Annotated in this window: 48 protein-coding genes and 1 other RNA gene; 18 read left to right on the top strand and 31 right to left on the bottom strand. The window is 71.1% G+C overall.

The genetic code is table 11. The features are described 5' to 3' along the window. Positions 1-38: 38 nt before the first annotated feature. On the top strand, positions 39-1,286 hold the full coding sequence (locus tag ABZU52_RS18150) for a DUF222 domain-containing protein (protein WP_354972166.1): 1,248 nt from the start codon (positions 39-41) through the stop codon (positions 1,284-1,286). A 103-nt stretch (positions 1,287-1,389) separates the two neighbouring features. Further along, positions 1,390-1,767, top strand: a complete 378-nt coding sequence (locus tag ABZU52_RS18145) for a hypothetical protein (RefSeq protein WP_354972163.1) — start codon at positions 1,390-1,392, stop codon at positions 1,765-1,767. 41 nt (positions 1,768-1,808) lie between these two features. Here the strand turns inward: ABZU52_RS18145 and npdG are convergent, their stop codons facing one another. The 4 genes from npdG to ABZU52_RS18125 all read right to left on the bottom strand — a co-directional run bounded on the left by npdG (position 1,809) and on the right by ABZU52_RS18125 (position 5,304). After that, on the bottom strand, positions 1,809-2,507 hold the full coding sequence (npdG, locus tag ABZU52_RS18140; protein ID WP_354972162.1) for an NADPH-dependent F420 reductase: 699 nt from the start codon (positions 2,505-2,507) through the stop codon (positions 1,809-1,811). A 242-nt stretch (positions 2,508-2,749) separates the two neighbouring features. Further along, a complete protein-coding gene (locus ABZU52_RS18135; protein WP_354972161.1) occupies positions 2,750-4,180 on the bottom strand; it encodes an RNB domain-containing ribonuclease in 1,431 nt (476 codons plus the stop codon). Between the two features lie 80 nt (positions 4,181-4,260). Further along, complete coding sequence (locus ABZU52_RS18130; protein WP_354972160.1) at positions 4,261-5,016, bottom strand: histone; 756 nt, start codon at positions 5,014-5,016, stop codon at positions 4,261-4,263. Positions 5,017-5,100: 84 nt separating this feature from the next. Continuing rightward, positions 5,101-5,304 (bottom strand): hypothetical protein, encoded by a 204-nt coding sequence (locus tag ABZU52_RS18125; protein WP_354972159.1) that lies wholly within the window; start codon positions 5,302-5,304, stop codon positions 5,101-5,103. 176 nt (positions 5,305-5,480) lie between these two features. Between ABZU52_RS18125 and ABZU52_RS18120 the strand changes: the two genes are divergently transcribed. Next, positions 5,481-5,978, top strand: a complete 498-nt coding sequence (locus tag ABZU52_RS18120; protein ID WP_354972158.1) for an NUDIX domain-containing protein — start codon at positions 5,481-5,483, stop codon at positions 5,976-5,978. On the opposite strand, the gene ABZU52_RS18115 is transcribed toward ABZU52_RS18120, so the two are convergent. The 3 genes from ABZU52_RS18115 to ABZU52_RS18105 are packed head-to-tail and all read right to left on the bottom strand — an operon-like array spanning position 5,899 to position 8,158. Continuing rightward, the gene (locus ABZU52_RS18115; protein ID WP_354972157.1) at positions 5,899-6,939 is read right to left on the bottom strand and encodes a hypothetical protein; all 1,041 of its coding nucleotides are present in this window, start codon (positions 6,937-6,939) and stop codon (positions 5,899-5,901) included. The genes ABZU52_RS18120 and ABZU52_RS18115 overlap by 80 nt on opposite strands. Next, on the bottom strand, positions 6,933-7,265 hold the full coding sequence (locus ABZU52_RS18110; RefSeq protein WP_354972156.1) for a helix-turn-helix transcriptional regulator: 333 nt from the start codon (positions 7,263-7,265) through the stop codon (positions 6,933-6,935). The genes ABZU52_RS18115 and ABZU52_RS18110 overlap by 7 nt, the downstream gene beginning before the upstream one ends. A 20-nt stretch (positions 7,266-7,285) precedes the next feature. Further along, a complete protein-coding gene (locus ABZU52_RS18105) occupies positions 7,286-8,158 on the bottom strand; it encodes an AraC family transcriptional regulator (RefSeq protein WP_354972155.1) in 873 nt (290 codons plus the stop codon). A gap of 143 nt (positions 8,159-8,301) precedes the next feature. On the opposite strand from ABZU52_RS18105, the gene ABZU52_RS18100 reads away from it, so the two are divergent. Both ABZU52_RS18100 and ABZU52_RS18095 read left to right on the top strand, forming a co-directional pair. Further along, entirely contained in the window at positions 8,302-8,541 is a 240-nt protein-coding gene (locus ABZU52_RS18100; protein WP_354972154.1) for a GrpB family protein, read from the top strand. A 69-nt stretch (positions 8,542-8,610) separates the two neighbouring features. Next, complete coding sequence (locus ABZU52_RS18095; protein WP_354972153.1) at positions 8,611-9,126, top strand: hypothetical protein; 516 nt, start codon at positions 8,611-8,613, stop codon at positions 9,124-9,126. Positions 9,127-9,263: 137 nt separating this feature from the next. Here ABZU52_RS18095 and ABZU52_RS18090 read toward each other — a convergent pair whose 3' ends face one another. Then, positions 9,264-10,163: a hypothetical protein gene (locus tag ABZU52_RS18090; protein WP_354972152.1), complete on the bottom strand. Its 900-nt coding sequence runs from the start codon at positions 10,161-10,163 to the stop codon at positions 9,264-9,266. Between the two features lie 34 nt (positions 10,164-10,197). Then, positions 10,198-10,788 carry a GNAT family N-acetyltransferase gene (locus ABZU52_RS18085; protein WP_354972151.1) on the bottom strand — a complete coding sequence of 197 codons (591 nt, stop codon included), beginning with the start codon at positions 10,786-10,788 and terminating at the stop codon, positions 10,198-10,200. Between the two features lie 65 nt (positions 10,789-10,853). Between ABZU52_RS18085 and ABZU52_RS18080 the strand changes: the two genes are divergently transcribed. After that, complete coding sequence (locus ABZU52_RS18080) at positions 10,854-11,732, top strand: transglutaminase domain-containing protein (protein WP_354972150.1); 879 nt, start codon at positions 10,854-10,856, stop codon at positions 11,730-11,732. 206 nt (positions 11,733-11,938) lie between these two features. Here ABZU52_RS18080 and ABZU52_RS18075 read toward each other — a convergent pair whose 3' ends face one another. Together ABZU52_RS18075 and ABZU52_RS18070 are read right to left on the bottom strand one after the other, a co-directional pair. Continuing rightward, positions 11,939-13,165 (bottom strand): epoxide hydrolase family protein, encoded by a 1,227-nt coding sequence (locus ABZU52_RS18075; protein WP_354972149.1) that lies wholly within the window; start codon positions 13,163-13,165, stop codon positions 11,939-11,941. Positions 13,166-13,317: 152 nt separating this feature from the next. Continuing rightward, positions 13,318-14,154, bottom strand: coding sequence for an SDR family oxidoreductase (locus ABZU52_RS18070; RefSeq protein WP_354972148.1), 837 nt, complete (start codon positions 14,152-14,154; stop codon positions 13,318-13,320). A gap of 122 nt (positions 14,155-14,276) precedes the next feature. Here ABZU52_RS18070 and ABZU52_RS18065 point away from each other — a divergent pair, with 122 nt between their 5' ends. From ABZU52_RS18065 to ABZU52_RS18050, 4 genes are all read left to right on the top strand, one after another. Continuing rightward, entirely contained in the window at positions 14,277-14,879 is a 603-nt protein-coding gene (locus ABZU52_RS18065) for a TetR/AcrR family transcriptional regulator (protein WP_354972147.1), read from the top strand. Between the two features lie 55 nt (positions 14,880-14,934). Then, a complete protein-coding gene (locus ABZU52_RS18060; RefSeq protein ID WP_354972146.1) occupies positions 14,935-15,861 on the top strand; it encodes an expansin EXLX1 family cellulose-binding protein in 927 nt (308 codons plus the stop codon). 88 nt (positions 15,862-15,949) lie between these two features. Next, the gene (locus tag ABZU52_RS18055; protein ID WP_354972145.1) at positions 15,950-17,170 is read left to right on the top strand and encodes an MFS transporter; all 1,221 of its coding nucleotides are present in this window, start codon (positions 15,950-15,952) and stop codon (positions 17,168-17,170) included. Between the two features lie 154 nt (positions 17,171-17,324). Further along, positions 17,325-20,120, top strand: coding sequence for a TIM-barrel domain-containing protein (locus tag ABZU52_RS18050; RefSeq protein ID WP_354972144.1), 2,796 nt, complete (start codon positions 17,325-17,327; stop codon positions 20,118-20,120). A gap of 67 nt (positions 20,121-20,187) precedes the next feature. Here ABZU52_RS18050 and ABZU52_RS18045 read toward each other — a convergent pair whose 3' ends face one another. Next, the gene (locus ABZU52_RS18045; RefSeq protein ID WP_354972143.1) at positions 20,188-20,454 is read right to left on the bottom strand and encodes a hypothetical protein; all 267 of its coding nucleotides are present in this window, start codon (positions 20,452-20,454) and stop codon (positions 20,188-20,190) included. After that, positions 20,451-20,708, bottom strand: coding sequence for a hypothetical protein (locus tag ABZU52_RS18040; RefSeq protein WP_354972165.1), 258 nt, complete (start codon positions 20,706-20,708; stop codon positions 20,451-20,453). The genes ABZU52_RS18045 and ABZU52_RS18040 overlap by 4 nt, the downstream gene beginning before the upstream one ends. Positions 20,709-20,983: 275 nt before the next feature. Here ABZU52_RS18040 and ABZU52_RS18035 point away from each other — a divergent pair, with 275 nt between their 5' ends. The 4 genes from ABZU52_RS18035 to ABZU52_RS18020 all read left to right on the top strand — a co-directional run bounded on the left by ABZU52_RS18035 (position 20,984) and on the right by ABZU52_RS18020 (position 23,149). Further along, positions 20,984-21,790: a helix-turn-helix transcriptional regulator gene (locus ABZU52_RS18035; RefSeq protein ID WP_354972142.1), complete on the top strand. Its 807-nt coding sequence runs from the start codon at positions 20,984-20,986 to the stop codon at positions 21,788-21,790. Next, a complete protein-coding gene (locus ABZU52_RS18030) occupies positions 21,777-21,968 on the top strand; it encodes a DUF397 domain-containing protein (RefSeq protein WP_354972141.1) in 192 nt (63 codons plus the stop codon). Before ABZU52_RS18035 ends, ABZU52_RS18030 begins: the two co-directional genes overlap by 14 nt. Positions 21,969-22,049: 81 nt before the next feature. Further along, on the top strand, positions 22,050-22,241 hold the full coding sequence (locus ABZU52_RS18025; RefSeq protein WP_354972140.1) for a DUF397 domain-containing protein: 192 nt from the start codon (positions 22,050-22,052) through the stop codon (positions 22,239-22,241). A 233-nt stretch (positions 22,242-22,474) separates the two neighbouring features. After that, entirely contained in the window at positions 22,475-23,149 is a 675-nt protein-coding gene (locus tag ABZU52_RS18020) for a PhzF family phenazine biosynthesis protein (RefSeq protein ID WP_354972139.1), read from the top strand. 337 nt (positions 23,150-23,486) lie between these two features. On the opposite strand, the gene rnpB is transcribed toward ABZU52_RS18020, so the two are convergent. From rnpB to ABZU52_RS18005, 3 genes are all read right to left on the bottom strand, one after another. Continuing rightward, an RNA gene (gene rnpB / locus ABZU52_RS18015) (RNase P RNA component class A) lies at positions 23,487-23,902 on the bottom strand. Positions 23,903-24,051: 149 nt separating this feature from the next. Beyond that, complete coding sequence (locus ABZU52_RS18010; protein ID WP_354972138.1) at positions 24,052-24,438, bottom strand: hypothetical protein; 387 nt, start codon at positions 24,436-24,438, stop codon at positions 24,052-24,054. After that, entirely contained in the window at positions 24,435-24,719 is a 285-nt protein-coding gene (locus ABZU52_RS18005; protein ID WP_354972137.1) for a hypothetical protein, read from the bottom strand. The genes ABZU52_RS18010 and ABZU52_RS18005 overlap by 4 nt, the downstream gene beginning before the upstream one ends. Before the next feature lie 92 nt (positions 24,720-24,811). Here ABZU52_RS18005 and ABZU52_RS18000 point away from each other — a divergent pair, with 92 nt between their 5' ends. Continuing rightward, positions 24,812-25,573 carry a sulfite exporter TauE/SafE family protein gene (locus tag ABZU52_RS18000; RefSeq protein WP_354972136.1) on the top strand — a complete coding sequence of 254 codons (762 nt, stop codon included), beginning with the start codon at positions 24,812-24,814 and terminating at the stop codon, positions 25,571-25,573. A gap of 182 nt (positions 25,574-25,755) precedes the next feature. On the opposite strand, the gene ABZU52_RS17995 is transcribed toward ABZU52_RS18000, so the two are convergent. Further along, positions 25,756-26,988: an MFS transporter gene (locus ABZU52_RS17995; RefSeq protein WP_354972135.1), complete on the bottom strand. Its 1,233-nt coding sequence runs from the start codon at positions 26,986-26,988 to the stop codon at positions 25,756-25,758. A gap of 54 nt (positions 26,989-27,042) precedes the next feature. Between ABZU52_RS17995 and ABZU52_RS17990 the strand changes: the two genes are divergently transcribed. Further along, the gene (locus ABZU52_RS17990) at positions 27,043-27,504 is read left to right on the top strand and encodes a MarR family transcriptional regulator (RefSeq protein WP_354972134.1); all 462 of its coding nucleotides are present in this window, start codon (positions 27,043-27,045) and stop codon (positions 27,502-27,504) included. 200 nt (positions 27,505-27,704) lie between these two features. Here ABZU52_RS17990 and mctP read toward each other — a convergent pair whose 3' ends face one another. The 7 genes from mctP to ABZU52_RS17955 form a co-directional block, all read right to left on the bottom strand. Then, entirely contained in the window at positions 27,705-29,354 is a 1,650-nt protein-coding gene (gene mctP, locus ABZU52_RS17985) for a monocarboxylate uptake permease MctP (protein ID WP_354972133.1), read from the bottom strand. After that, complete coding sequence (locus ABZU52_RS17980; RefSeq protein ID WP_354972132.1) at positions 29,354-29,596, bottom strand: DUF3311 domain-containing protein; 243 nt, start codon at positions 29,594-29,596, stop codon at positions 29,354-29,356. Before ABZU52_RS17980 ends, mctP begins: the two co-directional genes overlap by 1 nt. A 155-nt stretch (positions 29,597-29,751) precedes the next feature. Beyond that, a complete protein-coding gene (locus ABZU52_RS17975; RefSeq protein WP_354972131.1) occupies positions 29,752-30,927 on the bottom strand; it encodes a bifunctional RNase H/acid phosphatase in 1,176 nt (391 codons plus the stop codon). Positions 30,928-30,930: 3 nt separating this feature from the next. Beyond that, on the bottom strand, positions 30,931-31,668 hold the full coding sequence (locus tag ABZU52_RS17970) for a C4-type zinc ribbon domain-containing protein (RefSeq protein ID WP_354972130.1): 738 nt from the start codon (positions 31,666-31,668) through the stop codon (positions 30,931-30,933). Beyond that, positions 31,658-32,530, bottom strand: a complete 873-nt coding sequence (locus ABZU52_RS17965; protein WP_354972129.1) for a Nif3-like dinuclear metal center hexameric protein — start codon at positions 32,528-32,530, stop codon at positions 31,658-31,660. The genes ABZU52_RS17970 and ABZU52_RS17965 overlap by 11 nt, the downstream gene beginning before the upstream one ends. Positions 32,531-32,612: 82 nt before the next feature. After that, a complete protein-coding gene (locus ABZU52_RS17960; protein WP_354972128.1) occupies positions 32,613-33,185 on the bottom strand; it encodes a flavoprotein in 573 nt (190 codons plus the stop codon). Between the two features lie 16 nt (positions 33,186-33,201). Then, the gene (locus ABZU52_RS17955; RefSeq protein ID WP_354972127.1) at positions 33,202-34,431 is read right to left on the bottom strand and encodes a helix-turn-helix domain-containing protein; all 1,230 of its coding nucleotides are present in this window, start codon (positions 34,429-34,431) and stop codon (positions 33,202-33,204) included. Positions 34,432-34,678: 247 nt separating this feature from the next. Between ABZU52_RS17955 and ABZU52_RS17950 the strand changes: the two genes are divergently transcribed. Further along, on the top strand, positions 34,679-35,350 hold the full coding sequence (locus tag ABZU52_RS17950) for a bifunctional DNA primase/polymerase (RefSeq protein WP_354972126.1): 672 nt from the start codon (positions 34,679-34,681) through the stop codon (positions 35,348-35,350). Between the two features lie 321 nt (positions 35,351-35,671). Here the strand turns inward: ABZU52_RS17950 and ABZU52_RS17945 are convergent, their stop codons facing one another. From ABZU52_RS17945 to ABZU52_RS17925, 5 genes are read right to left on the bottom strand one after another with little or no spacing between them, the layout of a single operon-like run. After that, the gene (locus ABZU52_RS17945) at positions 35,672-36,394 is read right to left on the bottom strand and encodes an FAD:protein FMN transferase (RefSeq protein WP_354972164.1); all 723 of its coding nucleotides are present in this window, start codon (positions 36,392-36,394) and stop codon (positions 35,672-35,674) included. Between the two features lie 49 nt (positions 36,395-36,443). Then, the gene (locus ABZU52_RS17940; protein WP_354972125.1) at positions 36,444-37,022 is read right to left on the bottom strand and encodes an FMN-binding protein; all 579 of its coding nucleotides are present in this window, start codon (positions 37,020-37,022) and stop codon (positions 36,444-36,446) included. Between the two features lie 14 nt (positions 37,023-37,036). After that, complete coding sequence (locus ABZU52_RS17935) at positions 37,037-38,455, bottom strand: ferredoxin reductase family protein (RefSeq protein WP_354972124.1); 1,419 nt, start codon at positions 38,453-38,455, stop codon at positions 37,037-37,039. Further along, complete coding sequence (locus ABZU52_RS17930) at positions 38,452-39,834, bottom strand: DUF1501 domain-containing protein (RefSeq protein ID WP_354972123.1); 1,383 nt, start codon at positions 39,832-39,834, stop codon at positions 38,452-38,454. The genes ABZU52_RS17935 and ABZU52_RS17930 overlap by 4 nt, the downstream gene beginning before the upstream one ends. An 8-nt stretch (positions 39,835-39,842) precedes the next feature. Continuing rightward, positions 39,843-41,924: a DUF1800 family protein gene (locus ABZU52_RS17925; RefSeq protein ID WP_354972122.1), complete on the bottom strand. Its 2,082-nt coding sequence runs from the start codon at positions 41,922-41,924 to the stop codon at positions 39,843-39,845. Between the two features lie 431 nt (positions 41,925-42,355). On the opposite strand from ABZU52_RS17925, the gene ABZU52_RS17920 reads away from it, so the two are divergent. Next, positions 42,356-42,613: a DUF3040 domain-containing protein gene (locus tag ABZU52_RS17920; protein ID WP_354972121.1), complete on the top strand. Its 258-nt coding sequence runs from the start codon at positions 42,356-42,358 to the stop codon at positions 42,611-42,613. 46 nt (positions 42,614-42,659) lie between these two features. On the opposite strand, the gene ABZU52_RS17915 is transcribed toward ABZU52_RS17920, so the two are convergent. Continuing rightward, the gene (locus tag ABZU52_RS17915) at positions 42,660-43,571 is read right to left on the bottom strand and encodes an SWIM zinc finger family protein (protein WP_354972120.1); all 912 of its coding nucleotides are present in this window, start codon (positions 43,569-43,571) and stop codon (positions 42,660-42,662) included. Next, positions 43,568-46,021, bottom strand: a 2,454-nt coding sequence (locus ABZU52_RS17910; RefSeq protein ID WP_354972119.1) for a DEAD/DEAH box helicase, incomplete at its 5' end; no start/stop codon positions are given. The genes ABZU52_RS17915 and ABZU52_RS17910, both read right to left, overlap by 4 nt.

Below are 46,021 nucleotides of genomic sequence, written 5' to 3'. Positions count from 1 at the left end.
GTTTTTTTGTCGTACACGTGTTCTCGTGTCTGGTTGGGATCGGGGCGTGGGGGCCGGCGGGGGGCGGGGGGCGGCCCCCCCCCACCGCGCCCGTCTGGGCCCTCGCCGAGCATGACCTGACCGCTGCGCTCGACGCCGCGCACCGGATCGAGCAGCAGCTCGCGGCGGTCAAGCTGACCCTGGTGCGCGAGCTGGACGGCCGAGGAACGGCCCAGGCGCAGGGCGCGTCGTCGACGGCGGTCTGGTTGCGCGACCGCCTCCGGCTGACCGTCCCCGCCGCCCGCCGGTTGGTCGAGCTCGCCAGCGCCCTCGACACGGGCGATCCCGAGGTCCGCCAGGCGCTGGCCGACGGGGATGTCAGCCTGGAGCAGGCCCGCGTCATCACCGACACCGTGGACACCGTGCGACGAGCTGCCGGCACCGAGGCCGCCGGCAGAGCGGTCGGTGTCCTCGTCGACTGGGCCGGCCAGTTCGACCCCACGCTGCTACGCAAACTCGGCACCCGCATCCTCGACCACGTCGCCCCCGACATCGCCGACGCCGCCGCCAAGGCCGCCCTCGACGCCGAGGCCCGCCGAGCCACCCGGGATCGTCACCTCACCCTCTCCGAGCTGACCGACGGCCGACTACGGCTGAGCGGCACCCTCGACGCGGAGACCGCCGGCCTGCTCCGTACCGCCATCGACCCACTGACCGCACCCTCCGGCCAGGCCGACCAACGCTCCCCGGGGCAACGGCGACACGACGCGCTCGGCGACCTCTGCCGACTCGCCCTGCGTACCGGCGAGCTGCCCGAGCACGGCGGCGAGCCGACACAGCTCGTCGTCACCACCAGCTTCGACGGCCTGGTCCGGCAGCTCGGCACGGGCACCCTCGACACCGACCTCGGGCTGACCGCCGAGACCGTGCGGCGGCTCGCCTGCGACGCGGCGATCCTGCCGGCCGTGCTCGGCAGCGCCGGTCAGGCGCTCGACGTGGGCCGGCAGCGCCGACTCGTCACCGGCCCCCTGCGTCGCGCGCTGGTCCTGCGCGACCGAGGTTGCGCCTTCCCCGGCTGCGATCGACCGCCGCGCTGGTGCGACGCGCACCACATCCGCCATTGGGCCGACGGCGGCGACACCAGCCTGACCAACTCGGTGCTCCTGTGCAGACACCACCACCGCCACCTGCACCACACCGATTGGAGCGTCCGGCTCGGCGGCGACGGCCATCCCGAATTCGTCCCACCCGCCTGGCTCGACCCCGAACAGGTCCCCCGCCGCAACCAGTACCACCGGCGAACGTAAGCCCATATCCGACAGCCAGGTCACCCGGACGACACGCCCCAGCCCACGAGCGTCGCTATTCCGTGGGAACACCCACTCCGGTCGCGGGACTTACCGTTGCGTGATGGAGCTCGACCACTACTCCGTCGCCGAGGGCGTCGCCATCACGAGTGACCTGACGGGCCTGCGTCGCCTCGCCGATCTGGTGGCGACCGGGGGTAGGTTGAACCTCGCGCAGCGCGCTCAACCGGGACGCCTGCGGGGTGTCCTCGTCGGCCTGGCGGACGGCCCCGTTGCCATCAGTGTCGATGATCGCGGCTATCTCACCGTCCACGGCGGCGCGGAGAGCCGATCTGTCCTCGCCGACCTGCTACGGGACGTGGCCGCCATGGACGACGGCGGCCACGTTCACCTGGAGTACGTCGAAGGCCACGAGTTCCTGGCGCCGGACAGCGTGCCGCTCATCCTCAACAGCCCACACGGCGGGATGCCCCGACGCTAACCAGGCGACCGCACGATCACGCCAGCCGCCACACCCGGCCGTCAGAGGTCGGTGACGCGGATGCCGGCGTGCGCCTTGTAGCGCTTGTTGATGGCGATCAGGTTGGCGGTGAACGCCTCGATCTGGTGGGCGTTGCGCAACCGGCCGGCGTAGATGCCCCGCATGCCGGGAATCCGGGCGGCGAGCGCGCCGACGATGTCGACCAGCTCGCGGTCCTCGGTGCAGATCAGCACGTCCAGATCGATCCGGTCGACCTCGGGGTCGGCCAGCAGCGGAGCGCTGACGTGGTTGAACGCCGCGCAGACCCGGGAGTCGGGCAGCAACGCGGCGGCCTGCTGCACGGCGCTGCCTTCGGCGACGGGCAGCGCGTACGGGCCCTGCTTGTCGAAGCCGAGCGGGTTGACGCAGTCCACGACGATCCGGCCGGCGAGCGGCTCGGCGAGGGCGGCGACGGTGGCGGCGTGCCCGTCCCACGGCACCGCGATGATCACCACGTCGCTACGTCGGGCCACCTCTTCGTTTGCCGCACCGGTGACGCTGCCGCTGGCCGGCACCCCGGGCAGGGCGGCGATCTCGGCCGCGGACTCGGCGGCCCGCTCGGCCGACCGGGACCCGATCAGCACCGTCTGGCCGGCCCGCGCGAACCGGTAGGCGAGGCCCCGCCCCTGGTCGCCGGTGCCGCCGATGATGCCGACCGTCAGCCCGGACACGTCGGGCAGCCTGCTCGCGTCGTATGCCATGGCCTCATCCTCGCAAACCGCTCGCCCGGTCAGCAGCGCCAAACGCTGTGAGAATCCCCGCTGCCGTCACCGACCGCGCCGCCGAGGAACGGACCCGAGCGGGCGACCGTGCGCCGAGGACCAGGCGGGCGAGCGCGCCGCCGAGGACCAGGCCAGGTCCGGACCAGGGCCGGGCCAGGACCAGGCCAGGACCAGGCCAGGGCCGGGCCAGGACCAGGCCAGGAGCAGCGCCGGCGGCTCGGTCAGGCCAGCTCGAACAGGACGGTCCGGGCCGCCGGGTCGGCGGTGACCAGTCGGACCCGGACCCGTTCGCCGAGCGGCAGTTGGCCGAGGCAGCGGGCGCGTACCGGCGGGGCGTCCAGCGCGACGGTGCCACCGGGTGGTCGGGGCCGGGACTTGCCGTTGGGCGGGGCGTCGACGTCGAGGACGGCCGCATCGAAGGTCTCGCCCACCCGGTGCTCCAGCACCGCCGCCTCGGCCAACTCGACGGCGCCACGGGCGGCCGCCGAGGCGACCCGGTCGGTGCTCGCCATCACCTCGGGCAGCCGGGGCAGCGCGGCGCGGGCCCAGTCGGGCACCGGCTGGGCCGCGTGCAGGGCCAGGCAGACCTCTGTGGCGTACCGGTCGGCCAGCCGCCGCAACGGCGCCGTCACGTGGGCGTACGCGGCCGCCACGCCACCGTGTTCCGGCTGCTCCGGCAGCTCACCGTCGAAGGCGGTGTACGCGGCACCACGCATCAGCTCGGCCGCCTGGTCGATGAACGCGGCGGCACGCGGCTGGGCGGCGTCCAAACCGGCGATCACCTGACCCGGGCCCACGTCGTCGGGCCAGTGCACGCCCAGCGGGGCGGCGGCGGCCCGGAGCCGCTGCACCGCCTCCGGCTTGGGCGCCGGCATGGTCCGCAGAAGCCCGATCCGGCCGGCCAGCATGATGTCGGCGGCGGCCATCCCGGTCAGCAGGGAGATCTGCGCGTTGTGCTCCTCCATCGGCACCGGCGCGCACAGCACCAGCCGCCAACCCTCGCCGTCGGGTTCCAGATCCTGCTCGGGCAGCGGCAGGTTGATGGCCCCGCGTCGCAGCCCACGCGCGGTCAGCCGGTCGCCGATCTCCGGCAGCAGCGCGATCGGGTCGGGTAGCCGCCCGGTCGCGGCTGCCGCCTGCACCCCGGTGTAGTCGAGTTTGGCCCGGCTGCGGACCAGGGCGCGTTCCAGCTCGACGGCCACGGTGCCGCCGTCGGCGTCCAGGTCGATGGTCCACACCACCGCGGCCCGGTCGTCGTCGGGCAGCAGGCTGGCAGCGCCCTCGCTGAGGGTGTGCGGGTGCAGCGGCACGTTCCCGTCGGGCAGGTAGATGGTCTGCCCCCGCCGCCAGGTCTCCGCCTCCAACGCGCCACCGGGGGTGACGTGCGCGGCGACGTCGGCGATCGCGTACCGCACCCGATAGCCCCCGCCTGGGCGGCGGGCGAGGTGCATCGCCTGGTCCAGGTCCCGCGAGCTGGCGGGGTCGACAGTGACGAACGGTATGTCGGTGCGGTCGACGGACGGCTGCGGCGGTGCCGCGGCCGCCTCGTCGGCTTCACGCTGGGCGTCGGCCGGGAACTCCTCGGGCAGGCCGAGCTCGCGGCGCAACGCGCCGAAGTCGATGCGGGGCGCGAGTACGCGTCGGATGACCACGGCTCAATCCTGACAGCGCCACCGGTGATCCGCTTCCGGTGACCGGCCGAGATATCCGCCTGGCGAGGGGTGACCGACGCTCAGCCGGTCGCCTTACGGGCAGCGGCGCGGGTGCCCCGCGGGGCGGTGGCTCGGGCGGCGACCGGGCGGGCCGGCGACTTGCGGGCGGTCACCTTGCGGGCGGTCTCCTTGCGGGCCGGCGCCTTGACCGCGGCGGTCTTCTTCGCCGGGGCCTTCTTCGCCGCCGCCTTGCGGGCGGTGGCCGACGAGGTGCCCGTCGCCTTCGCGGTCGGTGCCTTCTTGGCCGGCGCCTTGCGGGCGCCGCCGCTGGGACGGGTGGACGCGGTCTTCTTCGCCGCGGCCGTCTTCTTGGCGGCGGACGCCTTGGTCGCGACCTTGCGCGCCGGGGCCTTTGCCGCGGTAGCGGTCTTCCGCGCCGGAGCCTTCGCCGCGGTAGCGGTCTTCCGCGCCGGAGCCTTCGCCGCGGTAGCGGTCTTCCGCGCCGGAGCCTTCGCCGCGGTAGCGGTCTTCCGCGCCGTGGATGCCGGGGCCCGCTTGGCGGTGGCGGTGGTCCTGGTCGTGGCCTTCTTCGCGGGAGCCTTCTTCGCGGGGGCCTTCTTCGCGGGGGCCTTCTTGGCCGCCGTGGTGGTCTTCTTGGCCGGGGCGCGCCCCGCGCCGCCGGCGGCCTTGCGGGCCGGTGCCTTCGCGGCAGCCGTGGTGGACTTACGCACGGGGGTGGTCCGGCTCGCCGCCGTGTTCCGCTCCGCCGCGGCGGTCTTCTTCGCGGTGGTGCGTCGGGCGGCCGGGCGCTTGGTGGCCTGCTGTGCTTCGGCCATCGTGGTTCCCTCCTCGGGGGACGTGCTCTCGCGTGCGTCCTCGCGGAGCACGAAATGCCTCGGCGCGAGCCCGTCCCGCGCCGCCTATCTGTCGTCCCCGGCCCAACGAGCGTCCTCGGCATCCCACGCCTCGTTCCGCTCCTGCACTCGTTGCAGGGCGTTCTCCGCGTCGGCCGCCGAGTCGTACGGGCCGAGAACGTGCTTGGCCGGACACACGTCGGCGTCCGTCTCGACCCGGTGATGCCGGGTGCACCAGTAGAACTGCCCACCACGTCCGCTGTCGCTCATGGGAATCACTGTGCACCGCGAACCGGCCGGCCGCCACCGGATCGCACAAGTCGCCGACGATCTCCACAGTAGATATGCATGGCGTTCGTCGGGCCGAAATGGCGAAACGGGTGGGACTGGAACACCAGAAGATGCGCAGGTGAGCCCCGCTGTGAGGTCGCCTCTATGATCGCCGGATGGCGACACCGGACTACATCGTGGGGTTACGCAAGCATGTTGGTCACGACCTGCTCTGGCTGCCCAGCGTCAGCGCCGTGATCCGCAACGACGCCGGCGAACTGCTGCTCGGCCAGCGCGCCGACGACGGACGCTGGTCGGTGATCAGCGGTTTCGTCGAGCCGGGCGAGCAACCGGCCACCGCGCTGGTCCGTGAGGTGCGCGAGGAGACCGGCCTGGAGGTGGCGCCGGTGCGGATGTCCAGCGCTGTCTCGCACCCGCACACGTACCCCAACGGGGACCGCTGCGAGTACCTGAACCTGGGGTTCCTGTGCCGGGTGGTGGCCGGCACCGCCCGGGTCAACGACGACGAGTCGCTGGCCGTGCGGTGGTTCCCGTTGGATCGGCTGCCCGAGCTGGACAAGCACGCCCTGCTGGTCATCGCGTACGCGCTGCGCGAGAACACGGTGGCCGGTTACCTGGAGCCGGGCACGACGTGGGACGACGTACCCGACTGAGATTCACACATGGGGTCGGCGCGAGGGCGACCGGCGCGGCGGGGGCCGACCGGGCGGCCCGGATGGTGTACGCCAGCGCGTACGGCATGCAGGCCAGGTAGAGCATGGGCTCCACCAGGACCCGGTTGGTGATCAGGAAGATCTCCCACTGGATCGGCCGGGGCAGGCCGAAGTTCCAGTCCGTCCAGCAGGCGAAGAGCCACAGCGGCGCGGAGATCGGGTCGACGCGTTCGCGTGCCTCGATCACCGGCCCGGCACCGATCCCGCCGGGGTACGTGTCGACGACGGCGAGGATCACCGCGAGGTCGGCGGCGACGAGTGCGCCGAGGACGCCCACCCACCAGGCGGCGCGGAGGCGACCCCGGGCGGCGAGGCTCGCCGCACCCCAGAGCGCCAGCGTCAGGCCGGCCAACCAGAGCAACAGACCGGGTACGGCACCGGCCAGGCTCTCGGCGTTGGTGACGTACAGGAACAGGATGACGGCCACGCCGACGGGGAGCACCACGCCGAGCGTTATGCGCAGTGGGCCGTCGAGGGCGCTGTGCCGGGCCCAGCGGGCGGCGAACACGGCCAGCAGGACCGCCAGCACGATGATGGAGAGCGCCCAGATCGGCTTCTGCGCCCGCTCCGCCCAACTCACCCGGAACATCAACACGTTGTGGACGGAGAACATCGCCAGCCCACCGACGGCAACGATCCCGACGCAGGCGATCGGGGACAGCAGCAACGCCGCAGCGGTCCGGCGGGCTCGACCGCGCAGCAGGTTGCGGTCGACGAGCGGGGCACCGGCGCGACTGACGGCAAGGCTCACCGCGAAGCCAACCATCCTCGTCCGGCGACCGCTCTCGGCCAGCACGTGCAGCTCGGCGGCCCACTCCCGGCGCAGGTCGTCGCGGACGTCGGCCGGCCAGCGACGCGCTGCCAACTCCAGCAGCACCTCGGCGATCCGACGGGTCACCACGCCGGCGCTCCGGTGGGCTCGGTGCCGCCCCACGAGGGACGACCGTCGGGAATCGCGGCACGCAGGTCGGCGAGCGCCTGGCGGGCCTGCGCCACCCCGACGGCGGTGAGCCGGTAGTAGCGGCGGGCCGGCCGCCCGGCCGCGACGGGATCGATCGCCTCCCAGTCGGCGGCCAGCCAGCCGGCCCCCTGCAACCGGTGCAGCACCGGGTAGAGCGTGCCGCTGGGCAGGCCGGTCAGACGCATCAGGTCCAGCCCGTAGCGCTGCGCGTCGGGCTCGGCGAGCAGCGCCCCGAGCACCTTCGCGACCGGAATCGTCATCCGCATCCGGCCACTGTATCGGAACTCTACATAGGGGTGGGTACCCGTTCGACGGGAATCCACAGCTCGGCGTCCGCCTGGGTGCCGTCCGCGGACACCCGCACCCGGGAGATCTCCGGTCCAGGACGGCTGCGGTACGGGTTGGACGGAAACCACTGGGTGAACACGTCGCGCCACAGGTACTGCACCGCCTGCGGAAACGCACCGGACGTGGTGAACACCGCCCACGACCCGGCCCGCACCGGCAGCGCGTCCAGGTCCTCCGGCGGCACGGCGCCGGTCACCACACCGTGCCAGTAGTCCAGCTCGGTGCCCTCCTGCCGGCTGTCGGCGAGGTTGTCGCTGACGTTGACGATCCCCTTCGGCTCCTGATCGGAGAGCGCCTCGATCCGCTCGGTCGTCTCCTTGTCGATGCTCCGGATGAACGCGACGATCGTCGGGTTCATCCCCTCGTGCACCAGCGGGACCCGGGCCTTGCGCCCCACCAGCGCGAACGCGTCCTTGTCGACGATTCGGTACTCCATGCTGCCGCTCCCTTCGACGGTGAGTCGGAAGGACATCCGGGGCTGGGCGCGCAGCGCTGCCCCCGTACGCCGAGCAACTCCTGGCCCCACGCCGTGTACGGCGTGGAACGCTCGGGCGAACGCCTCCGCCGAGCCGTAGCCGTAGTGCACCGCGACGTCGAGCAACGTCCGCTTCCCCGCCAGCACGTCCGCACCGGCGACGGTGAGCCGCCGCCGACGGATGTACTCCGACAGCGGCATTCCGGCCAGTGCGGAGAACAGCCGCCGGAAGTGGTACTCCGACGTCAGGGCGATCCGCGCCAGCTCGGCCACCTCGATCTTCTGGTCGAGGTGCCGCTCGATGTACGCCATGGCCTCGTTGAGCCGCTCCAGCACCCGGGCCTCCTTCCCTTTCGAGCACTGACGCTAGGTCGCGGGGTCGGTGGCCCACCCGACATGCGGTGCCCGCATCGGTCGGGTGGGCCGGCACCGATCGTCGTGTCGTAGCCTGGCGGACTTTGCTTCTTGAGGAGGTTGACGTGGCCGAGTATCCGCAGGACGTCGTGCAGCGCTTCCACGGCACCCCCGAACAGGTGGACGCCGGCCTGGTCGGCGAGCCGCCACGGACCTGGGCGTCCGTCGTCATCGAGGAGTACGACCGGGCCTGGGCGCAGCGATTCGTCGCCCTCCGCACGTCGATCGTCGAGACGCTGGGCGACGTGGCCCTCGGTGTGGAACACGTGGGGTCCACGGCGGTGCCGGGGCTGGCGGCCAAGTAGCCGGGTGGAACGACCTGGGCCGACGGTTGATAATCCTGGCGGTCACTCTGCCGCGCAAAGGGGTCTTCCATGGTGCGATGGCACTGGGTCGTCGGGGTGGTGGCGGCGATGCTCGCTGGTTGTGACACCGACGCAGACGCCACTGTCGACGCCGCGCTACCCCGCGGCGAGAGCCTCGGTGAGCTGCGTCAGCAGGCACGGGAGGCCTTGACCCGGTACGACCGGGCCGTGATCGACGCCGGTGGCGCTGGCGCCGTCACCCCGACACCACCACCGTGGAACTCCCCGCCGGGCATCGCCATCGAATCGGCGACCACAACCGGGGCCGGTACGCAGCTGACCGTCGACTTCACCGGCGCCATCGGGCCGGCGACCAGAAGCTGTGGCGCCGACTACCACGCGGAGTCGGTCGAGTCGGCCAACGCCGTCGTGGTCATCGTCATCGCGCAGCACCACAACAGTGGCGAGGTGTGCACCCTGGCGGGTGCCCCGCGTACCGCGACCCTCAATCTGGCCCAACCGCTGGGCAAGCGGCCGGTCCTCGAGATACGCCAAGGGCAACCGGTCCCGCTCACCCTCAAGTGAGCGCGCCGTGCTCAGCGCGGAGGTCACGCGCAGATCTTGGACAGTTTCCGTTCCGAGCTAGTTCCGAGCTAACGGTAAGTGTCCAAGATTCGGCCGTACGCCGGGGATGTGAGCCTGTCAGTGACCATCCGGATTCGTCAGGAACAGTCGAAGCGGTAGTCGAACGGCCTGGTGGGGCAGGCGGTGCAGACGAACAGGTAGATCCCGCCGGCATCGCCCAGCATGAGGCCGCTCGGGTTCTGGATCGTCCGCCACGGGTGATCGTCGTCGGTGTCCCACCCCCAACCGGCCATCGCCGGACGATCCTCTACCGGAATCCACCGCTTCTCGTCACCGCGGCTGAACTCCCAGCTGGCGACCGTCAGCAGATGGTCCATGGACGAGCCGCACTCGCAGACCGGCCAGTCCGGAGACTGGGTCCAGCCGGGGTAACCGCCGACCTTGATCCCCGAGGCGACCGCCAGATCGGATTCGTACTCCCAACCGGTCTCCTGCGCGACCTGCCTCATCGTGCCCTCGATCTGCGGCCACACGGCACCCGGGAGGTCCCAGCCCGGGTACTCGGTGACCCGCTCCGGGTCGAGCACGCACGGGTTGGGGACGTGCGCTGGATCTGACTCCACATCCGGTACGGGCATTTCCCGAAGCCGGGTGCCGATGTCGGCGCGACGACGCCATCGCAGTGCAGGGCGAGGTGTCGTCCACGGGTCATGGTCGAATGGGCACCACAGGACCTGCAGCACGTCCGTGCCCACTGGGAACGGCACTTCGGGCACGTCCTCGGCCAGCAACTGCGCCACCGGCACCAGCGGTGCCGCCGGCTCGCCCGGAGAGTCGCGGTAGTGGTCGCCGGGCTCCGGCCCGTCGCACATCGGCCAGGCTTCGTCGGCCGGCCACAGCAGCGGGCCGCCTACCGAACTCTGCTCCGCAGTCGGCGAACCCGGGCGGGGATGCAACCGGACGGTCGTCCGGGCCAACGGCGCAACCGCCGGAAAGACCTGCGGCACGTCGATGGGGCTGGAGGGGGTGGTGTGCACGCCGCCGATCGTAGGAGGCGCGCAATCAGCGTGCTCAGCGCGGCGGCTGCTGCATGATCCAGGTGGGCACCGGCGCCGACAGGGAGCCCACCACCTCCCAGCCGGCCCGGCGGTACAGCTCCACGTTGCCCGGGTTGCTGGTCTCCAGGATCGCCGGCAGGCCGTCGGCGGCGGCGGCGGCACGATCCAGCCCGACCCGCATGACGGCCCGGCCCCAACCGCGTCCGGCGCTGTCGGGGTGGGTACCCAGGACGCCGAGATACCAGAAGGGGTACGTCGGCAGGGCGTCGTGCACGACGTCGTCGTAGCCCTGCACCCGGGCCAGCACGTCGGCCGGGTAAGGATCCTCCGACGACCCGTGCGCGGGGGCCGCGCCGGCAGCCGGTTGCCCGGCCGGTGGCTCCCAGATGGCGACCGACGCGCCCCCACCGATCGTCCAAATCGACGAGCGGTGCACCCGCTTGTCGAAGAGGTGCCCGAAAAAGGCGGCGGCGTAGCGCGGGTAGGTCTCCTCGTCGGGGAACAGGTACCGCAGGACGGGATCCTTGACGAACGCGGCGACCAGCGAACCGACCACCGCGTCACGGTCGGCTGGGGTGGCGATGGTGATCTCGGGCGCTGTCACAGCGGTCGACACTATCCGGAAAAGCACCTTGACCCTGACATGGTGGCGGACCGGAGACTGGTCCCATGGACCTCGATGACTACCGCAGACACTCCCCCTACAGCGACCCCGGGCGGCACGGCGGGCTCCTCGACGCCGTGTCGACCGACATCCCCACCGTGGCGGCGACCGCCCGCAATGTGATCGTCCACTACCGGGCCGGCGGCGTCGAGCTGCCCGGCGACCGGCTGGAGGAGGTGAACTGCCGCTGGGTGGACCGCATCCTCGACACCGACCAGTCCCGATTTCCGCTGCCCCTCACCGCCGATCGTCCGGCCGTGGACCGGGTGGCCGGCTGCTGTCGGGACCACACGCTGCTGTCGGTCGCGATCCTCCGTCAGCACGGCATTCCCAGCCGCAGCCGGGTCGGTTTCGCCTCGTATTTCATGCCCGGTTGGCACCACGATCACGTACTGGTGGAGTACTGGAACGGCCACCGCTGGGTCTGGGCCGACCCGGAGCTCGACCCGGCCGGCGACTGGGGGTTCGACGGCTACGACATCGACCCGAAGGCCGGGCTCTTCGACTCGGCAGCCCGGGTGTGGTCGGCGTACCGGGCGGGCACGATCGACCCCGAGGTCTACGGCGTCAGCCCGGAGTTGCCGATCCGTGGCGCCTGGTTCATCCACGACTACGTCCTGCTCGAGCTGGCCCACCGGCAGAAGGACGAACTGCTGCTCTGGGACAGCCTGGACGCGATGACCGACGACGTCACCACCGCCGATCTCACCCTCGTGGACGAGATCGCCGCGTTGCTGCTCGCCGCCGACGGCGGCGACGACGCCGCCGCGGAGAAGACACTCGCCGACCGGTACGCCAGCGACGCCCGGCTCCGCCCCGGCTCGCGGGTACACAGCGTCTCGCCGGTCTCCGACACCGTCAGCACTGTCGACCTGCGCCGCTGAGCGGGCCCAGGGAGGTTACGCCCTACCCAAAGGTGAAGGCGTACGCCTCGGCGCCGGGCTCGTCGAACGTGATCTTGAGGGTCCGCTCCCGGACCGCGCCGTCCAGACGTTGACCAGGACGACGCGCCTGCCCAGGTCGGCGGGGCCGAGTGGTTCGGAGTTGAGCCACTCGGCCGCCCCGGTCAACGGGGCAGGTGCACGGCCATCTAGCGAAGTGACCGGAAGGCGGTGCGAAGTTCTTCGGTGAAGATCGTCGGCTGTTCCCAGGCCGCGAAGTGCCCGCCCACGTCGAGCGTGTTGTAGTAGATGAGGTTCGGGTACGCCTGCTCGGCCCAGCTCCGCGGCGCCTCGTACAGCTCGTCGGGGAAGACGCTCACGGCGACCGGGACGTTCACGCCCTTTGCGGCGAAGAACGACAGCTTGTTCTCCGCGTACAGGCGGGACGCGGAGATCGCGGTGTTCGTCAACCAGTAGAGCGAGATGTTGTCCAGGATGTCGTCGCGGGTGAGGCCGGCTTCGGCCCCGTCGAAGACCTGCGCGATCAGGTCAAGACTCCTCGCGTCGTGGTCGAGCAGGAAGGCCGCCAGGCCGGCCGGAGAATCCGCCAGCCCGGTCAGCGTCTGCGGACGTGTCGCCATCATGAGGGCGTACGCGACGTGCTTCCAGACGAAGTTGACTTCCTCGGCGGCACGCATCTCGTCGTCGGAGAGACCGGATGGCAGCGAGCCCATGGCGTTGTTCGCGCCGGTGGTGTCGCCTTGGAACAACAGGTCGATCTCGGGTGGGACCGCACCGGGCATGTTGGTGTGGATGCCGAGCAGTTCCGGAGGGGCCTGGACGCCCATCTGGTCCACGATGACCGCGCCCCAGTCGCCGCCCTGTGCGACGAACCGGTTGTAGCCGAGCCGGTCCATCAGCTCCGTCCAGGCGGTCGCGATCTTCTGTGGGTTCCACCCCGGCTCCCTCGGCTTTTCGGAGAAGCCGTGGCCGGGCAGCGAGGGAATCACCAGGTGGAAGGCGTCCGAGGCGCTGCCGCCGTACGCCGTGGGATCGGTGAGCGGCTCGATGATCTTCAACTGCTCGATGATCGACCCGGGCCACCCGTGGGTGACGATGAGCGGCAGCGCGTCCTCATGCTTCGAGCGCACGTGGATGAAGTGGATGTCCACCCCGTCGATGGTGGTCATGAACTGCGGTAGGGCATTCAGCCGCGCCTCGACCTTGCGCCAGTCGTACTCATTCTCCCAATAGCGGGCGACGGCCTGGATCGTCGCGAGTGGCACGCCCTGCGACTGGTCGTCCACCGTTTCCCTGTCCGGCCAGCGGGTGGCCCTGATGCGCCTCTTCAGGTCGTCAAGGTCGGCCTGGGGAATGTCGATCGAGAACGGCCGAATCTCCGTGGTGCCCGGACGAATCTTGGTTGTGACAGCCATGCGTGTTTCCTCTCCGTCTCGGTTTGCGCCTCGCGAGGAGAAATCAGGGGTGAAAGGCTCTGCCCGGACTTGTGTGCCAACGAGATGGGCACGCCGCCGCCATAGTTCGGAGCCTAGAACGCCGCGCCCCGGGCCCGTGGCGATACAGCTCGTCAGCGCGTCTGCTCGGGGGCCGCGACGGCCTGCTCGGCGGCGCGGCTGACCTGCTCCCAACCCGCCCAGGTGTCCATCCGCCGACGGGAGATGTCGAACGCCAGGTCGTACACCATGCTGCCGAGCAGGAGCCGCAGCGGCGGGTCGTCGCTGTCGACCAGCCGCAGCAGCGCCTCGGCGGCCAGCCGGGGTTCGCTGTCGATCGAGCCTTCCGCCCACTGGCGCTCCAGCTCGGCGCGCAGCGGCGCGTAGGCGTCCATCGGGGTGGTGGCGCGCACGCTGGTGTAGAGGTCGGTCCAGTAGCCGCCCGGCTGCACGATGCTGACAGTGATGTCGAAGGCCGCCGCCTCCATCGCCAGGGCCTCACTCATGCCCTCCAGGGCGAACTTGCTCGCGCTGTACAGGCCGGTGCTCGGAAAGCCGCCGAGCGCGGCGATGCTGGAGACCTGCACGATGTGGCCGGACCGTTGGGCGCGCAGGTGCGGCAGCACCGCCTGACTGACCCAGAGCGCGCCGAAGAGGTTGACCTCGAACTGGGCGCGCGCCTCGGCTGCGGTGAACTCTTCGATCATGCCCATGGACAGGGTGCCGGCGTTGTTGACGACGATGTCGAGCCGGCCGAAGTGCTCGACGGCGGTGTTCGCGGCGGCGATGACCGCCGCCCGGTCGGTCACGTCGAGGGTCAGGGCCAGCAGCCGGTCGGCGTACTTCTCGTCGAAGTCGCCCTGGGTGATGGTCCGGGCGGCGGCGACCACCCGGTCACCGCGGTCGAGGGCGGCGTCGGCGAAGGCGCGGCCCAGGCCGCGGCTGGCACCGGTGATGAACCAGGTACGCATGGGATTCTCCCGTTTCATTTTTGAGACGAGACGGTTCGTCTCGTGATGCGCCGAGACTAGGTCCGTGCGCCGCCACCGTCAAGACGAGACGGTTCGTCTCGCCCGCTGGTATCGTTCTGCCCATGACGCCCAACACGGCCCGCCGGAGAGAGACCTCCCGCCGCGCCATCCTCACTGCGGCCTTCGACCTGCTTCAGGAAATGGGGTACGCGAAGCTCAGCATCGAGGGCATCGCCGCGCGGGCCGGCGTCGGCAAACAGACCATCTACCGCTGGTGGCAGTCGAAGGGCGCGGTCATCTTCGACTCCTTCCTCATGCTCAGCGAGACCACCGAGGGTGGGCCGCCGACCCTGCCGGACACCGGCGACCTGGCGGCGGACCTGACCCTGGTGCTGCGTGCGACCGTCGAGGAGATGAACGACCCCCGGTACGAGCAACCGATGCGCGCGCTGGCCACCGAGATCGCGCTCGACCCCGAGCTGGCCGCGGCGTACGCCGAACGGTTGGACGGCCCGTTGAAGGAGGCCAAGCGGCAGCGCCTCCGCAGCGCCCAGCGGGCGGGCCAGATCGCCGAGGACATCGACCTCGACGTGGCGGTGGACCTGATTTGGGGTCCGTTGTTCAGCCGCTGGCTGCAACGCAGCGGCCCGCTCACCGCCGAGTACGCCGACCTCGTCGTGAGCACCGCCCTCAACGGACTGCGCCCCCGCCGCTCCGCCGAGTGACGATCGGTGGGACGGCTTTGCGCTGCCACAGCACGGTGCGGCAACATCAGGCGCCGTGACGGCACCAGGCACGGCCCCCGGCGACGACATCCCGGCCGGCGACGACGGCACGCGCCGGTCGAGTCGGCGGGTCCGGCACTGGTTGGCTGGCGCCGGGGTCACCGCCCTGGCCGCCGTACTCGGGATCACCCTCGCCGTCCGCGGCGGCGCCACCCCGGCCTGCGCCGCGCCGCCGACGGGCAACGCCGTCCACAAGGGAACCGCCAGCTTCTACGACGCGGGCCGCTCGGGTGGCAACTGCTCCTTCCCCGGCCCGCCGGCGGACCGGCTCTACGTGGCCCTCGGCGCGTCCCAGTACTCCGGATCGGCGGCCTGCGGCAGTTACCTGGAGGTGAGCGGCCCGAAGGGCACGGTCCGGGTCATGGTGATGGACCAGTGCGGCGGCTGCGGCCCCAGCAAGATCGACCTCTCCACCGAGGCGTTCACCAGGATCGCCGACCGGTCGCAGGGCATCGCGTCCGTGACGTACCGGGCGGTGGTGAACCCGCCGCTCGACGGAGGGCTCACCTTCCGGATCAAGGGCGGCGCCTCGAAGCACTGGTTCGCGGTGCAGGTCGGCAACCACGGCAACCCACTCCGCTCGGTCGAGGCGAAGGGACCGGGCGGCGGCTTCCGCAAGGCCGCCCGGCAGAGCGACAACCACTGGACCATCGAAGGCGGGATCGGCCCCGGGCCCTACAGCATCAGGGTCACCGACGCGTACGGACGCCAGGCGACCGCCACCGGCATCCGCATGGTCATCAAGCAGGTGCAACGCAGCACGGCCACCCTCGCCAGCGCCTCCCCCACGCCCAGCAGCTCGCCCTCAGCCCCTCCAACCCCCAGCGCGGTGCCCTCGCCTACCCCGGCGGAGTCGATAGCACCCACGACGACAGTTGAAGCCCTCGCTGGCGCCGCGCCACTCGACCGCCCCCGCTGCTGACTCTCGGGACCTTCACGGCGCGTCTCGCCACCCGACGTGTCGGCTGGGCCAAGGTCAACATCCCCGGATGGAGTACTAGGCTCGGGGGGTGTCCGAGCAGCGCAGCCTTCCGCTGTGGGCGGGACGCACGGCCGCGCTGCTGGGCATCGTGCTCGTCGCCTTCACCCTGCGCCAGGCGGTTGCGACGATATCGCCGATCCTCGGCAACATCCGGGTGGACATCCCGATATCGAACATCGGCGTCGGGCTGCTCGGCACGTTGCCACCGATCCTGTTGGCGGCATCCGGGTTCGTCGCGCCGCGCGTCGCCCGTGGCTTCGGCCTCGACGGCGGCATCGTGCTCGCGCTGCTGCTCATGACCCTCGGCCATCTCGTGCGCGCGTTTGCCCCGGGCTTCGCGGTGCTGCTCGGCGGCAGTGTCGTCGCGCTCGCCGGTACGGGAATCGGCAATGTGCTGCTGCCGCCGATCGTGCGGCGCTACTTTCCCGACCGGGTGGCGCTGCTGACCGCCGTCTACGTCTGCGTCGTGGGTGTGGGCACGGCCGTGCCCGCCGCGGTCGCCGCTCCGGTCGCCGAGCAGGTCGGCTGGCGGTTCTTGCTCGGCGTCTGGTCGGTGACCTCGGTAGTCGCGCTCGTTCCGTGGCTGGTCATCATCGCGCGGGAGCGCCGCCAGCGACGCTCGGATGCCGTCGCCGTCGAGTCCCCGCCTTCCGCCCTCGTCACGCGACTGTGGCGGTCACGCGCGGCCCTGTCGATCACCGTCGTGTTCTCGACCAGCACGATCTGCACCTACGCGGCTTTCGCGTGGCTGCCCGAGATCCTCGGCGACATCGCCGGCTCGACGCCGACCGAGGCCGGTGTGCTGCTCGCCGTCACCGGCATCATCAGCGTGCCCGGCGCATTCATCGCTCCCCTACTCGTCGCGCGGCTGCGCAATGTCGGCTGGCTGATCGCCGCCGGTGTCGCCAGCTTCGTGTTCGGCTACCTCGGCCTGCTGCTCGCGCCCGCGACACTCACACTGCTCTGGGTACTGCTCATCGGCTCGGGGTCGATCCTGTTCCCGGTCTGCCTCGTGCTCATCAACGTTCGCACTCGAACCCATGGCGGCACCGTCGCGCTGAGCGGCTTCGCCCAGGGGGTCGCGTACGCGCTCGGCGCGCTCGGTCCGCTGGTCGTCGGGCTGCTGCACGACGTGAGCGGCGGGTGGACCCTGCCGCTGCTGTTCCTGCTCGCTGTCGCCCTCGTGGCGACCATCCCGGCGATCACGCTTGCCAGGCCCGCGTTCGTCGAGGACGAGCTCGCCCGCTAACGCACCGCTGGACCACAGTGGCGATCCTCGCCGACCCCTTCCTCGTCGCTGGCGAAAGAGAGAAGCGACACCCGCCAAGGCCCGTTGACATGCGTTTCAGATGAGTGACAGCGTTGTCATCGACTCATTTCCTCCATATGAGACGAGGAGCATCTTGCTCTATCGGAACTCACACCGCCGCCGCGCGACAGCAGCTGCCGCGGTCGGCATCCTCATCACGGGGCTGGCGCTCGCGCCCTCCGCGCCGGCCCAGGCCAGCCCTCACAAGGCGCAGGACGCAGCCGTACGGTCGGGTGACGCACGCTTCGAGGTGCTGTCCCCGACCCTGATCCGCACCGAGTACCAGAAGGACGGCCGGTTCACCGACGCCGCCACGTTCAACGCCATCGGGCGCGACGACTTCCCCCGTACGCGATTCACGAAGCGCGTCGAGCACGGCTGGCTCACCATCGACACCGGCGCCATGACGTTGCGGTACCGGGTCGGCTCGGGCGCGTTCACCGCCGACAACCTCACCGTGCAGCTCAAGGCCGGCAAGCAGACCGTGCAGGGCCAACCCTGGGCCGGCCACACCGCTCCGGACTGCACGTTCGGCGCACTCTGCGAGGCCGAGTCGCTGCAACTGGACGGTCCCGGCGTGGCCACCGACCACCAGGGATTCACCGGACGCGGCTTCGCGGCCGGTTTCGCCTCGTCCGGCGACTCGGTCACGTTCGCGCTCGACGCCCCGGCAGCCGGCACGAAGCAGCTCACCCTCCGGTACGCCAACAGCACCGGCGGCGACGGCCAGAACGTGGCCCGCACCCTGACGGTTCAGGTCGACGGCGATGCCGGCCACACGCTGACGCTGCCGCCCACCGCGAACTGGGACACCTGGGGCACGGCCAGCGTGCCGGTGGACCTCACCGCCGGCCGGCACGAGATCAGCGTCGTGCGCGGTCCCAACGACTCCGGCAACGTGAACGTCGACAGCCTCGCCGTGGTCAACCCGGGTGACCCGTTCCCGGCGCCGGCCCCGCCCCAGCCGCAGCCCCTGCGGTTCGGCACGCTGGCAGAGGCCGAGACCGGCACGCTGACCGGCGGCGCGCGGCCCGCGAACGACCACAACGGCGCATCCGGTACGGGATTCCTGGCCGGCCTGGAAAGCACCAGCTCCGCCGACATGCTCACCGTGACTGATGTTCCGTCTACGGGTGACTACCAGGTGCAGATCCGCTACGCCAACGGCCAGGCCGGCGCCCAGCCGATCCAGACACGCACCATGTCGATCACCGCGGGCACGGCGGCACCGGTCACGGCGACCCTGCCGCCGACCAGCGGGTGGGACTACTGGAACACCGTCTCCGTCCCGGTCCACCTCGACCGCGGCACCAACACCGTGACGCTGGGCTGCCCCACCGACGCCAGTTGCAACGTCAACGTCGACACGGTCGCCGTCACGAGCAAGGACTCCCCGCTACTCGCCCCGCACGCGCCGCTCGGCGGCTACCGCCGGGGCCTGGACGGCGTGTCCGGCGCCGCACTGACCGCCCCGGGCCTGCTCTACCAGGACGGCTGGTACCTGCTCGACGACTCGGCCTCGGCCCTGAGCACCACCAAGCCCCGGCCCGCCCCGGAGCAGGACGGCTACGTCTTCGGGTACGGGCAGGACTTCACCCGTGGCCTGAAGGACCTGTCCACCCTGACCGGGCCCACGAAGCTGCTGCCCAAGTGGGCGTACGGGGTGTGGTACTCCGAGTACTACGACCGCACCGCCACCCAGTTCCAGGACCTGGTGGCCCGGGCGAAGGCCGAAGGCGTACCCATGGATGTTCTTGTCCTTGACACCGACATCAAGGCGCCGGACAAGTGGAACGGCTGGAGCATCGACCCCACCCGGATCCCCGACCCGAAGGCGTTCTTCGACTGGGCCCGCAAGCAGGGCCTGCACACCGGCATCAACATCCACCCGAGCATCCTCGGCTCGGACCCGAAGTTCGCGCAGGCGCAGGCCACCGCGAAGGGCAAGCTCCAGCGCGTCGGCTGCAACGGCGGCCCCGACTGCTACGCGTTCGACTTCGGCGACCCGGACCAGCTCAAGGCGTACCTGCAGCTCCACGACGAGATGCTGCCGAAGGGCAGCAAGGGCCCGGACCTCTGGTGGCTGGACTGGTGCTGCGACAACACCAAGTCCTCGCTCGCCGGGGTGACCGCCGACGCGTGGATCAACCAGCAGTACGCCGACAAGACCGGCTTCGCCTTCTCCCGCGCGTACGGGTCGTTGCAGGCCGGCGGCTACAGCAGCCCCACCCCGGTGTCCACCGGACCGTGGGCCGACAAGCGCACCACGCTGCACTTCACCGGCGACACCACCAGCAACTGGCAGACCCTCCAGATGGAGGTCGGCTACACGCCGGGCGAGTCGGCAGCGACCGGGCTCGCCGCGGTCAGCCACGACATCGGCGGGCACACCGGCGGCCTCCAGGAGCCGGGCACCGAACCGGGCAGCACCAAGCTGCCCGACGACCTCTACGCCCGGTGGGTCCAGTTCGGCACGTTCCAGCCGATCGACCGGCTGCACTCCAACCACAGCGACCGGCTGCCCTGGCAGTACGGCCCGGCGGCGAACGCGTCGGCAAAGAAGTTCCTGAACCTGCGGAAGGAGCTGCAGCCGTACACCTACGCCGCCGCCAAGGAGGCCACCCGCACGGGCACGCCCATCGTCCGGTCGATGTACCTGGCGTACCCGAATGAGCAGGCCGCGTACGCCACCGCCGGATCCCAGTACCTCTACGGCCCGGACTACCTGGTGGCACCCGTGACGACGCCCGGCACCACCGCCACCACGTCGGTGTGGTTCCCGCCGGGCAACAGCTGGACCGACATCTTCACCGGGAAGACGTACCGGGGCGGCACCACGCAGGACATCACCACCACGCTGGACACCATGCCGGTGTTCAAGAAGCACTGACAGCCTGGCTTGACACCGGCCGGGTGGGGTCCAACCCCACCCGGCCGGTTCGTTTCTTCTGCTGGACTCAGCGTCGGCGAGGTCGGCGGGCCAGCGACAGCCAGCCGAGGAAGCGGGCGTGCAGCGCGGGCAGGTCGGGGCGCAACCCCAGGTTGTACGCATCGTCGATCGCGTCGTGCATGGACGCGGCCAGGTAGAAGGCCAGCGCGATCGAGTGGCCGTAGAACTCGGCGGCGAGGGCGAGCTGAGCTGGGCCGCACGGCCAGGGCGCGGCGCAGTTGCGGCACCGCCACGCTGGACGCATCGGCAGGTGCGGGCGCGGGCGGACGGTCATCCGATCCGCACCGGACGCCGCCGGCGTTTGGCTGGCCTGGTCGGCAGGGCTTGCATCCGTACGCCCGCACGCACCACGTACAGCTCGCGCCGCGCCACCGCGTCGCCCGCCGCGTTCAGCTGGTAACCCTCAATCCAGACCCATCCGTCGTACGTGTGCCGCTCGGGCAACTCGCGGATGACGCGTACGAAGATCGGGCGCAGGAACTGCACGCTCGCCGCGGCGGTCAGGTGGATTACGTCGCCAGCCTTCATCTTTCCGAACTTCTCGGACTTGTCGTAGGGCACGGTCTTCCCCTGGGTGCCGTTGGGAAGGGGCCGCTCCCGTGAGTGCTCGCCCGTCGGAAGCGGCCCCGCTGCGAACGCGACCACCGGATCTCGTGGGCCTGCCAGCCGCGCCGCCTGGTGACACTCTGCTGTGGAGGCCACTACGCTCGGAAGGGATCGCAGGCGGCCGGGCCGGAGCTGGCAGAACAGGCTCCAGGCGTGTGGCACCTCGGGTAGTCGATCTCCGATTTGAGGAGAGTTGTATGGCTGACGTGCCGAGTCCCCTCGCGGACTTCATCGTGAGCGAGATCCGCCGCGCTCGCGGAGCGTCCGGGATGACGCAAGAGGCGTTCGGCCGGGCAGCAGGCTTCAGCGCCTCGCACGTCAGCGCCGTAGAGAGCGGCACCCGAGCGCTGACGATGGACTTCATCAAGGGCGCTGATCGAGCTTTGAAGAACGGCGGACTCTTCGAGCGCCTGGCGACAAAGTTCGGCGCGCCGTCGTGGTTCCTGCCCTGGCTGGACGCCGAGCGAGAGGCGACACAGCTTCGCTACTTCGAGCCCAACCTGATACCCGGCCTGCTACAGGTGGAGCACTACGCCCGCACCGTCCTGCGGACAGACGAGAGCCTCACCGACGACGAGGTTGAGCAGCGCGTCCAAGCGCGCATGAGCCGGCAAGCGATCCTGACTGGCGAGCGTCGGCCACAGTTCGTCGCCGTGCTGGACGAAGGCGCGATACGGCGCACAGGTGATGATCTCGGCGGGATCATGGCTCAGCAGATCGCCCATCTCGTCGCGATGGCCGAGCTTCCACACGTTCACGTCCACGTCGTACCGGCTGCCAGCGGCCTACACATCGGGCTGTCCGGACCGTTCGCACTGGCCCGGTCCAAGGAGGGCGTGTGGGTAGGCCACCTCGAAAACCAGCTTGGCGGTGACGTCATCGACAAGGACGATGAGGTAGCTACGCTTCAGGCAAGGTGGGAGAGCGTCCGGAACGAGACGCTACCTCGCCGGCAGTCCATCGACCTGCTGAAGGAAGTTGAGAGCCATCATGGACCTCAGTAGCGCCCAGTGGCGCAAGTCCACCCGCAGCGGCGCGAGCGGCGGCAACTGCGTCGAGGTCGCTGACAACCTGCCCGGTGTCGTTGGCGTCCGGGACAGCAAGGACCCCGCCGGCCCGGCTCTGACCTTCGGTCCGGCTGCTTGGCGGGCATTCGTCGCGCAAGTCTCCGGGCACGCCTGACGAGGCCAGACGCGACCAAGTCGAAGCCCCCACGCCAGCGCCGACTGTCCAACGAGCTGATGAAGGAAGTACACGGCCATCATGGACCTCACTAACGCCATCTGGCGCAAGTCCCGGCGCAGCGGATCGTCCGGGGGCAACTGCGTCGAGGTCGCCGACAACCTGCCCTACATCGTGGGTGTTCGGGACAGCAAGGACCCTGCCGGCCCGGCCCTCACCTTCGGTCCGACAGCCTGGCGCGCGTTCGTCGCTCAGGTAGCCGAGCGGCCGTAGTCCGGGTGCGACCGGGACCGCGTAGTCCCGGTCGCAACAATGGATCAGGTGAAGATGGCGCCCATCATGGTGGCGGCGGTGTTACCGCGCGGGCGGCGCGTTCTCCGACGGCTGCTGCCTGCTCCGGGGTTCCGAACATGCCAGCCTCGCTGATTTGAATCGGGGCGAAGTCAGCCGGAACGACTGATCGATCAGAGCGACGCTTCGGAAACCTGCTGTGGATAGCATCGCTTGTGCCAACTCTCCATGTACTCCGGGTCTTCTGTGGTCCCGGCGGTCAGTGCGGAAATCAGCTGGGCGTCGTTCTTGACGGCCCTGCCGTGGCCGCTGGGCAGGACCGTCAAGCCGTGGCCGCGCGGTTGGGTTTCAGCGAAACCGTCTTCGTCGACGACGCCGGCACCGGGGTCGTCGACATCCATACGCCGAGCGTGCGGCTGCCGTTCGCCGGGCACCCCCTGGTGGGCACGTCCTGGTTGCTGAGTCGACGCCACGCCAGCCCGGCACTCCTGCACCCGCCGGCCGGCCCGGTGCCCACCTGGCAGGAGGGCGAGTTCACCTGGATCAGGGGTCGCGCGCAGTGGGCGCCCGACAGGCTCATGCAGCAGTACGCCTCAGCCGAGGAAATTTGCGCGCTGCCGGGTCCGCCGCCCGGTGAGGGATGGCTGTACGCGTGGGCGTGGCAGGACCAGGCCGCCGGCCGAGTGCGTACCAGGGGATTTCCTCGCCGGGGCGACGGCATCATCGAAGATGAGGCCACCGGAGCGTCCGCGATCGTGCTCACCGCCGAGCTGCGCCGGGCGCTGAACATCACGCAGGGCAAAGGGTCTCAGATCCTGACCCGACCGGGCCCGGACGACACCGTCGAGGTCGGCGGCCGGGTCACCCTTGAGGAAACCCGCACTCTTTAGAGGAAATACCACGCCAGGCACCCGCTCAGGGCGTCCCGCGCATTGAGCAGCAGCGAATACTCGCCGGGCGTTGTCTCGATCATGAGAAGCAAGGTCATCGGGGAAGAATGGCAGCCGCCCGTAGCCGGCGACACGAATCGCGTCGTCGCTCTGCCGGGATCAGCGTGGCCGAGGTACGACGCGGCCGCCTTGACGGCAGCGTGAACGTCACCGGGTCGCATCGTTAGACCGAGGACGCCACGGCCCTGGTCCGCCACCCAGCAGAAAAAACCAGGTCAGGACCTCAAGGCTCTGAGCTGACCTACGCATTACGAGTGTGTCGCTCCAGCGCGGGCGACGGACGAGTCGACCTGTACGCCGGATTCTGTGCGCGGCGCGTACCCCGAGGGGTTTGCGCCGGCGGCGGCCATCCATCTCGGCCTGCCGTTGCCGGCAGGCTCTAGCGGCCTACCCGCAGACATCGGGCGGGCAGCCCTCAAGCGTCTGCGCCGGGTCGTCATCTTGCGGTGACGGCCCTTGCTTGGCCTTGCTCCGGGTGGGGTTTACCGAGCCACCCCGGTCACCCGGGGTGCTGGTGGGCTCTTACCCCACCGTTTCACCCTTACCGTCCCCGTTGGGGTCGGCGGTCTGTTTTCTGTGGCACTGTCCCGCGGGTCGCCCCGGGTTGCCGTTAACAACCACCCTGCCCTGTGGAGTCCGGACGTTCCTCGGCGGCGGGCCGAAGCCCGCCGACGCGACCGCCCGGTCGACTCGTCCGTCGCCCTGTCATCCTAACGACGCCGCTCGCGCGCCTATTGCCGCCCCGCAGGCAGTGCCCGCGCAGACCTTCCCCGCAGCCGGGCCTTCGACAGACCCGGCCCGCACGGCAGCGCGCGTGGAGACGGACATTGGGTAGCGACCGGTCAGTTCACGCTGATCGTCACGACACCGGTTCCGGCGTACGCCTTCGGCAACTCGGTGAGGACCGGACGCCCGGTGGGCCACTCGGCGTCGGGACGTCCCAGCGCGGCGGCATGGGCTAGCTGCCAGTCCACACCTTGACGTAGCAGACGCCCCACCAGCAGAGCGGCGGCGTAGCCCAGCTCGACGACCTCCAGCGCTGGTAGGGCACCGATGTGCTCTCCCAGGGCCGGGCGGGCGGAGGTGGCCGCGGCAAGGCAAAGTGCCGGCACCTGGACGTGCCGCCCCGCACCCCTGTGTGCGGTTACCACGAGCCCGCAGAGCGCCGGGTTGCCGGCACCGAGCGTGAGCAGCGCCGTGTGGTCGAGGATGACCGCGGCCTCGTTCACGCCGCCCGCCGGCCATCTTCGGCTAGAGATTCCGGGACATTGCCAGCTTCGACGGCCGCCCAGACGTCCTCGCCCCGGGTGAGGTCGTCGGCGCTGAGGTCGGAAGCGATCTTGAGCCGGACGTACTGCTCTGCGCGCGCCGCGCGGTCGCGCAGTTCGTCGGCGGTGAGTGCCGCCTGGGTGAGCTGGGCGATGAGGTCCCGGATGGTCGTTCCACGTTCGTTCGCCAGGAGCGCCAAGCGGTCGCGTACCTCGGTGTCGACTTTGATCGTGGTATCCACGACCGGAGTATGCGACCGGTATACCGCTGGCCTGTTCCGCCTCGCCGGCCAGCTCACGACGGGTTCGGCGCGCGTACTAGCCTCGTGTGGCTATGGATCTCTCCCACGCCGCGCTGCTGCTCGCCGCCGGTCTCGCCGCTGGCACTGTCAACGCGGTGGCCGGTGGCGGTTCGCTGATCACCTTTCCGGCGATGATCGCGGTCGGGTTGCCCCCGGTGCCGGCGAACGTCAGCAACTCCGTCGCCGTGTTCCCCGGGTATCTGGCCAGCGTGGCGGGCAGCCGGCAGGACCTGCCGCGCCCCCGCGCGCTGGCCACGCTGGTGCCGACCACCATCGTGGGCACGATCCTCGGGGCGTTGCTGCTGCTGGCCACCCCGGCCCGCGCGTTCGAGCTGGTCGTACCGTTTCTGGTTCTCGGCGCGACAGCGGTCCTGGCCTTCCAGGACCCGCTGCGCCGGCTGGTCGGTCACCCCCGGGACATGTCGCCACGCCAGCGGACGGTCACGGTCCAGACGATGGTCGCGCTGGGCTCGGTGTACGGCGGTTACTTCGGTGCGGCGCTCGGGGTGATGCTGGTGGCCGGGCTGGCCCTGGTGTTGGACGCGACCCTGGCCCGGGTGAGCGCCATCAAGAATCTGCTCTCCGCGGTGGTGGGGTGCACGACGCTCGTGGTGTTCGCCCTGTTCGGCCCGTTGAACTGGGCGGCCGTCGCGGTGGTCGCTCCGGCCACCCTGGTTGGGGGGTACGCGGGCGCCCGGCTCGTCCGCCGGCTGCCGCCGGTGGTGCTCAAGACGCTGATCGTGGTGTTCGGTACGACGATCGGCCTCTACCTGCTCTGGCGCGCCCTGAACTGAGGCCGCCCACCCGCTCCCCCACCGCCCGGAACCCGCACCCACGCCGCTCAAGATCCGGGCAACTTCAGGGAAACTGCTGCCTCCATCGCCGTTGAGGCAGCAGTTTCCCCGAAACTGCGCGGATCTTGGACGGCGCGGGGCGGCGCGGCGCGGGGCGGCGCGGCAAGGCGCGGGGCCGCGCGTCAGTAGGCCTCGCCTACCGGCTCTTCGGCGGTGTTCTCGGCGCTCGCGGCGCTGCGGTTCCAGCGGGACCAGAGGACGCGCTCGCCGTAGCCGGCGGCCATCACGTGCGCGAAGGCCAGGTAGACGAGCACGCCGACGGCGAGCACCCCGAAGCCGACCCAGAACGGCAGCGCCAGCGACTGCTCGGCGAGCTTGCCGGAGATGATCGGTGCCGGTGCGGCGGCGCCCCAGCGGACCAGGTTGAACGCGCCGGTGGCGACGCGCCGATCGCTGGACCCGAGGCCGAGCGCCAGGTCGGTGAGGTTGGCGTTGGCCAGCCCCATGCAGAGTCCGGCGAGCACCAGCACCACCAGCGCCTCGGCGGTGCTGCTGGAGGTGGCGAAGAGGACCATGCAGACCAGCAGCCCGGCGATGGCCACGCCGACGGTCTGCACCGCGCCGATGCGGTGGGCCAGTCGGTGACCGATGACCAGGATGCCGGTGGCCAGGCCGAGGCCCCAGCCGGTGAACGCGAGCCCCAGCGGGACGATGTCCAGGCCGAGGAAGAGCGGCGTGTAGCCGAGCACCACGAAGAACACGAAGTTGTACGCGGCGGTGACCGCGCAGAGTGCGATGAACGCCGGCCGGCGGTAGGTGGCGAAGATCTGGCCGACGCGTACCGGTGCCTGCCGGTTGGTGGGTTCGCGGAGTTTGCGGGAGGCCACGCCGAGGGCGAGGACCATGAAGACGCCGCAGACGAAGAACGGCAGCCGCCAGCTGACCTGGCCGAGCAGGCCACCGATCAGCGGTCCGACGGCGAAGCCGAGACCCAGGGCGGTTTCGAAGAGGCCGACCACCCATTCCCGGTCGATGGCCAGGTTGACCAGTACCACCATGGCGGTGGCGAAGAACATCGCGTTGCCCAGCCCCCAGACGCCGCGCAGCACGGAGAGCTGCACGATGTTGTCGCTGAACGAGGCGAGGATCGCGGCGAGGCCGACCACGGAGACGCCGGTGATGAGCACCGGCTTGAAACCGAACCGGCCGCTGGCCAGCGTCGCCGGGATCATGCCGAGGGCCATGACCGCGATGTACGCGGTGAAGAGCAGCTCGACCTGCCAGGCGGTGACGCCGATCGCCTCGCCGATGGCCGGCAGGATCGGGTCGACGACGGCGATGCCGGCGATGGCGAGGAAGGCCACCAGCGTGGTGGCGTAGATGGCACTGCGGTTCGGTTCGGAACGCCGATCCACTCCGACTCCTCAGATAGCTGTATCGTACAGGTATTTATTCTGTATCATACAGCTATGAGCGACGACCATGACGAGAGCACCCTCGGCCGGATCGAGACCGAGGTGGCCCTGCTGATGCGCTTCGGCGAGGCCACCCGGCGGGCCACCGGCACCGCCGAGCACCGGGTGCTGGACCGCGCGGCGTACGTCATCCTGCGCCACCTGGCCGACGCCGGCCCACAGAACGTCTCCGCGCTCGCCGCCCGGCTCAACCTGGACGGCTCGACAGTCACCCGGCAGGTGTCCGCGCTTCAGCGGGACGGCCTGATCACCCGTACCCCGGACCCGTCCGACGGGCGCGGCACTGTCATCTCCCCCACCCCGGCCGGCCTCCAGCGGATGGCCGTCGTGCAGGCCGCGCGCACCCGGCTCTACGGCGACATGCTGGCCGACTGGAGCCCCGAGGACCGCTCCAACCTCGCGACCCTGCTAGGCCGCCTCAACCAGGCCCTGGTAAACCGCAACCGCCCCCGCTGACCGGTCCGGACGGGGCTTGAACCGTTTGCGACATCAGCTCCACAGCACCAGACGGACACCCGCAGCCGCCGCGAGACCGGGCAGGGCTGAATCGTTTGCGACATCAGCTCCACAGCGTCCGGCAGAGACACCACACGGCCGCCGCGAAACAGGTACGCCCGGGCACCGACCCATGTCGGTGCCCGGGCGCGTACCCGAGGTCAGGCGACCGGTTCGCGGGCCGAGTCGGCGTCGCGGTCGGTGCCGGGGGTGATGCGGGGGTCGCCCTCGTCGGCGAAGTAGTCGTCCGGCTCGGTGCCGTCGACTCCTTCCTCGACCTTTGCGGCCCGCAGAGCGAGGGTCACCAGCGCCGCCACGGCCAGGTTGACCGCCACCGCCACGATGCCGACGTAGATCGTCCGGGTGGTGTCGAACCCGAACTCCGACAGCGGGAACGCCGAGCCGCCGAAGTGCTTCCGGGTGGGGCTGGCCACCTGGTAGAGCATCCACATGCCCAACCCCATGCCGACCGCCCAGCCGACGATCAGGCCGGTGCGGTGGAACCAGCGGGTGTAGAGGCCCAGCGCTACCGCCGGCAGCGTCTGGAGGATGATCACGCCGCCGATCAGCTGGAGGTCGATGGAGAACTGCGGGTCGAGGAAGACGATGCAAGCCACCGCACCGACCTTCACCACCAGCGAGGTGATCTTCGAGACGTTGGCCTCCTGGGCCGAGGAGGCGTCCCGCTTCAGGTACTCCTTGTAGATGTTGCGGGTGAACAGGTTCGCCGCCGCGATCGACATGATCGCGGCGGGCACCAGCGCGCCGATGCCGATCGCCGCGTACGCGACACCGGCGAACCAGTCCGGGAACTGCTGGTCGAACAGCAGCGGTACGACGGTGTTGTTGTCCACACTGCCGGCCGAGGCGCCGGGCAGCGGCTTCACGCCAGCCGCGATGGCCATGTAGCCGAGCAGCGCGATCAACCCGAGCAGCAGGCTGTACGCGGGCAGCGCCGACATGTTCCGCTTGATCACGTCGCGGTTCCTGCTGGCCAGCACACCGGTGATGCTGTGCGGGTAGAGGAAGAGCGCCAACGCCGAGCCGAGCGCCAGCGTCACGTACTGAAGCTGGTTGTTGCCGTTGAGCAGGATGCCGTCGTTCGGGTTGGGCGAGGCGTCGAACTTCGCGTCCGCGGCGGCGAAGATGTCACCCCAGCCGCCAAGCTTGTACGGCAGGTAGACGATCGCCACCAGGATGACGATGTAGATCAGGCTGTCCTTGACGAACGCGATCAGCGCGGGCGCGCGCAGCCCCGACTGGTACGTGTAGGCGGCCAGGATGGCGAACGCGATGATGATCGGCAGGTGCCGGGCCAGCGCGTTGTCGCCGGTGACGCCCATCGTCTTGAGCACCGCCTCGATGCCGACCAGCTGCAACGCGATGTACGGCATGGTGGCGACGATGCCGGTGATCGCGATCAGCAGCGCCAGCACCGGCGAGTCGAACCGGTTGCGGACGAAGTCGGCCGGCGTGACGAACCCGTGCCGGTGTGACACCGACCAGAGCCGCACCAGCACCAGGAAGACCAGCGGGTAGATGACGATGGTGTACGGCACGGCGAAGAACCCGGCCGCGCCGGCACCGAACATCAACGCCGGCACCGCCACGAAGGTGTACGCGGTGTAGAGGTCACCGCCGACCAGGAACCAGGTGATCCAGCCGCCGAAGCTGCGCCCGCCCAGCCCCCACTCGTCGAGGTGCGCCATGTCCTTCGGTGCCCGCCACCGGGCGGCCACGAAGCCCATCACGCTCACCAGCAGGAACAGGAACGTGAAGACGATGATCTCGGTGAGATGGTCGCGCCACATCAGGAGTCACCCCGCTTCTTCGTCATCTGGTAGACCAACGTGGTGGTGCCGACGCCGAGCAGGATGAAGGCCAGTTGCAGCCAGTAGAAGCGCGGGAAGCCGAAGACCCGGGGCGAGTCGCCATTGAAGAAGACCGGGATCAGCGGCACCACGATGGGGATGAAGAGCAACCAGTTCCAGGGGCTGTGGTCCTTCGCCCTGGACGGCGCCGTGGTGGGCGCCTCCGGTTCGGGTGCAGTCATCTGACACACCTCCGGGGAGTCGAGGCATTCGATGTAACGGCCGGAGGCTACGACTCTGTGACGGCGGTCACTGTTCCCGCCCGGAGGGTGCTGCGCCGAACGGCCGGCCGGCTGCGCCGAACGGCGCGACCCGACCGGCCGGAGGGTCTATCGACTCAGAGAGCGGCCAGGTGGGCGGTGTCGTTGACAGTGCGCACGGCCACCCCGCCGTCGGGCCACATGTCGAGCACCGAGATGCCGGCCGCGTCCAGGAAGAGCCGGTGCAAAAAGCCGTCGCCGGCCGCGAGGGCGTCGCGCAGCACCAGCTTGATCGGCGAGACGTGCGAGACGACCACCACTGTCTCACCGGGGTACGCGCTGAGCAGCCCGCTGATGACGCGGTGCGCGCGTTCGGCGACGTGGGTGAACGACTCCCCGTCCGGCGGCGCGATCCGAGGTGAGGCGAGCCAGGCGTCCATCTCCCCCGGCCACTGCTGGCGCACCTCGGCGAAGGTGCGCCCCTCCCACTGGCCGAAGTCGCACTCGATCAGGTCGTCCTCGGTACGGACGGGCACGTCACCGAGCGCTTCGGCGATCGACGCCGCTGTCGCCGTACACCGGGAGAGCGGTGAGCTGAGCACGGCCGCGACGGACGGGGCCAGCTCGGCCACCCGGGCGCCGGTGGCGCGGGCCTGGGCCCGGCCACGCTCGGAGAGCGGCACGTCGCCGCGCCCGGAGTAGCGCCGCTGCTCGGTGTACGGGGTCTCGCCGTGCCGGACCAGGATCAGCCGGGTGGCGGTGAAGCTCGGCCGCGGCTCCCAGGAGGCCGGCGCGGTCGCCGGGTCGCTGCCGACGATCGGGGCGGCGGGCGTCGTCGAGGGCTGGCCGGCGGCCGCAGTCGTCGCAGGACGGGAGGGGGCGGCCGTCGCCGGGGGGCGACCCGCGGCGGCGTCCATGGCGGCGTTGGCGAGGGCGTCGGCGTGCCGGTTCTGCTCGCGCGGAATCCAGCTGAACCGGACCGCGGTGAACCGGCCCACCAGCGCGGCGGCCTGGGCGGCGAGCGGGCGCAGACCGGGGTGCTTGATCTGCCACCGGCCACACATCTGCTCGACCACCAGCTTGGAGTCCATCCGGACGTCCACCTCGGCTGCGCCCAGCTCGGCGGCGGCGGTCAACCCGGCGATCAGGCCCTGGTACTCGGCGACGTTGTTGGTGGTCGTACCGAGCGACTCGGAGCGCTCGGCGAGCACCTCACCGGTCTCCGGGTCGCGGACCACCGCGCCGTAGCCGGCCGGGCCGGGGTTGCCCCGGGACCCACCGTCGGCCTCGATGGAGACCACCCGCGGCGCCACGACCTACAGGCCCGACTCGTTGGTGCGGACCATGATCCGTCGGCAGTCCTCGCAGCGGACCACGTCGTCGGGGGCGGCCTTGCGGATCCGGGCCAGGTCGGCGCCGGACAGGTCCAGCCGGCACCCGCCGCAGCGGCCCCCGGTCAGCAGCGCGGCACCCAGCCCGGTGTCCTCGCGGATCTTGTCGTAGAGGTTGACCAGCTCACTCGGGAGGTCGGCGGCGAGCGGCTGACGGGCCCCCCGCTTGAACTCCTCCTCCTTCGCGATCTCGGCCAGCGCCTCGTCGCGGCGCTGCTCGGTCGCGGCCCGCTTGTCCCGGGTCTCGGCCAGTCGCTGCTCCACCCCGTCCAGGACGCCCTGCGCGGTCTCCCGCTGCTCCATCAGCTCCAGCTCGGCGTCCTCCAGGTCGCCCTGGCGGCGCTTCAGCGAGACCAGCTCGTGCTGGAGCGCCTCCAGCTCACGGGCGGGACCGGTGCCGGCGGCCAACCGGTTCTCGTCCTTCTCCTTGCGGGCCCGGACCTGCTCGACGTCCTTCTCCAACCGGGCGATGTCCCGGTCCAGGTCGTCGACGGCCACCTGGGCGCGCACCCGCTCGTCCTCCAGCGACGACAGCTCCCGGGCCAGCGACTCCAGCTCGGCTCGCTCGGCAAGCGTTCGCCGACGGTGGGCGAGCTGGGCGAGGTTGGTGTCGATCGCCTGGAGGTCGAGCAGGCGGCGCTGCACCTGAGGGTCAGCCTTCACGGTCGGGCTCCTTGTCGTCCACAACGGGTGCGGCGGCGTGCACGGTCCACGGGTCGGTGTCCAGGTCGGACACCAGCGTCTCGACGTCCAGCGCCTCCCGGAGGAAGGCGGCCAGGTCGTCCAGCCACGGTCGTTCGGTCGCCCAGTGGGCGGCGTCGATCAGGGCGGGACCATCGGCGGCGAGGTGCTCGCCGGCCGGGTGGTGCCGCAGGTCTGCGGTGAGGAACGCGTCCACCCCGGCGGCGGTCGCGGCGCCGAGGAAGCTGTCCCCCGACCCGCCGCTGACGGCGAGGGTACGAACCATACGCCCGGGATCCCCCGCCGCGCGAACTCCCCAGGACGTGACGGGGAGCACCGCGGCGGCGTGCCGGGTCAGCTGGGCGAGGGTCATCGGCTGGGGCAGCTCGCCGATCCGGCCGAAACCCCGGTCGTCGCCGTGGGCGGGCGAGCCCGGCGCGGGCCGCTGAAGCGGACGCAGACCGGTGAGCCCGAAGCGGGCGGCGAGGGCGTCGGAGACGCCCGGGGAGGCCACGTCGGCGTTGGTGTGCGCCGCGTAGAGCGCCACCCCGGCCCGGATCAACTGGTGGATGATCCGCCCCTTGACTGTCGTCGCGGCGACCGAGGACACCCCGCGCAGCAGCAGCGGGTGATGCGCGATGATCATGTCCGCGTCGGCGGCGAGGGCTTCGTCGACCGTCTCGGGCACCACGTCGACCACGCAGAGCACCCGGCGGACCGGGGCGGCCGGCTCGCCGAGCACCAGGCCCACCCGGTCCCACTCCTCCGCCCAGACCGGCGGAAAGCGCCGTTCCAGCTCGGCCACCACGTCGCTGACTGTGGGGGCGGATCCGCTTGTGCTCACGGCGGGCCAGCTTACCGGCGTGGGGGCCACCGGGCGGTGACACCCGGCCCGGCCGCGTCGGGTGGATGATCCGCCGGCCCCGCTAGGCGGCGCTCCAGGAGACGGACGTCAACGCGGCCAGCGGCATCGCCCAGGGGAAGGCGTGCAGGTGCTGTTCCCCCGTCCCGGGCGGATGCAGCGCGATCACATCGTCGCCGAAGAGCACCGTGACGCCCCACTCGGCCAGCCGGGCCACCCCGGCACGGAACGCCGGGTGGCCGGCCATCGCCGCGTTGGTGTACGGCACCGCCACGATGGGGACGCCCTTGCCCTGGGCCTCCACCAACAGCCCGAGGGCCAGGGTGTCGGTGATCCCGGCGGCCCACTTGTTGACCGTGTTGACGGTGGCCGGGCAGACGATCATGGCGTCGGCGGGTGGCAACACGTCCGGGTCACCGGGGTTCTTGTAGTGCGTGCGCACCGGGTGGCCGGTCTGCCGAATCAGGGCCGGCTGGTCGACGAACTTCGCGCCGTCCGGCGTGGTGACCACGCAGACGTCCCAACCGTTTCGTTGGGCGAGGTCGACCAGACGACCGACGTGCCGCGCCAGCGGCGAACCGCAGGCGATGACGTAGAGCACCTCGCGGTGCCCGCTGTTGCGCGCTGCACCGGCCATCACACCGGCTCCGCGCTCATACCCCTACTCCCATGTGCTCAGCCAACTCCGCTACCGGAGAAGGCGGCGCACCACGTGTGCGACGGAGGATGTCAGACATCACCTCGTGCGCGATCGGCCGGCAGCGGATCTCCGACGGGGCGAGCCGATCGCCGAGCAGCAGCATCTCGCCGGCGTTCGCCACGTCCCCTATCTGGGCGTAGCCACGGGCGATGTCGAGCAGGTGGTGGGCGCGGCGCTCGGGCAGCAGCGCGTTGAAGGCGGGCTCCGCGATGCGCAGCTGGTGCACCTCCACGGCCCGTCCCCCGTCGCCCAGCTCCACCGCGGCGGCGGCCCGGTGCAGTTCGACGTTGGTCGGGCCGAACGACGTCCAGTAGTGGTTGTGGTCCCCGCCGAGCAGAGTGGCGGCCTCCTGGGCCGCGTTGATCAGGTCGTCGACGCTGGCCGAGTCGCCGATCCGGGACGCGGCCATCGCGCCCTGGAGCAGCAGCATCCCGTACACGGAGAGACGGGCCGGGGAGACCTGACCACTCCCACCCGGCGCCAGCCGGTTGGCGATCTGGACGTTCAGCTCCAACGCGGGACGGACCCGTCCCATCGCGACCAGGGCGTTGCACACCCGGGTGGTGGCGATCCCGGCCAGCAGCGGGTCGTCGGCCCGCTGGGCCACCGCCATCGACCGGTCGGCGGCCAACCAGGCGAGCTCGCACTCGCCGAGCTTGCGCAGCACCGAGGAAGCGATCTGGTATGCCTGGCCGAGCAGGTGGGCCGCCTCGGCGGCCTGCTCACCGCCGTAGGCGGCGTCGGCCGCCTGGGCGTCGCGCAGCAGCTTCGGCAGCGCCCGGGTGAGCATCCCGTAGCGGCCGTACTGGTAGGTGAGCCAGGCGTGGTTGACGGCCTTGCGCATGTCGTCCATCGGCGGCGGGAACGGCACCGCGTCGAAGTACGCGCTCATCGAGTCGTAGCGTTCCAGCGCCGCCCGGATCTCCTGCACCTCGACCTGGTCGATGCAGTTGAGGGCGTCGGCGCGCCGCTCCGGGTCCTTGCCCATCAGCAGCTGCACGTCCATCTGGAGGATGTCGGCGATCTCGTAGAGGACGGAGAACTTGTCCAACCGACGGACGCCGCGTTCGACCTTGTCCACCCAGCTCTTGGACTTGCCCAGCCGGTCCGCGAAGACCTGCTGCGACATCTTGCGTCGCCCCCGCCAGTAGGCCACTCGCCGGCCTATGGGTAGCTCGTCCATCTCCCCATCCTCCCCTGCTGCCCACGACGTATCGAGCCGTGGCGATGTCCGCGGGCGCGGCGACTGCCGTTCAGCTTCAGGTTTTCGCTGGTCGCACACGATGTACGTCAGCCTTACGGCTAGTCCTCGTACTTTCGTGCAAGTTGCACGAGCCGTTCGTCAACCTCAACGATCGCGGGTTACGGCAGTGACGGTGCTCGACATGCGACCTGGCGAACGCCGGGACCGACGAGGGGAGTTGGCACACATGTGGGGAAATGTCGGACCGCGCGTCGCCGAGCTGTCGCCGCTGGAGCGGGTCCGGCTGCGCCGGGTCGCCATCCGGTACGCCGTACACGGCTGGGAGGTCACCCCGGGCGCCTGTCTGGCCCGCAGCCGCTTCGTCTGCGGCCGGGCCGGCTGTCCCACAGTGGGTTGCCATCCCGCCCTGGAGAACTGGGAGTTGGCGGCCAGCGCCGACCCGGCCCGGGTGGCGACCTGGTGGCGGAGCCGACCGCACGGGGTGCTGCTGCCCACCGGCCGGGCCTTCGACGTGCTGGAGGTGCCCGCCCACCTCGGCCGGCACGTGCTCGACGCGGTTCAGATCCACCCGGCCGGCACCGGCGTACGCGGGCCGGTGCTGGTCACGCCCACCGGGCGGTGGATGTTCCTGGTCCGCCCCGGCGATCCGCTCCGGCCGGAGTTGGAGCACTGCTTCCACGTGGTCCGACACGGGCCGGGCTCGTGGATCCCCGCGCCGCCCACCCGGCTGCCGGAGGGCACGGTCCGCTGGGCGGTCGCCCCGGAGCAGGCCCGCTGGCAACTACCGGATTCGTACCTCGTGCAGAACACGTTGATCGGAGCGCTGCGCGCCGCCGGGGTGACCCTCGCCCCCGACCTGCTCCCCGGCCACCTGCCGCTGCCCCGACGAGGCATGTGAAACAGATCCGGTGACCGACAGCGTCGCCAGGATGCCGGTCCTCGTTGACAGGGGAAGAGCGCGAACCCGCGCCACGAACGGGGGAACGATGTCCACCAACGACGGAGCGGCACACCCCGGCGGCACCGAGCCGCCCCGGCGCAGCCACCCAGGGCACCGCTGGGCCGGCACCCGACCGTCCGGCTCCCGCCCCGGCCGCCCCCGCCCCACCGGCACCCGCCCAGCCGGCACCCACCGCCCCCTCCGCTAGAGCCTGCGGCAAGGTCGTGCACTGGGGCGGCGACGTCGGCGACCTCGACGACGACGGCCTGCGGCGAGGCCCTAGTCGGTCAGGGGGAGGTTGGCGGAGTGGTACTGGCGGGCGTTGTCGGTTATCGCGGCGTGGGCGTGGTCGTCCAGGCGGGCCAGCCAGTTGAGGCCGGGGGTGCCCATGGCGAGCGCGGCGGTGGCGTACGCGTCGGCCACCCCGAGGTCGGTGCCGACCACTGTCACCGAGCGCAGCCCACTGGCCGGTGCGCCCCGGCGCGGGTCCAGCACGTGCCGGCCCCGCTCGTACACGCCGGACGTGGCCACCGCCAGGTCGGTTCCGGTGAGCACCAGGCAGGCCGCCATCGCGTCCCACGGGTGCCGGATGCCGATGCGCCACGGCTCCCCGGACGGCGACAGGCCCCGCACCCGTACGTCCCCGCCGGCGTTCACGCAGTGGTTGACCGCACCGGCGGCGACCAGGCGGTCCGAGGCGACCTGAGCCGCCCAGCCCTTGACGTAGCCGGACGGGTCGAGCCGCCCGGTGGCGTACGCGTCGAAGAACCCGTCGGTGGCACCCCACAGGTCGGCGCAGGTCTCCAGCACGAACCGCAGGTCCGCGGACGCCTCGGAGAGCAGCACCTCACCCCGGTCGAAGCGGCACACCTCGCTGTCCGGCTTGTAGGTGCTGAACCGCGCGTCCACCTCGTGCATCCAGGCGAAGACGTCATCCGCCAGCTCGCGCAGGGTGGCCGGTGGCAGATCGTCGGCGAGGTCCAGTGTGATCGCCGTACCCATGATCTGTTCGACCCGGCACAGCCCGGGGCGGGTCAGCGTGGCCCGCACGTCAGAATGCCTGCTCGATGGCGGAGCGCAGCGACTGCTTGTAGGAGTTGCTGGTCTCGGTGGCCCCGGAGACGGTGTTGAGGTTCGCGTTCTGCTTCTGCACCACCTCGCCGCCGCTGCCGTCGTAGCGGTTGCGGACGTCACCGCTGTGGATGTCGGATTCACCCCCGCTGGGCAGCGACAGCGCGACGGCCTCGACGATCCGGTTGCCCGAGACGACGATCTGCACCTGCACGTACCCGTACTCGTTCTCGAAGCCGTTGCCGGTGACCCGGCGGGTGGTCGACTGCGGCGCCTTGGTGGTGGTTCGGGGTGCGGCCTTCGTGGTGGTGCGGGTGCCGGACGGGCGCGCGGTGCTCTTGGTCGGCTTGGGTGACGTGGGCGCGTCGGCGGTCGCCGACGGCTTCGGCGCCACACCCGACGGGCCGGCGCTCGGCTCGACATCCTGCGGGGTGGGGTTGACCGGCTGGGCGGTCGGCAGGTTCTGGGCGACCTGGGTGGCGCCCGGCGGGCCCTTGAACACCACGAGCGCGGTGGTGCTGGCGGCCAGGCCGGTGATCGCGAGGAGCGCGCGACGCATGGGGATGCCCTTTCCTACAGCTCGAACGTGGCCAGGTGGATCTGCCGTCGGGGCACGCCGGCCCGCCGCAGCGCCCGCACCGACTGTTCCACCAACCCGGGCGGCCCGCACAGGTAGACGTCGCGCCGGGCCACGTCGGGCACCAGCTGACGTAGACCGTCCGGGCTGATCAGCTGGCGGGGGCCGGGGTCGTCGCGGGAGCCGATGACGTACCACACGGAGGTGTCGCGTTCCTGGGCCAGCCAGTCCAACTCGCGGCTGAGCAGCACGTCGGCCGGGGTGCGGGCCCGGTAGATCAGGGCGGCGCCCGGCGGCAACTCCTCCAGCATCGCCCGGATCGGCGTGATGCCGCTGCCCCCGGCGATCAGCAGCGCCCGCTCGCGGAGCCGGTGCGCGGCGGTGAAGGTGCCCGACGGCCCTTCGGCCCAGACCCGGGTGCCCGGCTCCAGGTCACGCAGGTCCGCGGTGTGAGTGCCGACCACCTTGACGGTGATCCGCAGCCAGCGGCCGTTGGCGGCGGCGGAGACGGAGAACGGGTGCGACTGCCACCAGCAGCCCCGGGTGAGAAACCGCCAGCGGAAGTGTTGGCCGCCGAGCATCGCCAGCCGGCCGAGCCGTTCCCCGGTGAGGTAGATGGAGATGGTGTCGGGGCTCTCGGCGACCACGTCGGCGACCCGCAGCTGGTAGCGCAGGTTGAACGCCAGCGGCGCGATCACCCGGCCCCAGAGCAGGGCCGCGACCACCAGCAGGTAGAGCGCGATCCAGCCGGTGCGCACCGGTCCGGGCTTGTACAGCTGCGCGCCGTGGGTGAACTGGTGGCCGAAGCCGAGCAGCAGGATCAGGTAGCTGGACAGGTGCAGCAGGTGCCACAGCTCGTAGGGCAACGCCCGCCGGATCGCCCGGACGCTGCTGAACCCGACAAGCATCATGATGCCGGTGGCGACGAACGCCGAGAGCATGTCCTCGTAGTCGCCGAGCAACGTCCCGACCTCGGCGAGGATCGACTGGTTACGCAGGTCGGCGTAGCCGACGAGGATCAGCGACATGTGCGCCAGCACGGTGACCAGCAGGGTGGCACCGATGTCCCGGTGCCAGCGGGCCGTCTGCTCGCCGCCGATCCACCGTTCCAGCACCGGCAGTCGACTCATCATCAGCACCTGCACCAGCAGCAGGTAGCCGGCGACCAGGCCGGTGATCCGGCCGGCCGCGGTGACGGTGGCCGCGGTGCTGCGCAGCGATCCGGCGGGGGTGCCCAACCACCACGGCAGCACGCTGGCGAGCAGACCGACCAGGAGCAGCACGCCCAGCAGCCGTCGGCCGCCGGGTCCGCGCCGGGCCGGGATCTGCGGGGGTACGGGCTCAGCCGGCCGGCCGCCGTGCCGGGACGAGGTCCCGGTACGACGGCCGGTGGCGTGGGTGTGCGGATGCGTCACGCGTACAGCTTCATCGGGGTGTACTTCTGACGGGGGAAGACCTTGTCGACCTCCGCGTTGGTGAGCCCGAACCGGCCCTGAGCCACCGCGCCGTAGACGTTGAACATGTTGTTGTACTCCGGCACGTCGCCGGAGTCCAGCTTGTCCAGGCCGTTCCAGGTGCCGAGCAGCGAACCGGCCAGCTTCTTGCCGGACAGCAGGGTGACCACCCCGCCGTGCCCGTGGTCGGTGCCGCCGCCGTTGGAGCCGACCCGACGGCCGAACTCGCTGGACACCATGATCGTCACGTCGGCGGCCTGCGGGCCGAGGTCGGTGAAGAAGGCGGCCATCGCGCTGGCCAGCTCGTTCAACCGGCGGTGCAGCTGGCCGCCCTCGCGGGTGCCCTGGTTCTCATGGGTGTCGTAGCCACCCATGCCGACAGTGGCGACCCGCACGTTGGCGCCGCCCTTGATCAGCTGGGCGAGCTGCTGGAACGCGTTGCCGACGCCCTCGTACTTGACGCCCTCGGCGGGCTGGTACGGCTTGGCGGCGAGCTTCTGGGCGGTGGCCAGCGCGCCCATGCCCTCCTGCACGGCCTCCTCGACCGGGTGATTGATCCCGGTGAAGAGCCCCTTGATGGCCTTCTCGGTGGCGGCCCGGAACCGCTCGTCACCGTTGAGCCGCAGCGACCCGACGTTGTTCAGCGACAGCGCGCCGTTGTTGCCGACCAGCGAGCGGGGCAGCGTGCTGCCGATGCCGACGCTGCGGAACGCGGTGCCCTTGCCCAGGTTGTCGACCAGCCCGTCCAGCCAGCCCCGACCACCGGTCTCGTTCGGCAGCCCACCCAGGTTGCAGGCGTCCGCGGCCTGGAAGTGGCTGCGGGACAGCCGCTCGTCGGAGACCGCCGGGATGAAGCCCAGCTGACCGGCGGTGAGCCACTTCTCCAGCGGCTTGAACGCGCTGGTCAGCTTGAAGCCGCGGCCCAGGGCCAGCGAGTCGTTGCCGAGCAGCAGATCGGGCCGGGCCTTGTTGAGCACCGCGTCGTTGTCCGGCGCGACGAGGCTCAGCCCGTCCAGCCCGCCGTAGAGGAAGACGTGGATCAGGGTGCCGGTCTTGGTCGCCGCGAACGACGCCGAGGTGGTGACGAACTGGGCGGTGGCCAACGCGGTGGCGGTGGCCGCGGCACCGGCGACGAAGGTCCGCCGGGTCACCCCGCGACCGTCCTGCTGGGCCTCCTCCAGGTTCTCCAGGGTGCGGTACCTGTCGAACTCCGCGGCGTTCTCGGCGGCGACGATGTCGGCCTCGGCGCGCAGCAACGCCTCGGCCGGGTTGTCGGCCAGCCGCCGCACGTCGGGGCATTCGGGGTGCAGGGGGAAAGAGTTGTACACAGTCTTCTCCATCGGGTGCCTCACCGGAGGTGGTGCTGGGGGGAAGCGAGGATCGCCCGCGCGACGGCGGTGATGGCCCCGTTGAACGTGGCGTCGACCTTCGTGGTCGCCGCCACACCGGCCACGCCGAGGATCAGGTTCTTCTCCCGCGTGCTCAGCTTCTGGCCGACCAGTCGCAGCGAGAGCGCGTCCACGTACGCCCCGGCAGTCGTCGGCGGCTTGGCGACCAACTTCTCCGGCGGCGTGTACGTGAAGGTGGTGCGGTAGCCGGCGAGGATCTCGCCCGCCTCGTTCCAGCCGTTGACCATGGTGCCGGCCGAGGTCCAGGCGACGTAGACGTCCGGGTAGCCGTCTGGAGTGGGCTGACCCATCGGGTACTGGCCCAGCTCGCGCATCTTGTCGTGGATCTGGCGCAGCCCCCGGGCGTACGCGGTGCGCTTGCTGTCGCCGTTGTCGTGCTTCGGCGACGCCTCCGGCGAGACGCCCAGGGTGCGGTACGTGGCTACCAGGTACTCCATCGGCCGGCGCACCTTCTGGCCCACCCCGGCCCAGAACTCCGAGGAGCAGAACAGCGTCATCAGGACCGGCTTGATCATGCCCTTGTTGGTGGTGTACGTCTTGGCCAGCCGGTCCACCAGGGACTTCGGCGGGGTGTCCGAGACGAACCGGGTGGCCAGGCTCTGCGCCACGTACTTCGCGGTCGACGGGTGCGTCGCGATGTAGGTGATGTACGCGTCGATCGCCGCTTCGGCCTTCTTCGGGTCGGCCGAGTTGTTCGGGTGGGTGAAGCCGAGAATCTTCACCTTGCCGACGTAGTGCTGCTCGGGGCGGAAGACGTACCTACCCTTGTCGTCGACGCCGCGGCCGGTCTGCAACATGGCGGCCTGCCGGACGTCCGGCTCCTTGTAACCGCCGTCGACGCCGACCGAGTAGAGCTCGAGGTTCTCCCGGGCGAGGTTCTCGTTGATCGCGTCCTTGCGGGAGTCCTTCTGGTTCAGGTAGATCAGCAGCGCCGGGTGCTTGTTCGCGGCGACCAGCATCTCCGGGTAGCTGCCCAGCGCGTGCTTGCGCACGACGTCCTGGTCGAAGGAGTTGCGGTACACCTCGCCGCCGTCGAAGTCCGCGGCGACGTGCAGGAAGTCGTTCCAGAAGTCGACCATCACCTCGAACAGCTGACGCTTGGACCAGATCTGCCGGGCGATGGTGGCGTCGACCATCTCCCGCTCCGGTTGGGCGTCCTGCTCGTTGAGCTTGTCCCGCTGGTCGCGCAGCTGCTGCACGGAGAGCTTCTGGGTCGGCAACTCGGCGAGCTTCAGCTCGCCCTTGCTCGGCTCCAACTTGTCCGGGTCCAGCTGGGCGCGGATCCAGGCGTCCATGCCTTCGCGCTTGATGTCGGCGACCACCGCTGGCGTCACGCCGAAGGTGGCGCGTCGGGCCAGGTGCAGGATCGGGTCCTTGGCCAGCACCGTCTTCACGGTCACCGTGGTCGCCGCCGCGGCGGCGGCCGGGCCGGAGAAGGTACGCCCACCGGCCGGCGCGTTCTTCTTCAGCGCCTCACCGGCCCGGGAGCCCATGTAGCTCTCGTTCTGCTCGGTGTAGGTACGCACCGTGCTGGGCTGCTGGCCACTGGGCCGCGCGGCGGTGCCGTCGGTCACCGTGCTGCCGGTCGCGTCGCCGGCCGCCGCCTCGTCGCCGAAGAGGCCACGGATCTGCGGGGTCATGGCGAGCGCCGCGCCGCCGGCGACGACGGCGGCGGTGCCGCCGAGGGCGACCATCGCCTTACGGCGACCGACCTTGCGACCCGGCTCGTCGTCATCGTCGATGGTGGGCAGTCCGGTGCCGGCCGGTCGCGCCGGGGCCGGGCGGCCAAGGCCCTCCGGGCCGACCCACTGCGGACCGCGCGGGGCGGGTGCGGGCTGCCCGGCGTACTGCTCACGCGGGTCGGCCTGCGCGGCGTAGCCGCCCTGGTAGGGGTGGGGCGAGTCGTAGCCGTGGGGCGCGGGCGCGTGGGGGTCGCCGTAGCCGTCAGCGCTGTGGTGCTGGCGTCCGTCCCAACCGCGGTCGTCCCGCGGTCGACGTGGTGGCACATTCTGGTCGGCCATGTACCAATCCCGATTTCTGAAGAGCGCCGGAAGCTGCTACCGGGCAGGTGCGGCAGGTGCGGCGACTGTTGCCTGAGGGGGTTGCTACGGCAAGGTAACCAAGGCCCCAGGGCCCTTCAAGGTGGCCGGAACACACCAGTGAGGGCACTTAAGACAGCGCTCAGTGCGACAGCCGCGGCGGGCCGCGGGGTGAAGCTGCCCGCAGACCTTCCCAGCAGGGCGTACGCGCGCCAGCCGAGCACGGATCGGACCACACCGCCGCAGCCGACACTTTCCGCGCCGTTCACCGCCAAAGGCAAACTTAAGGTTCAGGTAAGCCGGACGTGAGGCGACCTCGCGTGGAGGAAAAGTAGCGGCGACGGGCGAGCGTGAGCCGCCACCGCAGCGGGTATGCCGCCGAACCGCTGAACGCGTGAGGGGAAGGCAGCGCCATGCTCAGCAAAGAGGATCAGCGCAGATTCGACCAGATCACCCGTCAGCTCCGGGAAAGTGACCCGGCATTCTTCAAGAAACTGGACCACCGGGTTCGGGCCCGCAAGGGCCGCTACCTGATGTTGTTGACAATCGTGCTGTGGGCGTCACTGCCGGCGATAGCCGTGTTCGCCGGCCGACTCACCGGCGCGATCTGCGCGGTGGTCCTGGTGGCCAACGCCGCGATCATGTGGCGGTTCCGCCGCCGCTGGACGTGACCGCTCAACCGCTCAACGGGACGCCGACGCCGGTGCAGGTGTCAGCTCACCGGTCAGCCGGGCCGAACGCCCGGTACGCACGACGCAACCGTTCGAGCGTTCCCGGCCCACCGACAGCCGGGGCCGGCGCGCCGAGCTGGCGCAGCAGCAGGTCGGTGCCGGTCACCAGTCGGGGCGGCCGATCCGGCAACGGCACCGGCGCCGACCAGAACCGGTCCGCCGCCTCCGCCAGCGGCGTCGTCGACAGCCCGGCGAGCGCGCGGGCGGCGCCGACCGGCCCGGCGACGTCCACTGCCGACACCACACCGTCCGGTTCGGACGGTGGGTCGGCCGGCGGAGGCGGCGGGGCGGCACCGGTGGCCGCGGCGCGGCGGGCGCGGAGCTCGTCGAGCAACTCCGCGCGGGACCGACCGCGCCAGTGCAGCAGCTCGAACGGGTCGGCGTCGAACGCCTCGGCCAGCAGGTAGAACGTCGCCGCGAGGTGCTTGCACGGCACCGCGAAGTCGGGGCAGTTGCAGCGCTGGGTCAGCTCGTCGACGGCGGCCGGGAAGAGCGGCGCGCCGGCGGCGGCGAACAGCTCCTCCAACTCGTCGGGCAGGTCCCCGGCGAGCAGCCGGGCGCTGAAGAACGCCTGCCCGGCCAGCTCGTTCTCGATTCGGGACCAGAGCGCGGCAGGGAACGGCTTCACCGCGATCGACACCTGGTACGGCTTCGGCCGGGAGCCCTGCACCACCGCGCTGACCCGTCCGGGTGTGATGTCGAGCGTGAGCACCTGACCGGCCCGCGCGTACGACCGGCCCCGGGTCAACCGGGTGCCGAGCGCGAACGACTCCAGCACCTCCAGGAAACGCCGCGACCACCAGGACCGGCCGATCGCGCCCCGGGCGCTGCGCGCCCGCAGGCCCCCGTCGACCCGGCGGGGGCGCCCGTAGTCGGCGAAGTCGCTCCGCTCGCTCACTCCACCACCGCCCCGGCCTCCAGGGCGAACAGGTCCCGCAACTGGCCGGTGGACAACTCGGTGATCCACTGCTCGCCGGTGCCGACCACCCGCTCGGCGAGGCTGCGCTTGTCGGCGATCAGCGCGGCCACCTTCTCTTCGACAGTGCCGGCGCAGACGAACTTGCGGACCTGCACCCGTCGGCGCTGCCCGATCCGGAACGCCCGGTCGGTGGCCTGGTCCTCCACCGCCGGGTTCCACCACCGGTCCACATGCACCACGTGGTTCGCGGCGGTCAGGGTCAGCCCGGTGCCGCCGGCCTTGAGGGACAGGACGAACAGCGGCGGGCCGTCCGCCGACTGGAAACGCTGCACCAGGGCGTCCCGCTCGGCCTTGCCGAGGCCACCGTGCAGGAACAGCACCTCCCGGCCGAACCGCGCGGACAGGTGACCACGCAACATCGCGCCGAACTCGGCGTACTGGGTGAAGAGCAGCGCCCGCTCCCCCGCCGCCAGCACCTCCTCCAGGATCTCGGTGAGCCGGGCCAGCTTGCCGGAGCGGCCCTCCAACGGCGAGCCGTCGCGCAGCAGTTGGGCGGGGTGGTTGCAGACCTGCTTGAGGCGGGTCATGGTGGCCAGCACCAGGCCGCGTCGCTCGATGCCGTCGCTGGTCTCGATCCGGGCGAGCATGTCGTCGACCACCACCCGGTACAGCGCGGCCTGCTCGGCGGTGAGGTTGCAGAGCACCTCCATCTCCAGCTTCTCCGGCAGGTCGGAGATGATCGACGAGTCGGTCTTGAGCCGGCGCAAGACGAACGGCCCGGTGATCCGGCGGAGCCGCTCGGCGGCCTCGGCGTCGCCGTGCCGCTCGATCGGCTCGGCGAACCGCTTGCGGAACGTCGCGGCCGGCCCGAGCAGACCGGGATTGGCGAACTGCATGATCGACCAGAGGTCGGCGAGCCGGTTCTCCACCGGCGTACCGGTCACCGCCACCCGTTGCCGGGCGGGCAGCGCGCGAACCGCCTCGGCCTGCCGGGTCGACGCGTTCTTGATCGCCTGCGCCTCGTCCACCACCACCCGGTGCCAGTCGATCCCGGCCAGGTCGGCGGCGTCGCGGGCGGCCACCGAGTAGGTGGTGAGAACCAGGTCCGCGCCGTGCGCGGCCGCGGTGAACTCCGCCCCCCGCGCCCGCTCGGCACCATGGTGTACGTGCACCCGCAGCTCCGGGGTGAAGCGCGCTGCCTCCCGCTGCCAGTTGCCGACCAGCGACATTGGACAGACCAGCAGGGTCGGCCCGGCCTCCGGTGGGTCCCCGGCGAGCAGCGCTAGCAGCTGCACCGTCTTACCCAGCCCCATGTCGTCGGCGAGCACACCACCCAGGCCGAGTGAGCGCAGGAAGGCCAGCCAGGCCAGCCCACGCTGCTGGTACGGCCGCAGCGTCCCCTGAAAGCTGGGAGGCGGGTCCAGTGGAGTGAGTCGGCGCTCGACCGCGCCGGCGAGCAGGTCACCCAGCGCCCCGTCGGCGCTCACCTCCAGCACCGGCAGCGCACCGGTGGCCTCGCCGTCCGCCAGCCCGAGGCGGAGCAGGTCGGCGACGGTCAGCTCGCCCGCGGAGCGGAGCAGGCGCAGCCCGGCGGCGAGCCGCCCCGGGTCCAGCTCCACCCACCGGCCGCGCAGCCGTACCAGTGGGGTCTTCATCTCGGCCAGCGCCGCCAACTCCTCGGCGGACAGCGGCTGGTCACCGAGCGCGATCTCCCAGCGGTAGTCGACCAGGGCGTCCAGACCGACGCCGGCATCGGTGCCACCCACGGTGCCCGGCGCGGTGCGGCTGCGAGCCCGCAACCGGGCGCCCAGGCGCGCCGACGGACGCTGCCACCAGGACGGCAGCAGCACCCCGAAACCGGCCGCGTGCAGCACCGGGGCGCCCGCGCTGAGGAACCGGTGGGCCCCCTCGACGTCGAGTTCCATTGCCTCCGGGGCGGCGGTACGCAGCGCGGCGTCCAGGTCCGGCCAGAGCCGGCTGGCCCGGCCCAGCTCGGCGAGGAGTGTCTCCTGCGGGCTGCTCGTCCGGCCCGCCAGGCCGCCGAGCGTCTGCGGCGCCCGCCAGACCTCCCCGGCGTCGACGTGCAGGCCGGGCTCGTCCGCGGCCTGCAACCCGAACTCCAGCCGCCAACGCCCGCCACCGCTCGACTCGACCGACGAAGTGTCGGCCGGCACCGGCACAGTGTCGGCCGGCACCGCCCGGGTGGCCAGGATCGGTTCGGTGACCTCGTCGGGGGCCGGTTCCACCAGGCGGAAACTGGCCCGTACCGGGCCACCGGCGGCGTCGCGCTGCCAGGCGTCCAGTTCGGCGGAGAGGGTGGCCAGCCCGGCCGGGTCGATGGTGAAGTCCCGCTGAGGGCCGGCGAGCGCGGCCAACCAGGCCGGTGCCGGGCCGCCCGGACGCAGCCCGCGGGCCAGCGTGGTGGTCGC

It is taken from the genome of Micromonospora sp. NPDC005220, from assembly GCF_040607895.1.
Classification (GTDB): Bacteria; Actinomycetota; Actinomycetes; order Mycobacteriales; family Micromonosporaceae; genus Micromonospora.
Note: the sequence above shows the minus strand (reverse complement) of the source record. Positions and strands in the feature narration are given on the sequence as shown.

Coding starts and splice junctions, on each gene's coding strand:
- ABZU52_RS18145 (WP_354972163.1), top strand. CDS start 1,390: ATGGAGCTCGACCACTACTCCGTCGCCGAGGGCGTCGCCATCACGAGT.
- npdG (WP_354972162.1), bottom strand. CDS start 2,507: ATGGCATACGACGCGAGCAGGCTGCCCGACGTGTCCGGGCTGACGGTC.
- ABZU52_RS18130 (WP_354972160.1), bottom strand. CDS start 5,016: ATGGCCGAAGCACAGCAGGCCACCAAGCGCCCGGCCGCCCGACGCACC.
- ABZU52_RS18125 (WP_354972159.1), bottom strand. CDS start 5,304: ATGAGCGACAGCGGACGTGGTGGGCAGTTCTACTGGTGCACCCGGCAT.
- ABZU52_RS18120 (WP_354972158.1), top strand. CDS start 5,481: ATGGCGACACCGGACTACATCGTGGGGTTACGCAAGCATGTTGGTCAC.
- ABZU52_RS18110 (WP_354972156.1), bottom strand. CDS start 7,265: ATGCGGATGACGATTCCGGTCGCGAAGGTGCTCGGGGCGCTGCTCGCC.
- ABZU52_RS18095 (WP_354972153.1), top strand. CDS start 8,611: ATGGTGCGATGGCACTGGGTCGTCGGGGTGGTGGCGGCGATGCTCGCT.
- ABZU52_RS18080 (WP_354972150.1), top strand. CDS start 10,854: ATGGACCTCGATGACTACCGCAGACACTCCCCCTACAGCGACCCCGGG.
- ABZU52_RS18075 (WP_354972149.1), bottom strand. CDS start 13,165: ATGGCTGTCACAACCAAGATTCGTCCGGGCACCACGGAGATTCGGCCG.
- ABZU52_RS18070 (WP_354972148.1), bottom strand. CDS start 14,154: ATGCGTACCTGGTTCATCACCGGTGCCAGCCGCGGCCTGGGCCGCGCC.
- ABZU52_RS18065 (WP_354972147.1), top strand. CDS start 14,277: ATGACGCCCAACACGGCCCGCCGGAGAGAGACCTCCCGCCGCGCCATC.
- ABZU52_RS18045 (WP_354972143.1), bottom strand. CDS start 20,454: ATGACCGTCCGCCCGCGCCCGCACCTGCCGATGCGTCCAGCGTGGCGG.
- ABZU52_RS18040 (WP_354972165.1), bottom strand. CDS start 20,708: ATGAAGGCTGGCGACGTAATCCACCTGACCGCCGCGGCGAGCGTGCAG.
- ABZU52_RS18035 (WP_354972142.1), top strand. CDS start 20,984: ATGGCTGACGTGCCGAGTCCCCTCGCGGACTTCATCGTGAGCGAGATC.
- ABZU52_RS18030 (WP_354972141.1), top strand. CDS start 21,777: ATGGACCTCAGTAGCGCCCAGTGGCGCAAGTCCACCCGCAGCGGCGCG.
- ABZU52_RS18025 (WP_354972140.1), top strand. CDS start 22,050: ATGGACCTCACTAACGCCATCTGGCGCAAGTCCCGGCGCAGCGGATCG.
- ABZU52_RS18000 (WP_354972136.1), top strand. CDS start 24,812: ATGGATCTCTCCCACGCCGCGCTGCTGCTCGCCGCCGGTCTCGCCGCT.
- ABZU52_RS17990 (WP_354972134.1), top strand. CDS start 27,043: ATGAGCGACGACCATGACGAGAGCACCCTCGGCCGGATCGAGACCGAG.
- mctP (WP_354972133.1), bottom strand. CDS start 29,354: ATGTGGCGCGACCATCTCACCGAGATCATCGTCTTCACGTTCCTGTTC.
- ABZU52_RS17980 (WP_354972132.1), bottom strand. CDS start 29,596: ATGACTGCACCCGAACCGGAGGCGCCCACCACGGCGCCGTCCAGGGCG.
- ABZU52_RS17960 (WP_354972128.1), bottom strand. CDS start 33,185: ATGGCCGGTGCAGCGCGCAACAGCGGGCACCGCGAGGTGCTCTACGTC.
- ABZU52_RS17955 (WP_354972127.1), bottom strand. CDS start 34,431: ATGGACGAGCTACCCATAGGCCGGCGAGTGGCCTACTGGCGGGGGCGA.
- ABZU52_RS17950 (WP_354972126.1), top strand. CDS start 34,679: ATGTGGGGAAATGTCGGACCGCGCGTCGCCGAGCTGTCGCCGCTGGAG.
- ABZU52_RS17945 (WP_354972164.1), bottom strand. CDS start 36,394: ATGGGTACGGCGATCACACTGGACCTCGCCGACGATCTGCCACCGGCC.
- ABZU52_RS17940 (WP_354972125.1), bottom strand. CDS start 37,022: ATGCGTCGCGCGCTCCTCGCGATCACCGGCCTGGCCGCCAGCACCACC.
- ABZU52_RS17930 (WP_354972123.1), bottom strand. CDS start 39,834: ATGGAGAAGACTGTGTACAACTCTTTCCCCCTGCACCCCGAATGCCCC.
- ABZU52_RS17925 (WP_354972122.1), bottom strand. CDS start 41,924: ATGGCCGACCAGAATGTGCCACCACGTCGACCGCGGGACGACCGCGGT.
- ABZU52_RS17920 (WP_354972121.1), top strand. CDS start 42,356: ATGCTCAGCAAAGAGGATCAGCGCAGATTCGACCAGATCACCCGTCAG.